Here is a 56,723-nt window from a genome sequence, read left to right as displayed (position 1 = left end):
CCGGCGCGGAGAGTAGAAAATTGGCCGGCTTCACGTCGCGGTGCAGCAGCCCGCGCCGATGCGCGTAATCCAGGCCCTTACCGACCTCGGCGACGATGCGCAGTGCCCGCTGCGGAGTCATGACTCCCGGGCCCTGCTTCGCCTCTTCCGCGGCGTCGGTGCCCTGGACGTATTGCATGGCGATCCAGAGCTGACCGTCCTCCTCGCCGCGGTTGTAGACCGCGACGATATTCGGATGATCCAGTCCCGCCGCGAGATTGGCCTCCCGCTCGAACCGCGCGCGGAACTCGGCGTCCTCGGACAGCTCCGAACTCAGGACCTTCAAGGCGTCGCGGCGCGGCAGAATCGGATTCTGGGCCAGATACACCGTGCCCATGCCGCCGCTGCCCAGCTGCTGGATCACCCGGTAGCCACCCACGATCGCGCCGGGCCGCAACGCCATTCGGTCCTCCTCAACGATGTCGGACGCACCGAGCACGAGCGTCCTGGAGAAATCTAGCAAGCCACCGGTCGGGATTCGACCCGCCGCATTGTCAGGCGCTGGTGAGCAGCGCGTATTGTGCCGAGATCCGCTGGTGCAGATCCGGGAGCTGTTTGCTGCGGGCCTGTACGACGTATCGATCGACGCGGAATATGCAGATGTGCCCACCCAGGGTCCGCGTGTCACCGGATCCCAGGTACTCCGCTTTGCACTCCGCGTTATCCTGCAACGCCGCGGGCACGTCGACGAGCTTTTCTTTCTCGCCGACGTCCTTCGATAACCGCCACTTCTCCCACAACGTGTTCGCGTCCTTGGCGGTTCGGCTGCGGAAAACCACCGCGTCGCCGAAGGAAACATATTCGAGCGCACTGTTTTCCAACGTCGGCAAGGTCTGCGGATTCGCTCGCTGGAACAGGGTGACGGCACCGCGACCAGTGTAATAGCCATCGGGCTCGGCACGGAACGGTGATTCGGGGTTGCTCGGCAGTGTGCGACCCATAGCGCCATACGGATCCAGCGGGATGCGCGCTAGATCGGCGGCCGGTGTCGGCTGGAACGTGCTGAGCACGGGCAGCTGTGCGTCGAGCAGCCGCTCCACGTGTCCGGTCAGTGCGGGCAGGTCGGGCGCGGACGCATCGTCTACCACCTTGACGAACACGACGTAGCGGTCGTGCACGGTCCAGGACCCGATGGAGGACGTGCCCGGCCGCCAATGCGCATAAGTATTGGCGTGCTTGGTGATCGGGACGGGTTGATTCTCGGGGTTGTAGGTGAAGTCATCGTGCTCCAAGGCCGGGCCGGCCTCCTGCGCGGTCTTGGCGTCGGGGAACATCAGCACCGCGATATTCGCGGTGCGCCGTTTGTCCTCGGCGCCCGGGGCCGTCGCCCAGGCATTCACCCAGCCCGCGACCAAATCCTTTGCCACATCGTCGAAGGTGTCGTTGATGACCAGATTTCCGAGGGTCTTGCGGTTGAGCACGATATGGGACCGGGCGAACCAGGTGTCTTCCACATAGGACGGATCGGCTTCGTAAGGGAGGATGACGTAGTCGGCCAGTCGTTGCGCTTCCCGGGCCCGAGCTTGCTTGACGTTCTTGGCATTTCCGACCTGGCGCGGTTTCGACTGATAATTTCCGACGTCCAGCTGGGACAGGTCGGGCTGCGTGCGAATGGCGTTTCCGCTCACCTCCGCGCTACACCCACCAACCGCGAGTACCGCGGCGAAGAGCAACGCCCAGACGGCACGCGACGACTTCGATCTGATGGCGAGCGTCATATGTACCCCTGTCCTATGACTTGTAGGCGAGCAGTTTGTATTGCGCAGCCGCCTTCTGATGCAGCTCCTGCGCGTTCTTGCCGGTGACCCGTGCTACGAATCGGTCGTAGGCGACGAAGCAGGACGGAGGGTAGCGGTCGGCGTAGGGCTGCTTTTCCTTGGTGATGAAGCACTGCACGCCGGGCATATTCGGCGGCTCGGCTATCGGCTGCCAGCCGTTGCTGCGATGGGCGATGAAGGCCGCCATCAAACGTGCCGCGCTGTCCGCGTCCCGGGCACGGTAGACGCGAGATTCGGCGAACGCGACCAGGTCGACACCGGCGTCGTCGAAGGCGGCTTTTGCCAGCGCCGGCTGGAGTTCGAAATGCACTGCGGCTTGCCTCGGCATCACCAGGGATTGGTCGTGACCATCGCGCTTGTGCTGCTCTTCCATCGGCATAGCGCGGCCGAGGACACCCTGCGGGTCCATCGGTAGCGAGTTCAACCGGTCGACCGGCGTGGGTTGGTAACCGCCCAGCGCCTCGGTCAGTTTCTCCAGGGCTTCTTGGGTGAACTCCGCCAGCGGCCCGGATTCCGGCGGCTCGCTGATCGGGTCCTCCACATGGACGTAGAGCACCAGCTCATTACGCGGCGTCCAGGTATCGAGGTACTTCTTGCTCGGTGACCACTTCGCTTGCGCGCCGGGGAATCCGGTGAGCGGGACCGCGTCACCGGGCAGGTTAGCCGCCTGGCGCGCGGCCAACCGGCGAGCTGCCGCCGTTGCGAGGTCGGCGGATTCGAACCGCAGGATTTCGTAACCCACGCCACTGCCGAGCGAAGGCGAATCGCGCCGTTCCGCGCTGGCGCCCCAGCCGGTCACGAAGCCCGGTGCGAGATCGAAGAATTCCGCTTCGGTCAACGAGTACAGCTGCGGCGTGGATTCCCGGGTGGTTCGGCGGTCGACATTGATAAGACGCTGAAACGAGTATTTTCCGTCGATCTCGAAGGGCAGAGGCGTTAGATCGCCGATCCGGACGGCTTCCAATCCGGCGCCGGACAGGTCGTATCGGACGGTCTCCATATCGCGCGGCACCGTGGGATAGTTTCCCGAGTCGAGACGTGCGATATCCAGGGTCGGCGTATCCGCCTTCGGGCTGTCTTCGCCGCACCCTGCCACGAGCGTTATGGCGGCCAGGGCGGCGACGAAGACGACTGTTCTGGAACGCACGGCCTGCTCACTCACCCTTGACCAGAACGGAGTATTGGGCAGCGGCACGCTGATACAGATCCGGATTCATACCGCCTGCCAGCTTCGATTTCGTGGCGACGACCCCGACGTACCGGCCGTAGACCACGGCACACATCTCGTCGAAATTCCGGAGCACGTCGCCGGCATCCAGCCGGATGCACCGAGCATCCGGAAGCCCGGGCGGTGTCGGCAACTCCTCGTCGTTCCGCCCCGTTCGCATGAGAACGGATTGCAACCGGAACGCGGCGGCGAGGTCACGTGCGCGGTAGACGATCGATGCACGGCGACCGACCAGGTCCACCCCGGCTTCTTCGAATGCCTTCTTTGCTTCCACCGGGTTTCGCTCATAGTGCAGTTCGCCGCTGCCCTGCAGGGCGCCGAAGTCGGTGTCGACGTAGAACGGGTCGGTGCCGTCTTTCGACTTGGGCAGGGTGCGCCGCATGATGCTGTCGGGGTCGACCGGCGAGTCGAGAATGTCATCGAACGGTGTGGGCACGAACTGGCTCAGCCGGGCGAACTGGACATCGATCGTCTTTTTGGCGATGTTCGCCAGCGCGACTGAATCCGGCTGGGGCACACCGGCGTTCACCAGGAAGACGAGTCGATCCCGGGCGATGACCGAAATCATGGTGATGTCATCGGCCGACGAGGCTTTGGCGGTGGGGTAGCCCTCGACCGGAATGGGATGGCGGTCCGAGTCGGCGAAGGTGATGCGGTCCATGTCGGTCACGGCTTGCTCGGCGGCGGCCGCTGTCGGAAAGCGCAGCAGGGAGACGATCAGCTTCTTGCGCTTGCGCAGGTCACTGTTGATCCGGGAGACGTAGGCGCCGACGAGCATCTTGTTGTCGACGAGCGCGGGCCGGTACTTCTCCGGGATGGTCTTCCGGATGAACGGTATCCCGGCATCGTCGAACAACTGGACGTCCCCGAGTTCGGCGATTTCGCTGTCGATATCGCTCGGCAGCACCAGGTAATTGAGCATGCGCCGGGCTTCGATTTCCCGGACATCGAAGACGGTGCTGAAACCGGGGTCGTAGGCCGTCGGCTCCGTCGGGTGCGCGCCGGTCTTCAGTACGCGCAAGTCGACCGGTGTCAGCCCCGGTAGCGGATTCCCGGAAATAGTGGCCGACGAGCATCCCACCCCCGCGACGGTCACCATGGCGAGCAGCGCCCATAGTCGCCCGCGAGCTCTCGTTCTTCCCCCGAACTCCACGTTCCCCCTCCTTACGCCCGATCTCGGCGCGATCCTACGTGACCGCCCTACCGCCCATGCGCCAGCAGTTTGTACTGTGCGGCCATCTTCTGGTTCATATCCTGCGGTTGATCTGCCTCTACCTCGGCCACCAGGTGGGCGTAGGTGAGGTAGCAGACGAATTGGGAGCGGGTTCTGCTCTTGTAGCACTTGGCCTCCGGCAGGCCGGGTGGGCTGTCGTAGGGGTAGTGCGTGGTCGGGTAGTCCGTGGTGAGCGCGGCCATGAGGCGTTCCGCGGCTGCCGGGCCGCCAGTGCGGTAGACCTGGGAGCCGGCGGTGGCGATGAGATCGACTCCGGCGTCCGCGTAGGCGCGCTGCATGAGGTCGGGGCGGCTGCGCAGGTGCAGTTCGGCGGCGATCGGGTAGACGCCGGTCCGGTCCTCGTAGGTGCCGGGGTTGGTCGTGGGCAGGGTGCGGGCCAGGAGGCCTTCGGGGTCGACGGGGACTTCGGCGAGTTTGTCGGGTGCGGTGGGGGTGTAGCCCCGCAGCAGGTCGAATTGCTTGTCGAGTGTTCGCTTGGCGAAGTCCAGCAGGGGTGCGGAGTCGGGTGGGGTGGCGAGCGGGTTGCCGACGTAGAGCTGCACCAGGAAATCGCCCCGGGGGAACCAGGTTTCGACAGCGTCGTAGTGGCTCAGGAAGGTCTGGCCGGGGTAACCGGGGATCTCCAGGGGGCCTTTGGGCGGGTACTTCCGGTGAGCTTCCGCGGCGAGGACGCGGGCTGCGCCGGCTGCCAGCTCGGGGGTGGTGAAGCGCAGGAGCGCGAGTTCGACGTTCAGTCCCAGCCGGCTTTCCGCGCGTCGTGAGCCGGCGGTGCGCCAGCCGGCGACGAGGCCCGGCACCAGCTCGGTGAAGTTGTCGGCGGGCGTCACCCAGGTGACCGGCGGATGCTGAGGGGTGATCCTGCCGGAGACGCCGATGCGTCCGTGGACCAAGCGGCTGTCCAGGTCGGTGATCAGGGGGACGAAACTGCCGAGTTCGATGGCCTCCTGGATCGCGCCGGTCTCGGCGGTTCGTTCCTTGTCCACCGCGCGGGGTGCGGTCGGGTAGTTGCCGGCGTCCAGCTTCGCCGGATCGGCGCTGTCCGAGGATTCGCTGCCACCGCAGCCGACGGCGAGCAGTGCGATGGTCGTCAGCACGGCCGATGCGGTGCGAATGCGTTGATCGGAGTGGGTCATTCGCTCTTGGCCAGGATCGAGTACTGCGCGACCGCACGCTGATACAGCGTGGCGTCCAGCGCTCCGCCCGGCTTGCCACGGGAGCCGACGGCCGCGACGTATCTGCCGTAGACCACCGCGCACAGATACCGGATGTCCTGCGGTGGTGCGCTCGCGTCGAACCGCACGCAGCCGGCATCGGTGACGCCGGGCGGCGCGGGGATGGCCTCGTCCCGGGGGCCGAGCTTGGTCAAGGCGCGCTGCAATCGAAAGGCGCTCGCGAGATCGTTTGTCCGGTAGACGATTCCGCTGTTCCGGGCGACCAGGTCGACGCCGGTGTCCGCGTAGGCCTGACGCAGGCCGACGCTGTCACGTTCGTAATGCAGATGCGCCGCCGGGCCGAATACGCCGACGGTCTCCTGCGGCACGTCCAGATCGTCGGCCTTGAACAGGGTAGGCAGGACGCGGCGCATGATGGCGTCGGGGTTGGTCGGCAGGTCGAGGATATCGTCGACCGGGGTGGGCGTCAGCTTGTCGAGTTCGGGGCTTTGCAGCTCTAGCACCTTCTGGAACTGGGGCGCAGGACCATTGGCGTCGGAGTGGGTGGACATCGCGATCGTCACGAACGGTCCACGGGCAATGTAGAGATAGCCTTTTCGATCGCTCTCGGCCACCGACGCGTGCGCCAGCGGGTTACTCGGAACGGCGACCGGGTGGCGGTCGGGCTTGAATTCACCGGTAGCCGTGTCTAATTCGGCGGCGGCCGTCTGCGCCATGGCCGCGGTTGGAAACCGGAGTATCCCTACCGCGAGACCTTTCAGTGCCCGCGGATCGCCGTTGGAGCGGATCGTCATGGCGCCGGCGATCAGATAGTTGCGCTCCAGCACCGGCTGGAACTGCGGCGGCAGGTTGGCGCCGTATTCGCTGTACATGCCAGGGGTGCCCACGACGAGCAGGTGGGTGCCGACCAGGTCGGTCAGCGCACCGTCCACCGTGTCGGGCGCGACGAGAGACCCCAGCATCCGCCGGGATTCGATCTGGAAGACCGCGAGCTTGTCCTCGGCCTCGGGCACCTGATCGACCGGTTTCGCCTCGAACGCACCGATATTCAGCCGGCTCAGGTCAACCGGGGTCATCACAGGCAGCGCCTGACCGGGTATCGAGGACGCACAGCCGGACAGCAGTAGGACCAGCGCTGCTCCCCAGAACCGCCCGCCCGCCCGCAATCCGCTCGGCACGCCGTTCCTCCCCGGTACTTCGTTCAGCTGCCGCGATACTACTGGACCCCCGCTTTCAGCACCGGCAGTAATTTGCTGAGCAGCACCTGGTCGGAGTCCGCGGACCAGTACCGGAGCGCGTTGACCGCCTGTGCGTCATCGATGACCAGGACGTTCGCCTTGGTGCTGAGCAGCGCGTGCGGCAAGCCGAGCAGCCCGCCGCCGCCGGCTCGGGCGTCGCTGCGCACGGCGAGGATGTAGCCGTTGGTGACCGCGTTGAAGGCGGTATAGGTCTGATCCTTCGCGACCGCGCGCAGCGTCGTTTCGTCCCGCTTCGGGGCGAAGTTCTCGTTGTAGACGAAGCCGAGTTCGCTCAGGAACGTGGTCGATTTGCCGCCCGCGAGGAAGATCGCCATATCGGGTTCGTCCTCGCGCCCGGTGCCGGTGATGTTGACCATCAGGATCGGTTTACCCGCGAACTTCGGATTGTCGCTGCGCGCTTGTTCTTTCGGCGGCAGCGTCGCGGTGGGTTTCGTGGACGTGGCGGCCACGGGAGCGCCACCGGAGTCGTCGCGGCCGGCGAACCAGACGCCGCCGGCGATCGCGAGGGCGACCACGACGGCTGCCGCGGCGACAGCGATCCAGCGCGATGGTGCGCGGGTTCGGCTGGGCGACACCTGTGCCGAGGTCCATCGGTCGGTGGGCGGAGCGAAGGAGTGCTGGGGCGCGCCGGCCTGAATCGGGTAGGTGGGGGAGGTGTGCGGCGGTGCCTCGCCGCCGAGGGCCCGGGCGGCGGCGTCGGTGAATTCCCGGCAGGTGGCATATCTTTCGGCCGGATTCTTCGCCATGGCCCGGGCGAAGACCTGGTCCAGGGTGGCGGGCAGTCCCGGATTCACGGCACTGGCGCGCGGCGGCGGTTGTTGCAGGTGGCCCATCATCACCATCGCCGGTTGCGCACCCGGGAAGGGGTTCTGGCCGGTGAGCAGCTTGTACAGCGAGCAGGCCAGGCTGTAGATGTCCGAGCGCGGATCCAGTCGCTCACCGGACAATTGCTCCGGCGAGGCATAGGCGATGGTGGCCAGGAAGGTGCCGGTCTGGGTGAGTTCGTTGGCGTCGTCGGAGGATTTCGCCACGCCGAAGTCGGTGAGCAGCACGCGCTCTTCGTCGTCGTCCTCCTGCGAGAGCAGAAAGTTCGCGGGCTTGATATCGCGGTGCAGCAACCCTTTTCGGTGGGCGTAGTCCAGGCCGCGGCCCACCTCGGTGATGATCCGCAGCGCGCGAACGGGATTCATCGACCGCGGGTCGCGCTCGAGTACGGCGGCCACGTCGGTGCCGCGCACGTACTGCATGGCGATCCACAGCCGCCCGTGTTCCTCGCCGCGGTTGTACACCGAGACGATATTCGGATGATCCAGTCCCGCCGCGAGATTGGCCTCCCGCTCGAACCGGGCCCGGAATTCGTCATCCGCGGTGTGCTCGGTGCTGAGCACCTTGATGGCGTCGGTGCGGGGCAGGCTGGGATGCTGGGCCAGGTAGACCGTGCCCATCCCGCCGGCACCGAGTACCCGCTCGATCCGATAGCCGCCGACGATGGTGCCCGGGCGCATGGGTTCTCCTCAGCTGTTCGCGAACAGCGCGTACTGCGCGGCTGCTCGCTGGTGCACGTCATCGATCTTGGCGGCGCTGACGAATCCGACGTACTCGTGGTAGGCCACGACGCAGGTGTAATGGCCGTTCCGGAACCTCGGTTCCTTGGTTTCCGCGCAGGCCGCGTCGGGAACATTCGCGGGGGCCGCCGCCACGCGTACCTTTTCGTACGGCACGGTCAGGTCGGCGACGATCTTCCGGGCCGTCGCGGCATCGGGAGTGCGGGCCACCATCGCGTCCTCGTGAACTCCCAAGGCGTCCGAATCGAGCGCGGCCAGACTGGTTTTGGCGACTTCCCGGTTCTTGGCGAAGTGCAGCATGCCCTGACGGCCGGTGACGATCCGGCGCGAGGTGTAGCTCGGGCGCGGTGTGGAGTTGTCGAAATTCAGGATCCGGCTGGACAGATGGTCCGGATCCCAGCGCAGCTGAAACACGTCGATCAGCGGGATCGGCTGGAAGCGGTCCAGCATCGGCAGCTGCGTGTCGTAGGACTTCTCGGCTAGTGCGGTCAGCGCGCCCAGGTTCGCTTCCGGAGTGGAAACGAGGAACGCGACGACGAACGAGCCGTGCGTTTGCAGAGTGCGCAGGAACGGTGTTCCTGGACGCCAATAAGATTGGGCACCAGCGTATTTCGACAGCGGCACAGCCTGATTGTCCGGGTTCGCGGCCAGGTCCGTGTCGTAGAACTCGGTCGCGGCCAGCTTCGCGCGCTCGGCATCCGGGAACTGCATGATCATGGAAACGATGATCGTCTCGTCGGCGGTGGACTTCGTGGCCCAGTCGTCGGCGCCGACTTGCAGGCCGAAGGTCTTGTCGGAGCCGTTCGACACCAGTCCGTAGGCCAGCTTGTGGCGCTCGGCGATCGGCTGCAGATCCGCGCGGCGCCCGAGGGCGTCCGGTAGCGTCCCGGTGCTGATGGCAGACGGCCAGTAGCCGGTCTTCAGTCGTGGGTCGATGTCGTAGGCGGTTGCCACATGGTCGGCCAGCCGCATGGCGGCGATTTCGCGTTTGACACCGAAGGACGGGACATAGTCGTCGTTGTGCGCGTGATACGGCTCGGTCGAGTATTTGCCGACATTCAGCGTGCGGACATCGATTTCGCCGGGAGCCGAAGTACCGGCGATCGTCGAACCGCACGCGCTGAGCACCGCCGCCAGCGCGAGGACTGCTGTCGCGGTCGCGCCGCGTCGCATTCGAGTGCTCATTTCGCGTTCACCAGCAGTGCGTACTGCGCCGAAATCCGCTGCTGCGCATCGCGCAACTGATCGGACCAGACCAGCGCGGTATAGCGGTCGTAGGCCACCGAGCAGTAGAAGCGGATCGCGAATCTGTCCTTGCCCAGGTATTCCTTGCATTTGGCCTGCGGCAGATTCGCCGGTGTGGCGACGCTGCGGAATCGCTTGTCCAATGTGGTCTGCTCCGTGAACAGTTGCAGGGCGGCTGCCCGATCCCGCGCCCGGTAGACATAGGCTTGGTCCTGGGCGTAGCGGTCGACTCCCGCGGCCTCCCAGGCGGGCCGCGCTTCGAGCGGTTCCCCGCTGAAGTGCAATCCGGCCAGACCGGTGAACGCGCCCGGAGGATTGTTGGCGAATTCCTCGTTGATCCGCGGCAGGGTCCGGCCGAGCATGCCGTCGATATCGACGGGCAGGGACATCAGCTGGTCGGAAGGTGTCGGCGTGAATTTCGCGACGGCGGGCACGATGGAGTCCAGGCTCTTCTGCACCAGATTCAGCAATTCGGCCTGATCCACTACCTCGGCGGTAATCCGCAGATAGTCGAACACCCAGCTGTAGACGACCAGCTTTCCGGTCGCGAACCAGGAGCCGATGGACTGCTTGGTGGGAATCCAATGCGCCTTGGCCGCCGGATATTTCGGGATCTCCACCGGCACGTTCTGATCGGAGTAGCCACGGTCGGACAATTCCAGCGCGACCGCCATCTCGGCGGCCTTCTGCTCGTCCGGGAACACCATGACCACGTTCATCAGGTCGACGCCCTGGATTTCCCGATCGGTGGTGCCGCCGCTGGCGAAACCGGTGATGAAATCCGGTGCGACCTCGGCGAATTTGTCCAGCTTGATGGCATCGCTCAGGTCGGAGTGCTTCGGATCGTAGAACACGCGCGAGGTGAGCTTGTGCCCGAACGCGAAGCGCGGATCGATGGTCGAGGTGAGCGGAAGGACGTTCGCCAGCCGCTCGGCTTCGATGATCTTCGCCTGCTCGAGCGACTTGACCGTGCCGTAGTCGCGCGGTGCGGTCGGGTGATTGCCCACGTCGAGCGTGCTCAGATCGACCACCGGCTCCGGCGGCAAGGCGGCCGCCGCCGGTTGCTCTGATCCGCACGCACCAGCGCCGAGCGTCACCGCCAGCACGGCACTCGCGACCCGAATAGCTTTCCACCCCATGCCGAAACGCATGCTTCCCCTCCGCAGAACCAACTCCCGCGGAGGATGCTACAGGCGACCAAACGGTCTGTGCCAGTGGGTGGTTTACCTACAGGCTGTTGGCGAGCAGGGCGTACTGTGCGGCCACCTTCTGTCGCACATCCGGCTCTTTGTCGCTGGTCACCAGGCCCACGTACCGCTTGTACTGCACATAGCAGCGGTACTTGTAGTCGCGCTCGGAATCGCCTTTGCTGTTGAGCCGCAAGCACTTCGCGCCCGGGACGTCATCGGGTGCGCTGATCGAGTCGAACTTGTCGCCCGCCTCGGTGATCAGGCCGGGGATCAGCTGCTGCGCGGCCGCCTCGTCACGCGCCCGGAACACCGAACTGGCCGAAACGTGCGCGGTCTTGTCGACGCCCGTCGACTCCAGCAGTTTGATGGCGCGGCCTTCGTCCTCGGAATCGTGGACGAAATGGTTCGGCCCGTAAGCGGCGAACTTCTGCGGATCGGGCTCGTGTTCCTTGCGTTCCTGCACGGCTACGCGCGCCAGCATCCCGTCGGGATCGACGTTGAGCGAGTCGAGCTTGTCGGCGGGAGTGGGCTGGAAAGTGTCCAGCACCGAGGTCTGCACGGCGAGGGTCTTGTCCACCCAGCTGATCAGGTCGGTGCTGTCGGCCCGGGGACGCGCGACGAACAGCGAGATCACGAAGCTCTTGTAGGCATGGAAGGCACCGACATTGGCGACACCCGGACGCCAATGCAGAAACGCGTCCGGATATTTGGTGGACAGCAGCTTGCGGTTGTCGGGGGAGACGCTGATATCGGCGTCCTCGAGTTCCTTGGCCGCGGACTTGGCGGCGGACTCGTCCGGGAAACGCAGCACCACCGTGGTGATGGCGGTGGTGCCCGAGGCCGGCCGGGTCGAGCCGTCCGGGTCGGCCTGATCGGCGCCGCTCGCGGCGTAACCCGCCACCATTTTCCGCTTCTCGAGGATCGGAGCCGAGACGTTCGCCAAGAAGTCGACCGCGGTGTCGATATCGGTGAACACGGTATTGCCGCGGCCGTGGATGAGCGAGGGATCGATTTTCACCGTCGGTGGCACGGCATCGGCCATCCGGATACCTTCCAGCACCGCGCCCTTGCCGCTCGAATTCTGCTCGTATTTGTGCCGGTCCACCGGGTAGGGCCCGACTTCCAGCGTGCGAACATCGAGCTCGCCCGCGGTGGGGCTGCCCGCTACTCCGCTGCACGCGGTGAGCATCCCCGCCACCAGCAGGCACGCCGCACCGACCGCGACCCGCGACATCCGAACCATGACAGGCCCCTCGTTCCTCCCGTATGTGCCTCTCGAAGTTACCGGAAAACCGCCCCTCCGAGCGACCGAAATGTCTGCTGGCTAGCGCCGCCGACCGGGGCCGCCGAGGTTTGTTCTCCCGGGGCCGCCGCGGGCCACTACCCTGTGTGACATGACCGCGATCCAAAACCCAGTTCTCGGCGGAGGCCGATTCCGGTGAAGGATCAGCAGGTCGAGGTGGTCGCGGGCACGCACGCCGTGGCCCGGGTCGGGGGTGCGCTGGTGGTTGTCGCGCATCGTGAGCCGGATCGGCCGACCCCGGAATCGACCGCCGTCCGGGCCTTGGAATCGCTGGCCGAGCTGGTTCGGGAGGCCGCCGGGCAGGCACCGCGCGGGCCGGGTGCGCTGGTGGCTCGCCAGGCCACGCGATGGTTGATGAAGCACGCCGAGCGGATCAGCCCGGGGGTGCCCATCGATTTCGGCATCCTGTCCGCGGCCGAGCACGGCGGTGTGGCCATCTTCCTGCACGGCAACGTCACCGCGATCTTGGCCGGCGTCGCGGGTGTGGAGCAGTTCCGGGGCAGTGACGCCGCGTTCACGGTCGACCGGGTCGCGGCGTTGCCGGCGCGCGCCATCGCGCTGTTCGCCGACGACGCCCCGGGTGTGGCGCCGGAGTTGCCCGCCGAGCGCGGCATCGGCCGGCTCGTCGAAGGTGTCGCGCAGGGCGCCGGGGCGGTGGTCTGGACCGACGGGGCCCGGTCCGTTCCCGCGGAAACTCCTGTCGACCAGCCTTATCCGCTGCCGACCGCGCGCATCGACCCCGAACCCCGGGAGCCGCAAGCGCATTCGGAAACCTCGGTGCACGACCAGGATCCACACCACGCGCTGACCGAGCAGGGCGATCTGGAAGCCGGCGGCACCAACCCGGCCCCGCTGCCGGATCCCGACCTGCAGGCGCGCCTGGAGGCCACCGCGAAAGCCACGACGCTGGTCGTCAAGGTGCGCGGATTCAAATGCGCCCGAGCGCATCCCAGCGATCCGCGCTCGGCCTTCTGCACGGTGTGCGGGATGCCGGTCGATCAGACCCAGCCGATCGCCGAGGTGGTCCGCCCGCCGCTGGGCATGCTGGTCCTCGACGACGGCATGACCTACATGCTCGCCGCCGACGCGGTACTCGGCCGGGACCCGGAACACTCCGAGGCGGCCCAGCATCGCGGGCTGGTCCCGCTGAAAGTGGACGACACCTCCGGCGGCATGTCCCGCGCGCACGCCGAACTACACCTGGTGAATTGGGATGTGGCACTGGTGGATCGAGGCTCCACCAACGGCACCCGCACCCGCCTGCCCGGCTACCGCGACTGGATCCGGCTCACCCCGAACCAGCCCATGGTCCTGGTGCCGGGCACCGAGGTGATGATCGGAAACCGGGTGCTGCGCTTCGAAGCCGCGGCCCCGCCACCCTTCGGATAGTTACGAATACCGGGACATGCAGGTGTTCTCGCCGTAGAGCACGCCCGCTCGGAACGCGTCGACGCGGGAGAACCCGCTCGGCACCGTCTGCCCCCGGGAATCGCTGGCCGCCAGGCCGTCGGTGAGCAAGCCCGACACCGCCTCGTCCAGATCGCCTGCGGCCAAGGCGATATCGCCCTGCTCGCGAGAACGGCTCGGGTCCGCCAGCTGCCCGGTCACCACGCCGGCCAGACAGGCCGCCCGCAATCCGGTTTTCGCACCGGTCAGCGACTGGCCGTGCGCTTTCTGCACCGCGAGCGCGTAGCGCGCGATGAACACCACGTAGCCGTTGTAGTCACCGTTCACCTTGAGCGGGAGCGGGTTTTCCTCTTCATCGTCGCTGCGGGTGCCGCGTTTGGCCAGCTCGGGAATGTCGGTGGCGATGAGATTCTTTGCCGGGCAATATGACACCGGGTTGGTGGTGGTGCCGTCCTTGCACTCGATCTTGGCTGTCGAATAGTCGTAGGTGGGCGCCTTGTCGATCGGCAGGATCGAGGCCAGCGCCTTGCTGAGCTCGACCAGCGTCTCCTTGTTCACCGGATACTCGCCGGATTGACCGCCGAAGGTCTGCGGCAGATTGCCACGCCGCGAGGTGATTTCATCGGCGTCGATGCGCTTGCAGGAGGCCGGGCCGTCGGTGAAACCGATCTGCACGGCGGTCACCCGCTCGAAGGCCGAGCCGTGCACGCTTTCCGGATCGTCGGGGTTGGAATCGCGGATCGCCACGGTCGCGGCGAGCACCTTGTTCAGGCCGTCGGAGGTGTTGATGGTGAAGTGCTTGGCCTTGCCCTCGGCCACATGGCGGATGAAGGCGCCCGCGAAGCAGTCGGCCTGCTGCTCCTTGACGATCACCGGATCCTTGGTGCCGACGATCTTGGACATGGTCTGGATGGCGTGCCCGTATTCGTGCGCCAGCACCATGACCACCGACATCTTGTCGAAGGTCTCGACCATGGTGGGCAGCAGCACCGAACGGTCCCAGCCGATGGAGTTGTCCAGGCGGCAGTAGGCGGCGTTCACCAGCCGGTAGGTGGTGTCCTTACAGAACTCCGGCGCCTGCGCGCGTGGGGATTTCGCACTCCAGGACATCAGCTTGTCGACGGGGGCGAAGTCGCCGTCGAAGAACTTCTTGTACTCCGCGCCCCAGTAGGTCTGGATGTCGTCGACCGCGTTCAGCGCGAGCTTGTCGATCTCGCCGCCGTCACCGTTGGTCGCTTGCAAAGAGGTGTCCGCCACGCCTTGGCGGGGGCCGCTTGGACCCTGTGTGGTGGGGAGCCCGGCGACCTTGAACGGGTCGTCGTAAACCGATACCGCGCGCCCGTCCACCGAGCGGGTACAACCGGCCAGCAAGGCAATCGCGCAGAGCAGAACCGTAACGACTGCGGTTACTGGAAGTTTCGGCAAGGCTCCCCCTAAGTCGGCCGGTCTCACTAACACAACGCTCACTTGTCATTCGCTTAACAACCGGTTGCAGGCGCGTCGGGGGCACCGCCGATGTCCGGGTGATGGCATAGTATCCGCTGCATGTCTTCACCGGGGGCGCAGACCATCACCGTGCGCCATGATGGAACCGAACGGGTCTTCGATTCCGCGCAGAAAATCACCATGGGCCGGGCGCCCGAGGTGACGTTGTACGTCAACAGTCCGCTGGTTTCCCGGGTGCACGCGACGCTCGCCTGGCAGGGGCACGGCTGGGTGCTCTCCGATAACGGCAGTACCAACGGTGTTTTCGTGGACGCGCGCCGGTTGAGTCAGCCGGTGACGATCGACCGTCCGACGCAGGTCCGCCTCGGCGACGCCATTACCGGGCCGCTGCTCAGTCTGACGCCCGGGCCGCGCCCGCAGGCGCGACCGCCACAGCCGCCGGCCCAGCCGCAGAGTTATCAGCCTCCGCCGCAGCAGCCGCACCGCCCGCCGCAGCCACCGCCATCACAGCCCCAGAATTATCAGCCTTCCCAAATGCAACACCGGCCGCAGCCACCTCAGCCGCCGCGCCCGCAACAGCCTTATCAGCAGTACCAGCCGCCACGCACGTATCAGCAACCGCAGCAACCGATTCCACCGCACCACCAGCCGGTGCCGCCGGTGTCCTACCAGCCGCCCTCGCCACCGCCGACCGGCGCCGAGCCCGAGCAGCCGAACTTCAACATGACGATGAAGGCGGACTTCAAGAGCCGCCCGATCGTTGCGCCCAAGCGTGCCAAGGCTTCCACCGAGCCGATCGCCAAGGCCGACCGGATTCCGCCCACCGGGCTGGGCATCGGCCGCACCACCGACAACCAGATCGTCGTCAACGATCCGCTCGCCTCGCGTAAGCACGCGCGTTTGGTGGCGCGCAAGGGCGAGCTGGTCATCGAGGATCTCGGCTCGGCCAACGGCACCTTCGTCAACGGCCACCGGCAGCAGAGCACGGTGCTGCGCGAGCTCGACGTGGTCACCATCGGCAACGTCGACTTCGAGGTGCAGGACGGCACCCTGGTCCACCGCAAGAAGGCGGCCGCCGAGCAGGGCCTGGCCGTGCACGGCGTCGGCTTCACGGTCGAGAACAACAAGCAGCTGCTCATCGACGTGAACATGCAGGCCGGTCCGGGGTCGCTGACCGCGCTGATCGGCCCGTCCGGCGCGGGCAAGTCGACGCTGGCCCGGTTGGTCGCGGGCGCCACCAATCCGTCCGTCGGCGTGGTCACCTTCGAGGGCCGCAGCCTGCACGGGGAATACGAGGCGCTGCGCTCCCGCATCGGCATGGTCCCGCAGGACGACGTGCTGCACCTCAAACTCACCGTGCGCCAAGCCCTGGGCTACGCCGCCGAACTGCGGCTGCCGCCCGACACCACCAAGGCCGATCGCCAGAAGGTGATCGACGGTGTGCTGAAAGAACTTTCGCTCACCGAGCACGCCGACACCCGGGTCGACCAGCTCTCCGGCGGTCAGCGCAAACGCGCGTCGGTGGCGATGGAGCTGCTCACCGGTCCGTCCCTGCTCATCCTCGACGAACCCACCTCCGGCCTGGATCCGGCGCTGGACCGTCAGGTCATGGTGATGCTGCGCGAGCTGGCCGACGCCGGCCGCGTCGTCATCGTGGTCACCCACTCGGTGGCCTGCCTGGACATGTGCGATCAGGTGCTGCTGCTCGCGCCCGGCGGCAAGACCGCGTTCTGCGGGCATCCGTCCGGAGTCGGCAGCGCGATGGGCACCAGCGACTGGGCCAAGATCTTCGGCGACGTCGCGGCCAATCCGGATCAGGCCTTCGCCGCCTACCGGTCCCGCCAGGCCGGTGCGCCGATGCCGCCGCCCCCGCCGGTGCAGCGCACCGGGCCGGCCGGGAAACCGCCGAAAACCAACTCCCGCAAACAGTTCTCGACGCTGGCGCGCCGGCAGATCCGGTTGATGTTCGCCGACCGCGTGTATTCGCTGTCGCTGCTGCTGATGCCGCTGATCGTCGGCCTGCTCACCCTGGCGGCCCCGGGCAGCAACGGATTCAAGAAGCCGGGGCTCGTAATGGACCCGGTGACCGGCAATTTCGTGGTGCCCAACAGCGGGGAGGCGCAGACACTGCTGTCGTTCCTCGTGATCGGCGGGTTCTTCATGGGTATGTCGCTGAGCGTGCGCGACCTGGTGGGGGAGCGGACGATCTTCCACCGCGAACGCGCGGTCGGGCTGTCCGCCTTCGCGTACCTGTGGGCGAAGATCCTGGTGTTCAGCGTCGCGGCGGCCTATCAGATCGCGGTCATGATCGGGATCGTGCTGCTGCTCAAGAACGCGCCGGAGGAAGGCGTCGTGATTCCGATGGGCGCGCTGGAGCTGTTCGCCGACCTCACCCTGCTCGCCATCACCAGCGTGGTGCTGGGCCTGCTCATCTCCTCGTTCGTGAAATCCAACGAGCAGATGATGGCCGGCCTGATCCTGGCGCTGGTCGTGCAGCTGGTGACCATGGGCTCGTTCATCCCGGTCACCGACCGGCCCGGGCTCGAGCAGGCCTCGTGGCTGTTCCCGTCGCGCTGGGGCTACTCGGCCAGCGCCGCGACGGTCGATCTGCGTGACCTGGTGATCTCGGCGAAACCGGACAAATTCTGGCAGCACGAGCCGCTGTGGTGGGGCATCGACATGGGCGCGCTCGTCGGCTTGGCGCTGATTCTGGCGTTGTTCACCTGGCGCCGGCTGCGGCTGAAGAAGACCGCCTCGTGAAATCGGTGGTTGACCTGGGCCCGGCGAGCATCGCGAGCGTTCGGTTCGGACAGCAGGCACACTTATGCCTGTGACAGTGCGTGTAGGGGCGGTACATCTCGGCTGGGATGTGGTGTCCGTAGCTGCGGGCGGCGGCGGAGTTCCGATCCGTCCCGTGCAGGTCGAAGGTACCTATACCCCGCCGGCTTATCTGCTGGCCGATGCTCAGGGGCGGTTGCACACCGCGGGGGTGGAACAGGCGCGCCCGGATCTGGGGCGCGCTATCGCCGACGTGCGCGATATCCTCGGGCACCCGCAGATCGTGGTCGCCGGAGCCACCTGGCCCGCCGAACTCGTCTTCCGGGCCCGGCTCTACAACCCGCTCGCCGCGATCGGCAAACACCTGCGCGGCAAGCCGGACGTGGTGGCGCTGCCCTATCCCGACCCGTGGCCGGACGAGAAGGTCGACGTCTACGCCGCCCTGGTCGAGCAGCTCGACGTCACGGTGGAACCGCTGCCGGAGAGCGTCGCGCTGTCCGGGTACGTGCGTGCCCTCGGCCTGGTGCGCCGCCCCGACGAGCGCAATCCGCGCGGTATCGGCGCCACGGGCGTCTACTCCGACGGCCGCACCATGCTGGTGGTCGCGGTGCACGGTGACGACGAGATGCCGACCGAATCGGTCGATGTTCCGGTCGACGCCGAAGCCATGCGCGATGCCCGCTCCGCCGACAACGTGGTGATCGAGGTGATGGCCGCGGCCCGCTCGATCGGCGCGGACACCTCGACCGTGCTGCTGTGCGGCAATGTCTGTTTCAACGACGCGCTGCGGCTGGCGTTCCAGAATCATCTGGGTCACCGGTTGCAGGTCGCCGATCATCCGATGCACGCGCTGGTGCTCGGGGCGACGCATCTGCTGGTCACCGACAACGAATCCGGGGAGCCGGAGTCCTCGGGCCGCCATGCCGAAGCGGCGCCGCCGCCTCCGCCGGTGCGCAGGGAGGTCCCGGCCGTGCCGCAGACCGCCGCACCCGTGGTGACCTACGGTCCCGGCTATCCCTCGACCGCGCCGGTGGACGCGCCGACCACCCGGGTCACCCGGGACGACCTGGTTCAGCAGGCCGCGCCGCCGGACGCCGGCGAGGTGGGCAGCCGGTTCACCCGTCCGCCCGCGACGCCGAGCCCGGCCGGTCCGCGCTCGCCGTATCCGCCGCCGCCGAGCCACGGGGCCCGCGAGCCCTGGGGTGATCCGGTGCACAGCGACGAGGACGAAGGGGAATCGGCGCAACCGCGCAAGGCCAAGCTCTGGGGTAAGACCAAGGGCAAGCTGTTCGGGGCGGGCGTCGCGGCCGGCGGGCTGCTGCTCGCGGTTACCGGTACGCCCGGCCAGGCCGGGCCCGCGCTGGCCGGTTGCTCGCAGACGCCCTACATCCTCAACGAGCAGCCGCCGGGCATCGCCACCGCGAACGAACGGCCGGCCGGCACCTGCGAGCCCGCCGATATCGACCACCTCCGCTACGTCCTCCCGGCGCCGCACGACGGCGTCGACCCAGGTCCTCCGGTGCGGATCTGACCCGATTCGGTGAATTGATGCCGGTCCGGTATCGTGGCTCGTTGGCGTGTGGACGTCTCAGATAGCGCTCTGCGAAGAGTGCGATTTGGGTCGACCACCGAGTCCTGGGTCTCCACCGGCCGCCGGGATACCTCGACCACACGCTGGCCGGCAACACCGACTACAGACAGGGAAGCACTGTGCCTACGTACAGCCCCAAGGCTGGTGACGTTACCCGCAAGTGGTACGTCATCGACGCCACTGACGTAGTGCTCGGCCGTCTTGCCGTGCAGGCCGCTGGCCTGCTGCGTGGCAAGAACAAGCCGACCTACGCGCCGAACTTCGATGGCGGCGACTTCGTCGTCATCATCAATGCTGACAAGGTTGCCATCTCCGGCAACAAGAAGCAGGACAAGCTGATCCACCACCACAGTGGCCACCCGGGCGGCCTCAAGAGCCGCACTGTCGGTCAGGTGTTGGAGTCGCGTCCGGACCGTCTCGTGGAGAAGGCCGTCAAGGGCATGATCCCGAAGAACAAGCTGGGCAACGCCATCGCCGGCAAGCTCAAGGTCTACGCGGGCCCGAACCACCCGCATGTAGCCCAGCAGCCCATTCCCTTCGAGATCAAGCAGGTGGCCCAGTGACCGCTCCTGAGGAATACACCGAAGAACTCACCACGGAGGTCGCCGATGGCGACGCCGTCGTGGAGGTCGTCGAAGAGGAATACGGCTACGACGACGCCGAGCCCGAAGCCTTCGCCCCCGTCCTGATCGACCGCCCGGTGCAGACCGTCGGCCGTCGTAAGGAAGCCGTCGTCCGCGTGCGACTGGTTCCCGGCTCCGGCAACTTCGTGCTCAACGGCCGCACCATCGAGGATTACTTCCCGAACAAGGTGCACCAGCAGCTGGTCAAGTCGCCGCTGGTCCTGGTCGAGCGCGCCGAGTCCTTCGACATCGTCGCCCTGCTGCACGGCGGCGGCCCCTCGGGTCAGGCCGGCGCGCTGCGTCTGGCCATCGCCCGTGCGCTGATCGAGGTCACCCCGGACGACCGTCCCGCCCTCAAGCGGGCCGGCTTCCTGACTCGTGACCCGCGTGCCGTCGAGCGTAAGAAGTACGGCCTCAAGAAGGCCCGTAAGGCGCCTCAGTACTCGAAGCGCTGATTTTGGCTTCGCCGGCCGCCGCTGTCCGTCACCCTGGTGGTGTCGGGGGCGGACCGGTCGGCGTGGCAGCTGTATGAGAGCAGGCTTCCAGCTTCGGCTGGTTGCCTGCTCTCGTGCTATATCCCGGGCAAAGCACTACTTACAGGGGCGACGAGGTTATGGGACGTTTGTTCGGCACCGACGGTGTTCGCGGGCTCGCCAATGAATCACTGAGTCCAGAACTGGCGCTGAAGGTTTCGGGTGCGGCAGCGCAGATCCTCGGCCGCGGCAAGAAGCGCGCGCTGGCCGTGGTCGGCCGCGATCCGCGGGCCTCCGGCGAGATGCTCGAAGCGGCCGTCGTCGCCGGGCTGACCGCCGCCGGAGTGAATGTGCTTCCGGTGGGCGTTCTTCCGACACCCGCCGTCGCCTACCTGACCGGCCTCTACGACGCGTGCCTCGGCGTGATGATCTCCGCCTCGCACAATCCCATGCCGGACAACGGAATCAAGATCTTCGCCGCGGGCGGACACAAGCTCGACGACACCGTCGAGGACCGCATCGAAGCGCTCATCGCCGAGAACAATCCGATCCGCCCGACCGCCGCGGGCATCGGCCGCGTCCTCAACGCCGCCGGCGCGCGCGATCACGGCCAGGCGATTCCCGACCAGTACAGCCTCGAGGGCACGCACGAGCGCTACGTCGAACACCTCGTCGAGGCGACCGGCGCCGACCTGTCCGGGCTGACCGTGGTGGTCGACTGCGCCCACGGCGCCGCCTCCGAGGTCGGCCCCGCCGCGCTGCGGGAAGCGGGCGCCTCCGTCATCGCGATCCACGCGGAACCCGACGGCCTCAACATCAACGACGGTTGCGGCTCAACGCATCTCGGCAAACTGCAGCAGGCGGTCCGCGAGCACGGCGCCGATCTCGGGCTGGGCTTCGACGGTGACGCCGACCGCTGCCTCGCCGTGGACGCCGCCGGCGCCGTCGTCGACGGCGACACCATCATGGCCATCATCGCGATCGCCATGAAGGAAGCCGGCACCCTGCGCGACGACACCCTCATCGCCACCGTGATGAGCAACCTCGGCCTGCACATCGCGATGCGCGAAGCCGGAATCACGGTGCGCACCACCGCTGTCGGCGACCGCTACGTCCTCGAAGAACTCCGTCGCGGCAACTACACCCTCGGCGGCGAACAGTCCGGGCACACGGTCCTGCCCGCGCACGGCACCACCGGCGACGGCATCCTCACCGGCCTGAAACTGATGGCCCGGATGGCCGAAACCGGCCGCCCCCTCGCCGATCTCGCCGCCGTCCTGCGCACCGTCCCCCAGGTTCTGGTCAATGTGCCGGTCACCGACAAGGCGCTTGTCGCCGCCGCACCCGAAGTCCAGGACGCCGTCGCCGAAGCCGAGGCCATTCTCGGCGATTCCGGCCGAATCCTGTTGCGGCCCAGCGGGACCGAGCAGCTTGTCCGGGTGATGGTCGAGGCCACCGATCCGGAGCGGGCCCAGCAGCTCGCGGATGATCTCGCGAAAAGGGTTGCCGCAGTCTGACGCTCCGCCGGTGCGCCGCCTATTTCGCGACGTCGCACCGGCGCACGGTGCCGAGCTTTACTCCGCTGCGGCGGGAATTCCAGCGCGCCTGCCACAGATCGCGCCAACCGGGCCATCCACCGTCGCTACCGCGGATCTGCACCAATCCGAAGATCAGCTCGCCGACGCTCGCGTGCACCCACTTCGGTAGCAGGATGAGGTTCCCACCGATGCCAACGATCGGTGCCAGCAGGGCCGCGTACGCGAACGGTTCCGGGTACTTCAGTACGTGCACGATCACCGGCACCAGCACCGCCATCGCGATCATCGATCCGAGGTGCAGCACGACATCGATCAGCAGGGCGCCGAGCAACCGCAGCCGGCGGGGCGACGGATATCTCGCATCGCCGTCGTCGCCATGGTATTCCGGCAGGAAATTGGGTGCCTGCTTCACCGTGAATGTGTCCCCCAGACTCATCGCGCCATCATGACACAGCCGCGAACGTAGGGCACATTGCCTGGACAGCCTCGAATACCGCCAAATGTGCTGTGGCCGGGCAATTCTCGCTAGTCCGGCTGAGAGTTATCCACAGGATTCCGGTTATCCACAGGTTTTGTGTTCGTGCAGGTCGCTGGAATCGAGCTCGGGTACGGGTGGGCGATGGTGGGTGCATGCGACCAGGGCTGGACGATGTGCGGGACAGGCAGTTCGGGGTGTTCACCTCGTGGCAGGTGCTGTGTGAGTACACGCGGGTGGAGATGCGGGGGTTTCTGGATCGGGGGGAGTGGGTGCGGGTGTTTCGCGGGGTGTATCGGGCGGCGGAGACGCCGTGCACGACGCGGATGCGGATCGAGGCGGCGCGGTTGCTACTGGGGTTGCCGTCGGTGACGGCGGGGTACGGCAGTGCGGCTGAGCTGCATGGGTTTTCGGTGGGTGCGGAGCCGGTTCATGTGTTCGGGGCGCGGTCGTCGCGGACCAAGCGGTTGATCGTGCACCACGATCGGGTGGATGATGCGGAGCTCGAGGTGGTGCAGGGAGTGGTGGTGACCAATCTCGTGCGGACGGTTGCCGATGTGGCGCGGACGGTGGAGTGGTCGATGGCGCTGGCGACGTTGAACGGCGCCCTACGCCAAGGTGTTTCGCGAGAGGCGCTGGTGGCCGAGCTGGGTCGTCATGAGCGCAGGCTCGGCTGGGGGCGAGCTGTCGAGTTGCTCGAATCGGCGGGCCGCGATGCTGCCGAGGCTCGGGAATGCGTCAGCCGGATCGATTTGCGAGCCGTCCGCTCGCGACCCAGGTGTGCGTCCGGGGAAAGCCGGCTCTATGCCGGATGATGCGGCGTTCAGAACTGGCAGGCGAGGAAGCCGGTGAACAGCACCAGGAAGCCGCCGACCTCGCCGATGATCAGGGCGATCATCGAGATGTGGGTGCCGGGGTTGCTGGTCTGGCCGTCGAATTGATTGGTGGTGTCCCGCAGCAGGCCGTGCACGATGTAGGACACGATGGCGGCGAGGAAGAAGATCAGGATCACGATGTCGGCGGCCAGGTTCACCGCGGTCGGCCAGGCGCTGAGTTCGGTGAACACCGCGAGCAGCAGCGTGGCGAACGAGTACAGCAGGCTGGCTCGGTGCGCGATGTCCACGTACACGTGTGCGGTGGCGTCCGGGGAGGTGCTGATCTGCTGGTATTTCCACACGCCGAGCACCAGCGCCAGGATGAACAGCAGACCGGCCGCCGCCAGTGTGATTCGAGTGTCGATGCCCAACTCGAATGCTGTAGCAGTCAGTTCTATCTGATTCATCGTGAGCTCCATGGGTCGCTTCGCTGCACTGTCGACAGACAGTAATCCGTTCTAGTTTCGTGGGGAAGTCCCAGGACTGAGGACTATGTGCTGATGTCTGGAGGAGATCCTGCCGCCCTGCGCCCGGCGGGGCGCGGGTCCTAAGAGATGTGCTGTAGCACTGGCTGAGTGGTGTCAGCTCTCGGTGAGCTGCCCGGCGTTCAAATGCCAGCGGCGCGTGGCACGCACCGAATCCAGCATGCGGCGGTCATGGGTCACCAGAATCATGGTGCCGGTGAAGGACTCGACGGCCTGCTCCAACTGCTCGATGGCGGGCAGGTCCAGGTGGTTGGTGGGTTCGTCAAGGATGAGCAGGTTCACTCCGCGCGCCTGCAAGAGCGCCAGCGCCGCGCGGGTTCGCTCACCGGGTGACAGGGTTTCGCAGGCCCGCATCACATGCGGCCCGCGCAACCCGAACTTCGCCAGCAGCGTGCGCACTTCGGCGTCCGGCCATTCCGGCATCTCGGCACCGAAAGTCGCTGCCAGCGCGGCGCTTCCGCTGAACAGTCCGCGCGCCTGATCAACCTCGCCGATCTGCACGCCGGATCCCAGCGCGGCCGTGCCGCTGTCCGGCGAGATCTTGCCGAGCAGCATGGCGAGCAGGGTCGACTTGCCCGATCCGTTCGCGCCGGTCAGCACGATCCGGTCGGCCCAATCCACCTGTGTCGTCACCGGCCCCAGCGTGAAATCGCCACGCGTGACCGCGGCCTGGGACAATGTCGCGACCACCGAACCACTGCGCGGCGCGGCGGCGATCTCCATCTGCAGTTCCCACTCCTTGCGTGGCTCCTCCACCACCTCCAGCCGCTCGATCCGCCGTTGCGTCTGGCGGGCCTTCGCCGCCTGCTTCTCGGTCGACTCGGCGCGCGCCTTGCGCCCCAACTTGTCCGAGTCCCCGCCCTTGGTCTTGCGCCGCGCGTTACGGACCCCGTGCTCGAGCCAATTGCGCTGCATTTGCGCTCGCGACTCCAAACCCGCCTTGGTGTCGGCGAATTCGTCGAATGCCTCGCGCGCGTGCTGCCGGGCAATCGCCCGCTCGGCCAGATACGACTCGTAGCTGCCGTCGTAGACACCCACCTGCTGCTGTGCCAGATCCAGCTCCACGATCCGATTCACGGTGCGGGCCAAGAACTCCCGGTCGTGGCTGATCACCATCAGCGGCACCCGCACCCCGGTGACGAACTGTTCCAGCCGTGCCAGCCCATCGAGATCGAGGTCGTTGGTCGGCTCGTCCAGCAGTAGAATGTCGAAGCGCGACAGCAGTACCGACGCCAGCCCGGCGCGGGCCGCCTGGCCGCCCGACAATCCCGTCATCGGCGTATCCAGGCCGCTCACCAGGGAATTGGTGAGCCCGAGATCCGCCGCCACCTCCTCGGCCCGCTGCTCGAGATCGGCGCCGCCGAGCGCCAGCCAGCGTTCCAGTGCGGGGGTGTACTCGTCCTCGCCGCCGTCGGCCAAACCCTCCGCCGCCGTATCCATCCGCTGCTGCGCCTCGGTGACACCGGTGCGCCGGCCGAGGAACTCGAGCACCGTCTCCCCGGCCAGCCGCTCCGGCTCCTGCGCCAGGTAGCCGACGGTCGCATCCGGGGGACTCAGTGTGATGCTTCCGGAAGGCGCGTTCCGCTCGGCCAGCATCCGCAGCAGCGTGGATTTGCCGGCGCCGTTCACGCCGACCAGCCCGATCACGTCCCCCGGCGCGAGCGTCAGGTCGAGATCGTCGAACAGGGTTCGTTCCCCGTGTCCGGCGGACAGGCCACGCGCATGCAGAGTCGTACTCACCAGGGCAATTGTGCCGTTCCCCGAACGAGCTCCGACAACCGCGTGCCGCATCGTGGGTCAGGGTGCACCCTGAGGTCCGGGGCCGCGGAAATCAGGGTGTGGATCGGGCGAACGACCGATGTCAGGCGGCTATTTCCAGAGCAGAGTGGAGAGCAACACGAAGAACGAAAGGAAACAACATGACCGCCCCCGCCCGCCGCCTCACACGCTCCACCCACGACAAGTGGATCGCCGGTGTCTGCGGCGGCCTCGCCGAATACTTCGGCTGGAGCCCCAACGTAGTCCGGTTGCTGTTCGTCCTGTCCTGCCTGCTCCCCGGCCCGCAGTTCGTCGTCTACCTGGTGCTGTGGCTGGTCATCCCGAAAAAGTGACACTCCCCACGAAGGCGGCGCAGCCGCGCAGATCGGGGCGGTCGCACCGTCCTCGGGATCTCGTTAAGGGGCTGCGCCGCACGCCCGCGGATGACAGGATGGGGTGAGCCCGCGTATCGCGGGCGTCAGCATCGGAGTCCGTTGAGGAGGAGTCATGGTCATCCCGGGAGAATTCTCCGGCCTGGATCTACCCACCATCGACGCCCACACCTCGCTCGACGGCCTAGGCGCCGTCGAACTCAATAATCCCACCCAGGACATCAACGGTGACGGCTATCTGGACAGCGTCACCACCACCGGTGAAGAAGTGATGCAGGTCTGGTCCGATCTCGACCACGACGGCCTGGCCGATCACGTCAAAGTAGTGGAGTCCGACGGCGATTACGCCGCCTGGGAATTCCACCAGCATCCCGACGGTACCCAGGAATGGGTCCGCACCGATCAGGGCACCCTCGGCAAGTAATCCGAGTCGTCCCGGCGCACAGGCGGCCGGGACGAGATGTCAGTTCGGCGGTGGGGTCGTTGTCAGCGCGTGCTTCGGCAAGGGCGTCGTAGCCAGTGGCGGGTCGGCGTCGATCGCGTAGATGCCGCCGGTCATCCGGCCGCGATCCAATTCCAGGATCGACAGCAATACCTTCTCGGTAGGCACGATCGCGGGAAAAGTATTGGGCGCGATCGCATTCACGCGCACACCGAATTCCCGGAACTCCAGCGCGAGGTGTCGCGTCAGCTGATTCAGCGCCGCCTTGGACGAGCTGTAGAGCATCTGCCCGCCCGGGTAGAGCTCGGAGCCGGACAGGCTGGAAACGTTGACGATATTGCGATTGCGAGACCGGTTGAGATCGTTGTCGTGCATCCAGCTCTTCTGCGCGAGCCGTGCCGAGAGCCGTAGCGGCACACCCACATTCGTCTGGAAGTGATTGTCGAAGTCGTCCAGAGCGGCTTCGCCGTTGATCACCCCGTTGGCGTACCACCGGGAGTGGGCGGCGTTGTTGATCAGCAGATCCACCGTGCCGAACCGGGCCAGCGCCTCGTCGGCCACCCGCTCGACCTCGCCCGGCTCGGTCAACTCGGCTCGGATCAGATGCACCTGCGAATCGTTCTCCGGCAGCGTGCCGCGTGGATCGAACGGGTCGATGAACCATTCGTGCTGGGAGGGCACCCCCGGCGTCCGTTCCCGATGCACGGCCACGATGTCGTAATCCCGGTACAGGGCCTGGCAGAAGGCATTGCCGAGCACCCCTCCCGCCCCGGTGATCAGCGCGACCTTCCGGTCACCGAGCACCCTTCCGCCATTCGCCAATGTCGTCTCCTCCCCATGCTGCAGCAGGTCGATCTTAGGGTGCGGGCTCGAGCCCCGTCACTCCGAGCGCTCGGCCAGCGAAGCCAGCAGCGCCTGCTTCAGCCGATCCGGGTCGGACCGCAGCAGTTGCGTCACCGGGCTGTACACCCGCAGCTCCCCAGCTGCCAGCATCCGCTCCCGCGTCGCCTCGTCCGGAATCCAGGACCCGAAATAGGCCCGTGCCGCGCTCCAATCCCCGCTCGCGAGCGCCGCGTGCACCAGGTCGCGCGAGCGCAACATGAACTGCAGCTCGATCGGCAGTTCGGGGTTGTCCCACCAGAAATTGGAAAACGCGCCGTGATTGCTGAACTTGGCCACCCAGCTCTCGAACGACGGATTCGGGTAGTGCAGGATCACCGGGCCGATGGCCCAATGGTGGTCGCCCACATAGTCGTGGAATTCGTGAATTCCGGCCCGCACACCGGGCGTGGCCCGCACCGCGCTCTTCCCGTTGCCGTAGGCCATGAAATCGGTCCGCCCGTTGACCCGGAACGACGTGCACTCGGCAAAGCAATTCTCGGTGTCGTGCTCCGCCGGCACGGCTTCATGATTCGCGAAGCTGACCTGGCCGACGTGCTCCAACTCCCGCCACTCACCGTCGCTCTCGTCGTAGAGCAGCTCATCGGTATCGACCGCCGCGACCCAGTCGTAGCCGTGCTGAACAGCGTACGAAACGGCGGTTTGGGTGTTGGCCATAATGCGCTGCATCACGACCGACGGCGAGTTGTCCCGCCGGTCCCCCAGACCCGCCAGCAGCAGTACCCGCCGGTCCTCCACCAGCGCTTCGAACACCGGCCGTTTGCTGGGATCATCCATGAAGATCACGATCAGATCGGCCTGTCGCAGGTGGAAATCCAGCCAGAACCGATAGCCCGGGCCGGGATCCAGAACAGTCGAACAAATGAGCAAGCGGTTACGCCCCGAGGGCGCGGGCTTCACGGACACGGGCCCGATCGTAACCAGGCCTGCCGGGTACCGCCTCCGCGATTGAACCTTGCCTCCCTGCCCAGTAGATTCCCGGGGGATGCCCTCGTGCCGTACGGCCAGGATCGGATGGAACCCACGGCCGCCCGCGTGCGTCGAAGGTAGTAGGACAGCACTCGCCGCGAGCGATGACCTCGTGGTCGGGGGGAGTGGACGAAGAAGCAGGGATGGAGGGGTGGCGCTATGGGCAGCAGCACACTGGGCGTCAAGACCGGCGAGCTTGGCGCGCTGGGCAATGAAATTATGATGTCGGCCGCGATTGTCACCAACAGTGCGAAGCGGATCTCGGACAACATGTTCGGTAACGGCTCGAACAGCCATGGGCCCGAAGCCGGCCGTAACTATGTCAACGAGGGCAAGCAGATCTATTCCGGGCTCGAGAACGTGGGCAAGTGGCTCAAAGCCTGGGGTGATGCCGGCAACGCCATCGGTGACGGTATCGGCGCCTCCTCGATCGCCTACTCCAATACCGACACCGAGGCGGCCAAGAACACTGCCGCGCAGACCCAGAAGATCTGATCGGTTGCGATGACGATTGATCATGGAAGGGCCGCCACATGGTTGAGCTAGGCACGGCTCCAACTAATCTCGGCGGCGCCAACGTGGACGGCATGCTCGACGACGGCGCCACCGGCCTGCAGTATTTCGCGCAGCTGTATCAGCGCTACAACCGGGCCTTCAGCGCCAATATCGAGATCAGCAAGATCTATATGCGATACGACGAACAGCGCGGAATGGATCTGGAGAAGCTGGCGAATACCGCCACCGCCATGCGCACGACGCTGAGTGAAGTCGACGCGCAGCTGACGACGCAGAAAGCCGCGAAGGAGAAGCTGCCCACCATTTGGACCGGTGATGCCGCTACCGCGGCGTCGACGATGTTCGCCCAGCAGTTGACGATGGCGCAGGAGGATCGCGATAAAGCGGTGACCGCAGTCTTGGCGATGGAAACCGCGATCCCCAAGCTGCGAAGCGCGGTGGAGAGCAAGAAGAACCATGTCAAAGACCTGGTGAAGTCGTCCGAGGTAAAGGTCGACGATAAAACGCCGGACGACATCGACGGCATCATCGAAACAGCCCAGGGCAAGGAGGGCAATTGGACGAAGTTCGGGCAGGTCATGGCGTTCGCGGCCACCGGGGGAGCCAGTTCGTTGTACAACGTCTGGAACAAGGACCGATGCCAAGACTGGCTGAATGACACCTTCAAGAAGGAGTTCGACGAGAAGCTCCAGAATTTCTACGACAAGTGCACCTCCACTGATACCGCGGTCAAGCAGGCCTACCCCACACTGACCGCGGCAATGCAAGCGCTCGACGGCAACGCCTATCCGCGTCCGGCGGGCACCACGGTCACCAGTCCGAGTCCCGGTCCGTCCCCGGGTCCATCTCCCAGTTCGCCATCCCCGGGTCCATCTCCCAGTTCGCCCTCCCCGACCTCACCCTCACCGACCTCGCCCTCCCCGACTACGCCGTCTCCGACCACGTCCTCACCGACGGCTGGGACACCGTCGTACCTGAACGCCGCGGCCCTGAGCGGACTTGCCTCGACGATGGCCACGGCGCTGACCACTGCAGTGAGCACGCTCGCCACAGTCGCTACCGCGGGTTTGACTGCGCTGGGCACGGCGATCAGTGAAGCGGTCGAAGATCTGACCGACGACGACAAAGACGACGACGGCAAAGAGGACAAGAAAGAGGGAGATACCAAGGAAGGCGAGAAGAAGGCGAATTCCAACGAATTCGACCTCGCGGGAAAGCATTACAAACTGGAGGTCGGCGCCGACGGGCAGCCGAAGCTGGTCGAGACCGACGGGGCCGGCAAGACCCAGGAGTACAGCGTGAAGCTGGACTCGAACGGCAATCCGATTATCTCCGGCGAGGAGAAAAAGGAAGAGAAGAAGAGCGAGGATACGCCCCAGACGCCTTCGGCTGGGACTCCGACCAGCGGTATGCCCGCTGCGGCCAAGCCCAAGAAGGGCGGCGAGGACGGCGAACATACTCCGAAGGTCGTTCCGGTCACCGGCGAGCAGAAGCCGCAGGAGCAACCTGTCCAGACCGGTGCCGAGCTCTCCGAGGCGGGCCCACTGTGACGCAACTGATCGACCGAGGAGCCTGACATGGCCGACGCAGTCAGAGAGATCGAATGGATCTTCGAGGAGCACGATCGCCAAGCGCGGATCCTCAGTGAGGAATTCGTAGAGATCGAGCGTCGCTGCGCTGAACGTGAACAAGAGTTCCGGGAGCGAACCGAAGCCTCGTATCAGCAACTGCTGGAGGAGCATGCCGAAGAGATCGAACGCGAGCAGGCCGAGGCGGCGGAGAAAGAGCATGCCGAGATAGCCGCTCGTACCGAACGAGAACAAGCTGAGCGCCTGGCCGCGGAGCGCGCCGAGTGGGAGCGTTCGGAGGCTGAGGCACGCGAGCGGCGCGAGGAGATCGCGCGTTCCATCGCTGCTCGGAAGGTCAACGACGAGCCGCTGCCGATCGATGAGGCGATCGCCCGCTCCAAGGCTGCTCGAAAAGCGAACGACTACGTCCGCCCTGTCGATGACGACGATCCGGACGCCGAGTACTACCGCCGCGACAGTTGGCTCGTCTGAGCACCTGAACACAAAAGAAAATGGTTATGAAGCTAGATAGCGACTGGCGAAATTGGCTGGCCGAGAACGTGGATCGCGGATGTACCGCGGAGACGATGGTCAGTGCCATGGTGGGGGCGGGTTTTGCCGAGGACGCCGCGGATGCGGCGGTGAAGCGTGCGTTGGCGGGGGAGTCGACGCAGTTGGTGCAGCCGAAAACGCATCCTGGTTATACCTATGACGAGTGCCCGGTTTCGGGGGACAACGTCATTCATGCCTATGACCGCGATGTCCGGGTGCTCATGCGGGTGGAGAAACCGCAGGTCATCCTGTTCGCCGATGTGCTGACGGCCGACGAGTGCGATCAGATGATCGAACGGTCGAGCAGCAGGTTGAATCGGTCGACGACGGTCAACGGCGAGACCGGTATCGACGAGGTCATCCCCAATCGGACCAGTGAGGGCGCGGTATTCCAGCGCGGCGAGGACGAATTGATCGACCGGCTGGACCGGCGCACCTCGGCGCTGATGAATTGGCCGCTGGATCACGGCGAAGGGTTGCAGACGCTGCGCTACCGCCCCGGTGGCGAATACCGGCCGCATTTCGACTACTTCCCGCCGGAGGATCCCGGTAGCTGGCAGCACGTGTCGGTGGCGGGGCAACGGGTGTCGACCCTGATCGTCTATTTGAACGATGTCGAAGCCGGTGGCGCGACCGCCTTTCCGGAGGCCGGGTTGTCGGTGGCTCCGAAAAAGGGCGGCGCGCTGTACTTCCGCTACTGCAACGGCGCGGGCGAACTCGATCCGCTCACCCGGCACTGTGGCCAACTGGTGACGGCCGGCGAGAAGTGGATCATGACGAAATGGATGCGTAAGCGCCAGTTCTGAGGCTATTTCCGCAGCAGCGACGCGATCGCGCCGATGCCGACCTTCGGCTTCTCCTCTTCGCGGGGCGCGTGGGGGTCGATGACCTGGGTGTGCGGGATCTGGGCATCCGGGTCGGCGAAGGGTTCGTACTTCTTCTCACCGAGAAGTTGGTGCAGCAAGTAGCCGGTCAGCAGGGCGCGGACGGCGCGGGCTGTTTTGTGCTCGTACTTGCCGACGCCGAGCGCGCCCAGGGCGCGGCGGCCTTCGACGATGCCGTTGTTGGAGGCGCCGTCGAGGGCGCGCAGGATGGCCGGGCCACCCCAGGCGGCGGTCAGGGGGATCGCGTTGCAGCTGACGGTGTCGATATCGGAGGCGCTGGACAGGATCAGGGCGGGGACCGACAGATCAGGGGCCAGGGACTCCGCGGACGGGGCGGTGGGTGCGGGGGCGATGGCGCACAGGGCGGCGACCGAACGCTGGGTGGCCGCGATCACCGCGGCGCCGGCGCCCATGCCGTGGCCGGCGAGGGCCAAGCGGTCGGGGTGCACGCTCAAAGTGCCGTCGCCCAGCCGGACACCCGTGCAGATGTCGAGGGTGGTGAGCAAGTCGGTCGCCAAGCCCAGGTGTGACGGGATCGGCCCGCGCTCGGTGTCGGGCGCGGCGACCACGATGCCCCAGGACGCTAGATGCTCCAGCGTCCCGCGATAGTGGGATACCCCGGTCAGCCAGCCGTGACCGAAGGCAACACAGGGGAGGTCCTTGCCGGACTCAGGCGTGAACACCACCCCGGGTTGACCCGCAATGGCCAGGTTCCCGCGCAACACTCGGTGCGGTCCCCGGCTGGTCAGGGTGCTCAGTAGCGATTTCACAGACGCCGACACGGCATGAACGTTATCCGATAAGTAGTCTGATGAGCCATGTGCGGAATCGTTGGCTACGTCGGGTACCGGGACGCGCTCGGTGTTGTCGTTGACGCGTTGCGCCGCATGGAATATCGCGGCTACGACTCCGCGGGTGTGGCGATCCTCAACGGCGCGGGTGCGCTGGCAGTCGAACGGAAGGCGGGGCGACTCGCCAATCTGGAGGCTGAGCTGGCCGAAGCCGGCGCGGACAAGTTCGCCGGGAGCACCGGCATGGGGCATACGCGGTGGGCGACACACGGCGCGCCGACCGATCGCAACGCGCATCCGCATCGCGACGTCACCGGCAGCATCGCGGTCGTGCACAACGGCATCATCGAGAACTTCGTGCCGCTGCGTAAGGAGTTGGAGGACGCGGGCGTCGAGTTGCTCAGCGACACCGACACCGAGGTCGCCGTGCACCTGGTGGCCCGCGCGTACGCCGACGGGCCGACCGAGGGCGATTTCGAGGCGAGCGCGCTCGCGGTGCTGCAGCGACTCGAAGGCGCCTTCACGCTGGTCTTCACGCACGCCGAGCACCCGGACAAGATCATCGCCGCGCGCCGCAACACGCCGCTGGTGATCGGTGTCGGCGAGGGCGAGATGTTCATCGGCTCCGATGTCGTCGCCTTCATCGAGCACACCCGCGAGGCCGTCGAACTCGGCCAGGACCAGGCCGTCGTGATCACCGCCGACGGCTACAAGGTCACCGACTTCACCGGCAACCCCGACGTGGAGACCCGTCCGTTCACCATCGATTGGGATCTCGCCGCCGCCGAGAAGGGCGGCCACGACTACTTCATGCTCAAGGAGATCGAGGAGCAGCCGGCCGCTGTCGCGGACACGCTGATCGGCCACTTCACCTCCGATGAGCACGGCGGCCGCATCGTCCTGGACGAACAGCGACTCGCCGATCAGGAACTCCGCGAATTCGACAAGGTCTTCGTCGTCGCCTGCGGCAGCTCCTATCACGCGGGCCTGCTGGCCAAGTACGCCATCGAGCACTGGACCCGGCTGCCCGTCGAGGTCGAGCTGGCCAGCGAATTCCGTTATCGCGACCCGGTTCTGGACCGCTCCACGCTGGTCGTCGCGATCTCGCAGTCCGGCGAGACCGCCGACACGCTGGAAGCCGTCCGGCACGCCAAGGAGCAGAAGGCGCGCGTGCTGGCCATCTGCAATACCAACGGCGCGCAGATCCCGCGCGAAGCCGACGCGGTGATCTACACCCGCACCGGTCCGGAGATCGGGGTCGCCTCCACCAAGGCGTTCCTCGCCCAGATCGCCGCCAACTACCTTGTCGGCCTGGCCCTCGCGCAGGCCCGCGGCACCAAGTACCCCGATGAGGTGGCTCGCGAATTCGCCGAGCTCGAGGCGATGCCGGAGCTGATCGCGCGCGTCCTCGAGACCGCGCCGCAGGTTCGCGCCATCGCCCGCGAGCTCGCGCACGTTCCGACCGTGCTGTTCCTCGGCCGGCATGTGGGCTACCCCGTCGCCTTGGAAGGCGCGCTGAAGCTCAAGGAACTCGCCTACATGCACGCCGAGGGTTTCGCGGCGGGTGAGCTCAAGCACGGTCCGATCGCGCTGATCGAGGAGGGGCTGCCGGTGATCATCGTGATGCCCTCGCCGAAGGGCCGCGCGGTGCTGCACTCCAAGCTGCTCAGCAATATCCGCGAGATCCAGGCCCGCGGGGCCCGCACCATCGTCATCGCCGAGGAGGGCGACGACACGGTGCGCCCGTTCGCCGATGATCTGATCGAGATCCCCTCCGCGCCCACGCTGTTCCAGCCGCTGCTGTCCACGGTCCCGTTGCAGGTCTTCGCCGCCGAGATCGCCCAGGCGCGCGGCTACGACGTGGACAAGCCGCGCAACCTGGCGAAGTCCGTCACCGTCGAATAGCGCGTCAGCTGACGGTGACGGTGCCGCGCATCTCCGGGTGCAGGGAGCACAGGTAGCGGTAGGTGCCGGGGGCCGTGAAGGTGTAGCTCCACTCGCCCCGGTCGAAGATCGGGCTGTTGATGCCCATCGCCTTGTCGCCGATACCCTGCACCGAGTGCGGGACCTTGTCGTCGAACTTCCAGGTGACGGTGTCGCCGGCCTTGACCGTGATGGTCTCGGGAGAGAACTTCATGTCGTCGACGTCCACGGTGACGGTGGCGGGCTTCGAGTCGGCGGGGGCGGCGGCGGAGGTCGAGGCGGCGCCGGTCGTCGTGGTGGCCGACGGTGCCGAATCTTCGGACCCGCACCCGGCGAGCAGCATTCCCACCACGGCGAATCCGGTGGCGATCCGGAAGGACTTCACGCGACTGTCGAACGGCATGGGTCCGAAGCGTAGTCGCCGACGCGGACGCCCTCGGCGCGGATACGCTGGGACGGGTGTGCGGAGGCAGGTGGAGTCTGCCTCCGCACACTCGTGTCATGCCACGGCCAGGCTCACGCGCTGACGCTGGTCATCGATGGCCAGAATGCGCACCGACAGCGTGCTGCCGACCGTCGGATCGTTCGACGGGTCCGGCCATTCGGTCCGGTGCAGCAGCCCGTGGATTCCGGGCGCCACCTCGAAAAACGCGCCGAACGGCACGATCTGGACGACCTCGGCGTCGAGGACGGCCCCGATGCTGTGCGCATCGGCGAACGAGCGCCACGACTCCTGGGATATTTCCGAATGGGACAAGATAATTCACCTCCTCACGCAGTCCCTGAAAATGGTGCGATACAAGGGAATTGCGAAGGAGGGGTGGGCCTCTGGCCCACCGGGACATCACCGGACGGCCGGGAAACCCGTCTGTGCGCGGCGCAAGGCCGACCCGGCAGTCACGAAAATCACCCTAGGGCAATCGAATGCCTGCAGGCAATGGTCGACGCGCGGCGGGTATCGACACGATTCACATCTCTTCGCAGGCATACACGGGCGTGTGGCGGTCGACGTTTCGGTGACGCCGGTAGGGTCGGCGGTGGGTGTTTCACGGCCGACGACGGTGGAGGCGAGCGCGGATGTCCGACGGGTTGAACTTCGCTGACCAGCGGGGATACTTCACTGCCGACGAGGTGCGGGCGGCTGAGGCGGAGTTGTTCACGCGGGTGCCCGACGGGGTGCCGATGCGGCGGGCGGCCTATGGGCTGGCGACCGTGGTGGCGGGGGAGTTGCGCGGGCGGACGGGGGGTGTCGCCGGGCGTTCGGTGACTCTGCTGGTCGGGTCGGGGGATAACGGTGGTGACGCGCTGTGGGCCGGGGCGATGCTGCGGCGGCGGGGTGTGGCGGTGTCGGCGGTGCTGTTGAATCCGGAGCGGGCGCACGAGAAAGGGCTTGCGGCGCTGCGGAAGGCGGGTGGGCGTGTCGAGTCCGTCGTCGGAGCACCCGATCTGGTGATCGATGGCATCGTCGGGATTTCCGGTCGTGGGCCACTGCGGGCTCCTGCGGCCGAACTCGTTGCGGGCATTGCCGTTCCGATCGTCGCGGCGGATCTGCCCAGTGGGGTCGATGCGGATACCGGTGCGGTCGAGGGGCCCGCGGTACGGGCCGATGTCACCGTTGCGTTCGGGGCTTACAAACCTGTGCACGCGCTGGCGGTGCCGTGGTGTGGGCGAATCGAGCTGGTGCCCATCGGGTTACGGCTGCCCGAGCCGCGGTTGCGTGCGTTGGAACCGGCGTCGGTCGGTGCGCGGTGGCCGGTGCCGCGAGCGACCGACGACAAGTACACCCAAGGCGTCACCGGTGTCTGCGCGGGCAGCGCGACTTATCCCGGCGCGGCCGTGTTGTGCACGGGAGCGGCGGTGGCCGCCACCTCCGGCATGGTTCGCTACGCCGGGACCGGCGCGCACGACGTGCTCGCGCACTTCCCGGAAGTGATTGCCAGTCAATCCGTGTCGTCGACCGGCCGAGTCCAGGCCTGGGTCTTCGGGCCGGGGGCCGGCACCGATTCCGACGCTCAGAAGCGCCTCGCTGAAATCCTCGCCACCGACCTTCCCGTGGTCGTCGACGCCGACGGCCTCACCATGGTCGCCGAAGACCCGGACTTGGTGCGCGGCCGCTCGGCCCCGACCGTTCTCACCCCGCACGCAGGTGAATTCGCTCGCCTGACCGGGCACGAGGTGGGAGCCGACCGCGTCGCCGCCGTCCGTGCACTCGCCGAATCCTGGCAGCTGACAGTGCTTCTGAAGGGGCGAGCCACCATCATCGCCACCCCCGGCCGCCCGGCCCTGGTCAACGACGCCGGCGGTTCCTGGGCCGCCACCGCCGGCTCCGGCGACGTCCTCTCCGGCCTCATCGGCGCGCTCCTGGCCGCAGGCAAAGACCCCCAATGGGCCGCCGCCGCGGCCGCCCGCGCCCATGCCTTGGCCGCCAACCTCGCCGCCCACGAAGGCAACCCGGCCCCGGCCCCCACCTCCGCGTTCCCGCTCTTGGCCCACCTTCGCCCCGCCATCGGCACGCTGCGCGCGCTCAACGAACCGAGCCCTTAGCGCCAGTGCGAACCTCGACCTGCTGAGCAGCAGGCTGTGACTTCACGATCTGGCTCGTGCCACCACCCAGAGCGAGTCTCAGTTCCCGGGTGGGTTGTCGACTACCGCGCCGAGGTACGTGATCGCCAGTGGCGTCTGGGGGAGGGGTGGGGCGGGGACCCACTTCGGGGGGACGTACTCCCACTTGCCGTCGCGGAATTCGGGCGGCGGGTACTCCCAGCTGCCCGGGTCGGGTTGGGGTGGGCAGAAGTAGGTGAGGGGTTCGGTGGTGCGGGGGGCGATTTGGCGGCTTTCGGTGGTGACGCCGTTTGTGCAGGTGATCGCGACGTCGACGCGGTAGGCGTCGTCGGTGTCGTTGCGGCAGGAGTAGTTCTCGCAGGTGAGGCCGGGGGTGAGTTCGGTGGCGGCCGCGGTGGGGGCGAGCGCGGTGAGGCCCAGGGCGGCCAAGCCCAGCGTTGTTCGCAAACCCATGTGTGACTCTCCGATCCGCAGTCCGAACGCGTCACGTTACCGACAAACCGGACAGCCGGGACGTGACCTGTGCCATCCCGGCGGCGGGTTGCGGGGCCGCGCGTGTCCGGATGGCAGGATCAGTGACTGTGAATGCGCAAGTGGAGGCGGTCGTCGATCTGGATGCCATTGCCCACAACGTGCGGATCCTGCGCGAGCACGCGGGTGACGCGGCGGTGATGGCCGTGGTGAAGGCCGACGGCTACAACCACGGCGCGGTCGAGGTGGGCCGGGCCGCGCTGGCCGCGGGCGCGGCCGAGCTCGGAGTGACCACGGTCGGTGAGGCCATGACCCTGCGGCAGGCGGGGATCACCGCGCCGATCCTGTGCTGGCTCAACAACGCCGACGCCGATTTCGCCGCGGCCATCGCCGCCGACATCGAGATCGGGGTGTCCTCGCTGAAGCATCTGCGCGCCGTCGAGCAGGCCGCGCGCACGGTGGGCCGACCTGCGACGGTGACCCTGAAGGTCGATACCGGCCTGCATCGCAATGGCATCGCGCCCGACGAGTATCCCCAGGTCCTCGCGGCGCTGGAGAAGCTTGTGCCCGAAGGCGCGATGCGCCTGCGGGCGATCTTCTCGCACCTCGCGCACGCCGACGAACCCGAGCACCCGTTCCTCGATGTCCAGCGCGACCGCTTCGTCGAGGCGATCGCCGCCGCGAAAACTTACGGCCTGGAACCGGAACTGGTGCACCTGGCCAACTCCGCCGCCACCCTCACCCGGCCCGATCTCGCTTTCGACCTGGTCCGGCCCGGCATCGCCATGTACGGCCTGAGCCCGATCCCCGAGGACTTCGGTCTCCGCCCGGCCATGACGTTGCAGGCGCGGGTCGCCCTGGTCAAACCGGTCGCGGCAGGCGAGGGGGTCTCCTATGGTCACCAGTGGATCGCACCGCACGACACCACCGTCGCCCTTATTCCCGCCGGTTACGCCGACGGGGTGTTCCGCCCGCTGAGCAACCGCTTCGAGGTCTGGCTGGGCGGTGCCCGCCGCCGCAATGTCGGCCGGGTCTGCATGGACCAGTTCGTCGTCGACCTCGGCGACAACGCGGCCGGCGTCGCCGAGGGTGACACCGCCGTCCTGTTCGGCTCCGGCGGCCCGCACCCGCAGGAGTGGGCCGATCTGCTCGACACCATCCACTACGAAGTCGTCTGCGCGCCCCGGGGACGAGTGGTGCGCCGCCACGTCGGAGCCGGTGCGCAGTAAACCGCCGATGCTGTGACCCCCGACATTGTCTCGGTGCACCGCGTGTGTTCGACTCGAAACCGTAGTCGGGCTTGGTCTGAGAGGTTTCCGATGGGATCGCGACGCGCGAATCGCAGCAAGGTCATGCGGGGTGGGATGGCGACGGCGGGTGTCGTCGGCGCGCTGGCCGGCGCGCACGCGCTGCGGCGCATCGGCGCCCGCGTGCTCTGGCCCGCCCGGCGCGACGAATACCGCGACGAGGACTTCGCCCTGCTCGATCGGGATCGCGCGGGCACCGTGCGGGCCGCGGACGGTGTCCCGCTCGCCACCCGCAGCTGCGGTCCCGAGGACGCGCCGGTCACGGTGATCTTCGTGCACGGCTTCTGTAACAGCATGGAGTCCTTCCACTTCCAGCGCCGCGATCTCGAAAAGCGCTGGGGCGCGGGCATTCGCATGGTGTTCTTCGACCTGCGCGGGCACGGCAACTCCGGCTCGCCGAGTACCGAGAGCTGTACCGTCGCCCAGCTCGGCCGTGACGTGGCCGCCGTCCTGGAGGCCACCGCACCGACCGGACCCGTTGTGCTGGTGGGGCATTCGCTGGGCGGCATGGCCGTGCTGGCCGCCGCCGCGCAGTTCCCGCAGCTGTTCGCGGCCCGGGTGATCGGCGTCGGCCTGATCTCGACCGCGGCGGCCGAGGTGACCGCCGCGGGCATCACCCAGCTACTGCGCAATCCCGCGATCGACGGCTTCCGGCTCGCCGTGCACACCGCGCCGGCGCTGGTGCAGGCCGGACGCAGCACGGTCCGGCACGTGATCAGCCCGATCCTGCACGTGAGCTCCTATCACGGCGCGGTCAGCCCGACGCTGTCCCGCTTCACCACCCTGATGATCGATCGCACGCCGATCGAGACCGTCGTCAAGTTCCTCAAAGTCTTCGAGCTGCACGACGAATCGGCCGCGCTGCCGGCGCTGACCCGGACGCCGGTGCTGATCATCAGCGGCCTGCACGACCTGGTCATTCCCTTCCGCAACTCGCGTGCGCTGCACCGCGATCTGCCCGGCAGCGAACTCATCCTGCTGCGTGACGCCGCGCACATGCCGCACCTGCAATTTCCCGACATCGTGACCGAGGCGCTGCACCGTTTGCTGGTCCGCGCCGGCGCGCAGCGGGCCGGCCGCACGACCGCCGCACAATCGATCGGAAACTGAAGCATTACTTGCCCTTTCGGGGGTATTCGCCCTCCGACCTGAAAGGAGGCTCGAATGCCTTTCACATTCCGCAAGAGCTTCAAGATCTTCCCGGGCGTGCGTTTGAACATCAATCGCAAGTCCATGTCCATCACCACCGGTACCCGCGGTGGGCCCCGGCACACCACCAGCACCACCGGTCGCGAGACATCCTCGATGGATCTTCCCGGTCCCTTCGGCTGGCGCCGCACCCGTACGCGTCGCCGGCGCTGACGGCGGGCGCTCCGGCTCCCGCCGGGCGGTAGGCTCCGGTCCACACACAACGGTGGCGATCGGAGGTCGGTATGACGCAGCAGCGGCGAGAATTGCCGACGGTTGCCGACACCGAGGCGCTCGGGCGGGAGCTGGCCCAGGATTTGAAGGCCGGTGATCTGGTCGTCCTCGACGGTCCGCTCGGCGCGGGCAAGACCGCGCTGACGCGCGGCATCGCCGCCGGGCTGGGTGTGCAGGGACGGGTCAGTTCACCGACCTTCATCATCGCCAGGCAGCACCGCCCGGGCGAGCGTGCCATCGGGCTGGTGCACGTGGACGCCTACCGCCTCGGCGGTGATCTGGACGAACTCGACGGGTTGGACCTGGACACCGAGCTCGATCACGCGGTCGTCGTGGTGGAGTGGGGCCACGGGGTCGTCGAGCATCTGGCCGATCGGCACCTGCTGGTCCGGCTGACCCGCGAACCCGAGTCCGATATCCGCACGGCAGTCTGGGATTGGCTCGGCTGAGTGGCCCGCAACACCCGGGTGTGCCAGGAGTGACCTGCGTCAATGGCGGGGAATCCGGCCCTTACCGGCTCCCGTGACGTGAGCAGGTAGCAGCGCGCCGGGGCGAGGTACCACCCGGTATCGTTGGGCCAATCATGCTTGTACTAGCTGTCGACACCGCGACACCTGCCGTTACGGCGGGACTGGTGGAACTGGAGCAGGACACCACCGGTGCGGTTCAACTGCGCACGGTCGCCTCGCGTGTTCGGGTGGACGCCCGCGCACACGCGGAGGTGCTGACCCCGCAGATTCTCGAATGCCTCACCGAGGCAGGTCGTTCCAGGACCGACATCGCCGCCGTCGTCGCCGGTGTCGGGCCGGGCCCGTTCACCGGGCTGCGGGTCGGCATGGCCACGGCCGCCGCCTTCGGTGACGCGCTCGGCGTCCCGGTCTACGGGGTGTGCAGTCTGGACGCCATCGCCGCCGACGCCGCCCCCGACCTGAATCCGGGCCGGGAACTACTCGTCGTCACCGACGCGCGCCGCCGCGAGGTGTACTGGGCCCGCTACCGCGACGGTGACCGGGTGGCCGGTCCCGGCGTGATCAAGCCGGGCGATCTCGAGACCGCCGAGGCCTCGGTCATCGCCGGATCGGCCTCGCACGTGGACTTTTTCGACCTGGCCGTGCTGCCGGTGGAGACGCCGTCACCGGCCGGTCTGGTCCGCGTCGCGGCCGCGGACGTGCTCGCCCGCGTCGTGCCCGAGCCGCTGGTGCCGCTGTACCTGCGCCGGCCGGACGCGGTGGAGAACAGCTTCCGCACGCTGGACCGGACGGGAGCATAGGCCGGTGAACCCAGGCACCCGTCCAGGGCACATCCGTATCGAAGCGATGACCGGCTCGGACATCGAGCGCTGCGTGGAACTCGAACAGCTGCTGTTCCCGGAGGACGATCCGTGGCCGGCGGTCGCGTTCCGCTCCGAACTCGCGGCCACGCACAACCGCTACATCACCGCCCGCGACGAGCAGAACCGCATGGTCGGCTACGCGGGCGTCGCACTGCTCGGTGACGCCGAACACCCCGAGGCCGAGGTGCACACCATCGGCGTCGACCCGGTCTGCCATCGCGGCGGCGTCGGCACCCTGCTGCTGGAGGCGTTGCTCGCCGAGGCGGGCAAGCGCGGCGGCCCGGTGTTCCTCGAGGTGCGCACCGACAACGAACCGGCGATCGCGATGTACGCCAAGCACGGCTTCCACATCATCGGATTGCGCAAGAACTACTACCACCCCAGCGGCGCCGACGCCTACACCATGCGCCGCCCCGAACTGTCCGCGCTGCCGCTCCCCGACGAGGTGCTTTCATGATCGTGATGGGCGTCGAAAGCTCCTGCGACGAGACCGGAGTCGGCATCGTGCGCCGGCACGAGGACGGCACCTGCGAACTGCTCGCCGACGAGGTCGCCTCCAGCGTCGACCAGCACGCCCGCTTCGGCGGGGTGGTCCCGGAGATCGCCTCGCGCGCGCACCTGGAAGCCATCGTGCCCGCGATGCGCCGGGCCCTGGCCACTGCCGGGATCGCCAAGCCGGACGCGCTCGCCGTCACCATCGGACCCGGGCTGGCCGGGGCGCTGCTGGTCGGTGTCGCGGCCGCGAAAGCCTATGCGGCGGCCTGGGATATCCCGTTCTACGCGCTGAACCACCTCGGCGGCCACGTCGCGGTGGACACCCTCGAGCACGGCCCGATGCCGCCGTGCGTCGCGCTGCTGGTCTCCGGCGGCCACACCCACCTGCTGCACGTGGACAACCTGGCCGAGCCGATCCGCGAACTCGGCAGCACCGTGGACGACGCGGCGGGTGAGGCCTTCGACAAGGTCGCCCGCCTGCTCGGACTCGGTTACCCGGGCGGTCCCGCGCTCGACGCGGCCGCCCAGACCGGCGACCCGAAGGCCATCGCCTTCCCGCGCGGCATGACCGGCCCGCGCGACCCGCGCTACGACTTCTCCTTCTCCGGCCTGAAGACGGCCGTCGCCCGGCACGTCGAAGCGGCCCAGCGCCAGGGCATTACGCCGGAGCAGCTGCCGATCCCCGATATCGCGGCCTCGTTCCAGGAGTCGGTCGCCGACGTGCTCACCATGAAGGCCGTGCGCGCGGCCCAGGATCTCGGCGTCGACACGCTGGTCCTCGGCGGCGGCGCCACCGCCAACTCACGGATCCGCTCGCTGGCCGAAGAGCGCTGTGCCGCCGCCGGGTTGACCTTGCGCGTCCCCAAGCCCCGGCTCTGCACCGACAACGGCGTGATGATCGCGGCGCTCGGCGCCCACGTCATCGCGGGCGGCGCGCCCCCCTCCCCGCTGACCGTCGCCACCGACCCCGGCCTCCCGGTCTCGGTCAGCCGCGTCGGCTGAGCCGGTCTCCGGGTTCCGGGGTAGCAGTAGCGGACTGGCCAGGATCAGCAGGCCCGCGATCGCGAGGGCCGTGCGCGGGCTGGTGGCGGCGGCGAGCACGCCGCCGAGCGCGCTGAGCCCGGCGATGGCGGCGCCGGTGCCGATCGACCAGGCCGACAGCGTGCGGGTGACGCGGTCGTTCGGTGTGTGGTCGAGTCGGTAGGTGGCCAGTACCGGGTTGTACAGGCTCATGCTGAGGATGATCGCCAGCTCGACCGCGATCACCGTCGCGAGACCCGGCAGACCGGGTTGGACGAACGCGAGGCCGATCAGCCAGACCGCGCGCAGCGTGCCGACTACCCGCAGGACTCGAGATCGGCCGTACCGTGCCACGACCCGACCGGCCAGCCGGGAACCGATGAGTCCGCCGACGCAGGGTGCGGCGAAGGCCACGGCGTACTGCCAGGGTGGAAATCCGAGCTGCCGGAGCAGGAGCACGGCCAGCAATGGTTCGGTGGCCATGATCAATCCGCTGACGAGCAACTGGTTGAGGTAGAGCGCGCGCAGGCCGGGGTGCGTCAGGAGGTACCGCCAGCCGTCGAGCACCTCGCCGATCCGGCTGTGCCGCGCCCGGATTCGCGGCGGCGGGTCCTCGCGGTCGCGGATCGCCGTGAGTGCCAGCGCCGAGAGCAAGTAGCTGAGCGCGTCGGCCAGCACGGTGACGACCGGTCCGAACACTCCGATCGCCGCGCCGCCCAGGGGTGGCCCGACGGCGATCGAACTCCACGTCGTCGACTCGAACCGCGCGTTGGCCGCGAGCCGATCCTCGCGCCGGAGCATGGTCTTTAGGTAGGCGCCGCTCGCCGCGCCGAAGGTGATCTTGCCCGCGGCGAGCACGGCCGAGACGATCAGCAGTTGCCCGAAACTCAGCCGGCCCAGGGCATAGGCGAGGGGAATCGTCGCCATGGCCGCGCACCGCACCAGGTCCATCGTGATCAGCACCGGTCGCTTGCGGCGATGCTCGACCCACGGTCCGAGCGGCAGCGCGATCAGCGCGCCCACCGCCGGCCCCACCGCCGCGAGCGCGGACACCTGCGCGGGCCCGGCGTCCAGCACCAGCACGGCGATCAGCGGCAACGCCCCGAAGCCCAGCCCGGAGCCGTAGGCGCTGACCGCGTAGGAGGTCCACAGCCAGCCGAACGGCCGGCCAAGGGATCCGCCGAACGCCACGAATCGCACCTCCCGCTCCGAACAACCCACCGTTGATCGCTGCGATCAAAGCAAGGCGGAGGCCGCGGAATCAAACAACGATCCGGTGGTGCGTGACAACCATCCGTTGTACATCGCGCTCGAGCTAGAATCGAACATGAGTTCGAATGTTTGAGGGGTTGGGAGGTGCGGGCAGTGCGACCGCTCCGCCAGTCCGAGATCGCCGGTCTGCTGGCCGACGACATCGTCGCGCATCTGGCCACCCTCGACGCGGCGGGCTATCCGCACGTCACGCCGCTCTGGTTCCTCTGGGACGGTGCGGCTTTCCGGTTGACCAGCCGCACCACCCGCCCGCACGTCCGCCGGATCCGCGCGAACCCGCGCGTCGGCCTCGTGGTCGACCACGAACTCGGTCGCCGCGGCGATCAGCGCCCGAACCGTCAGATCCGGGTGGTCGGCGACGCCCAACTCGCCGACGACGCCGACGGCCAGTGGACGGCGCGCATCCGCGAGAAGTATCTGCGCGCCGACGCGGGCCTAGGGCCGTACGGCGACCGCGTCCTGATCACCGTCAGCCCGACCTTGTTCGTGCCCCTGGCCAGCGTGTGAAATCGGCGGGGCGAATCGGGGACGGGTGTTCAGCACGATCGTCCCGGTCGCTCGCGAGTGCAGTCCGCGCCGCTGCGGCGAATCGGCCAGCATGACACCGAGGTTGAGCAGCGGCAGCGCGAGCAGGACCAGCATGAAGGAGACATAGGGCGCGTTCAGCAGGGCCCGCAGCCCGGCCACCGGCCAGGTCAGCGGACTGCCGTCGGTGCGCACCACCGTCAGCCCCAACACCCGCTTGCCGAGCGTCCGGCCCCACAGCGCCAGCTGAACCCACTCGTAGGCCAGCGGGAGCGCGATCATATTGACCGCCAACGCCACGCCCCAGCCGTCGGATTCGAAGCCGTCGACGGCCGCGCCCACCCCGACGATCACCAGGTTGGCCACGACCATGATCATGCCCGCGAACAAGCCGTCGAGCAGTCGCGCCAGCAGGCGGGTACCCAGGTCGGCGGGCTGCGGCGGCAGTGGCTGCCGGGGATGGGCGTACGGATCGTACGGAGGAAACGTCTGGGCGCCAGGCGAACTCATCTGCGGTGTCTTTCAGCGAAACAAAACCCCGGCGGTCGCTGGGGAACGCTACAACGTACCCCGCGCCCGGGTTTATTGGTTGCTGCTGGACGAGCCGGAGTTGGTGCGGGGCAGCGGGATCGGAATTCTCGTGTGCGCCGGGCCGATCGTCGGGCCCTGTGTCTCCGCGCGCTGGTGCGACGGATCCGAGGAGGAACCCGGGGTGGGCTGGTTGCCGAGCAGCGGGCCGAGCAGCTCCGGGAAGGGGATGGGCGGCAGGTTCGGGTCCGGCCGCAGGGTGGGCTGCTGGCTGGTCTGCGCGGACGTCGGACTGGTCGGCGTGCCCGTGCGCGACGGCGGGGTACTGCGATCCTGCGTGATGGGTGGGATGTTGCCGGTGCGCGACGGCGTGTTGTCACCGGTGCCGACGGTGGTGGGCGTGGGCGTCAGCTGCGAGCTGTTGGTGGTGCCGGCGGGGGAGACCTCGTCGTCGGAGGTCGGCGCGAAAGTCTTGACGCCGTAACCGATGACCAGGCCGACCACCACGATCGCACCCGCGAGCGTGCCGACCACCTTGGTGAACGTGCCGACCGGCGCGTCGTTGGTCAGCGCGGCCACCGGGAACATCGACGGCTGGGCCGCGTCGGCGACCAGCGCGGCGCCCTTGGCGATGACCGCCTCCGGATCGTCGACGCTGAGCACCGGCACCGCGAACTCGTCGGACAGCGTGGTCAGCACGCAGGGGATGTTCGCGCCGCCCCCGATGACCGCGATGGCCTGCGGGTGGCGGGGCGCTCTGGCGAATACCGAGCCGGTGAAATCGGCCAGGTCGTCGAGCAGCTCGGCGATCAGTTGCTCGAAGTCGGCTCTGGTCAGCTTCAGCGGGCGACCGGCGACATGGTCGATGGTGACGGCGGGCGTGACGGAGAGGTGCTCCTTGGCGGCGCGGCCGCGATTCGTCAGCATGCCGCGATTGGGGCGGGTGCCGCGCCGGGCGTAGTGCAGGTCGACCAGGTGGTGGTAGATGAGCTCGTCGATGGCGTTGCCGCTGACCGCGGTGGTGCGCTCGGAGCGCAGCACGGTGCTGTCGGCCTGATCGGCGACGGTGACGCTGAGGCCGGTGGCGCCGAGGTCGACGATGGCGACCGTGTCGTAGCGATCCAGCAGGCCGGTGTGCCGCAGGAAGGTCAGCGCCGCAGTGCTTTCCGGGACCAGCCGCAGATCGCGCTGCTTGCCGGTGGCCGAGCGGATCACCTGGGCCTGCTCTTTGCTGCGGTAGGCCACGGCGACATTGGTGGGGCGGCTGACGGGCTGCTGGCCGGTGAACCCGACCGCGACCGGCGTTCCGGGCCAGGCGATGTCGAAGGACACGTGCTGGGCGGAGGGCAGCTGGGTGGTCATCAACTCGATCGAGGACGCGACCAGATCACCGAGATCGGAATGGGCGGCGTCAGCGGAAACGACGCGATAGTCGAAGCTTTGGGCGCCGTTGGGCGCGGTGGCTACCAGCGCCGAGCAGACGACCTCGTTCCCGGCGGAGATGCCAAGAGACGTTCGCATGTGTTCACCTCCCTTCGAGCGGATGGTCCCGGTGTCGCCGGACCATCTCGAATGGACTGCCGGACCGTCGCGAGTTGGCGCGTTGCCCCTCTGGTGAAGCTGGTTGTGACGCTGTGAAGATGGTGGTGCCGCGGTGACGCTGGATGCTTGGTAAAGCGAAAGGTGCTCGTGGCGAGCTCGGTTCGTGACAAACCTGGCGGCCGGACAAGCGACCGTCGTCCATACTGTCACAATCCGTTATCCGAACGTTACAGTTTTCCAGAACTAATGGAAAGTCCTTCGCGACCGGGACTCAGCGCCCGCGACGGTGTCGCCGCTGCGCCCGCCCGGCCCCGCCCTTGAGCGCTGGCACTCTGCTGTATAGAGTGCTAGTCGGCACAGATGCCGTGTGCCAAGGCAGACATCTGAGCAGGGTTCCGGCACCGCGACGACGGGGCTGTGCGCAGGGTCGCCACCAAGAACCGAACCGATGCACCGAAACAACAGTTCCGGGGCATAAAACCCCTGAAAGTGGAGGACTCAACGTGGCGAGCGTGAACATCAAGCCGCTCGAGGACAAGATCCTCGTCCAGGCCAACGAGGCCGAGACGACGACGGCCTCCGGCCTGGTCATCCCCGACACGGCGAAGGAAAAGCCGCAGGAGGGCACCGTCATCGCCGTCGGCGAGGGACGCGTCACCGACAAGGGTGACCGCATCCCGGTCGACGTCAAGGAGGGTGACACCGTTATCTACAGCAAGTACGGCGGCACCGAGATCAAGTACCAGGGCGAGGAATACCTCATCCTGTCGGCGCGCGACGTGCTGGCCGTCGTCACCAAGTGACCCAGTAAACGTGTGCTGCCCCGGTTCCGCTGAGCGGGGCCGGGGCAGTGCCGTTTCCGGCGCTCCCACAAACCTGAGGAAAAGGACTTATGCCAAAGCAGATCGAGTTCGACGAGAAGGCTCGTCGCGCTCTGGAGCGCGGTGTCGACAAGCTCGCCGATGCCGTCAAGGTCACCCTCGGCCCGCGCGGCCGCCACGTCGTGCTCGCGAAGGCCTTCGGCGGCCCGACCGTCACCAACGACGGCGTCACCATCGCGCGTGAGATCGAGCTCGAGGACCCGTTCGAGAACATGGGCGCGCAGCTGGTCAAGAGCGTCGCCACCAAGACCAACGATGTCGCGGGCGACGGCACCACCACCGCCACCGTGCTGGCCCAGGCGCTGATTCGCGGCGGGCTGAAGAACATCGCCGCCGGCGCCAACCCGATCACCGTCGGCAAGGGCATCGCCCTGGCCGCCGACGCGGTCTCGGCCGCCCTGCTGGAGCTGGCCACCCCGGTCTCCGGCGAGCAGGCCATCGCCCAGGTCGCCACCGTCTCCTCGCGTGACGAGGAGATCGGCGAGATGGTCGGCAAGGCGCTCACCACCGTCGGCAAGGACGGCGTGGTCACCGTCGAGGAGTCCTCGACGCTGCAGACCGAACTCGTTGTCACCGAGGGCGTTCAGTTCGACAAGGGCTACCTCTCGCCCTACTTCGTCACCGACACCGACACCCAGCAGGCGGTCCTCGAGGATGCCTTCATCCTGCTGAACCGCGAGAAGGTCAGCTCGCTGCCGGACCTGCTGCCGCTGCTGGAGAAGATCGCCGAGTCCGGCAAGGCCGTGCTGATCATCGCCGAGGACGTCGAGGGCGAGGCCCTGTCCACCCTGGTGGTCAACTCGATCCGCAAGACCATCAAGGCCGTCGCGGTGAAGGCGCCGTTCTTCGGTGACCGCCGCAAGGCGTTCCTGGACGACCTCGCCGTCGTCACCGCGGCCACCGTGGTGAACCCGGATCTGGGCATCCAGCTGCGCGAGGCCGGCCTCGAGGTACTGGGCCAGGCCCGGCGCGTCGTGGTCACCAAGGACGACACCACCATCATCGATGGCGCCGGCACCGCCGAGGACATCGCGGCCCGCGGCACCCAGCTGCGCCGCGAGATCGAGGCCACCGATTCCGACTGGGACCGGGAGAAGCTGGAAGAGCGCCTGGCCAAGCTGGCCGGCGGCGTCGCGGTGATCAAGGTCGGCGCGGCCACCGAGACCGCGCTCAAGGAGCGCAAGTACCGGGTCGAGGACGCGGTCAGCGCGGCCAAGGCCGCGGTCGAGGAGGGCATCGTCCCCGGCGGCGGCACCGCGCTGGTGCACGCCGGCACCAAGCTCGTCGCGCTGCGCGACTCGCTGTCCGGCGACGAGGCGGTCGGCGTCGAGGTGGTGCGCAAGGCACTCGAGGCGCCGCTGTTCTGGATCGCGGCCAACGCGGGCCTGGACGGCGCCGTCGTGGTCAGCAAGGTCTCCGAGGGCAAGGACGGCTTCAACGCCGCCACTCTGACCTACGGTGATCTGCTCGCCGACGGTGTCGTCGATCCGGTCAAGGTGACCCGCTCCGCCGTCGTGAACGCGGCGTCGGTCGCGCGGATGGTGCTCACCACCGAGAGCGCCATCGTGGAGAAGCCCGCCGAGGAGGCGCACGACCACGGCCACCACGGGCACTCGCACTGAGGTCGTCTACAGCGAAGGCCCCTTGGACCAGGTGTCCAGGGGGCCTTTGTATTTCCGGGGACGCGGGCACGGGGTAGGCACGTGCGCACACGAAAGATGAGGGGGACGGCGGATAGCTGCCGGCCGCGGTGTGCGCGTCGATGGTCGGACGCGCGGTGTGGTGGAGCCGCTACCGGCGCGGTCTGGCGCCGGCACCGGCGAGTACCCGGTCCCGCAGCGAGGCGGGCGGCGCCGTTGCCGTCACCTCGGCCAGCGCCGTCAGCACATCGCCGGTCTCCTGCACTTCGGCGAGGAACGCGGCGCGTAGCGCGGGGTCTTCGCTGTCGAGCAGTTCTTGTACGGAATTGTGGTCTTCGTCGTCGATCGATCCGAGCGCGACGGCGTGCGCGAGATCGACCTGGACTTCGTTCATCTCACGTCACCCCCAAACTTTTCTTCAGTCGAGTGAGTCCGTCCCGAATACGGGACTTAACGGTCGGTAACCCTACGCCAAGATGGGTCGCCACCTCTGCATAGGTGCGCCCGCCGTAATAGGCGAGCGAAATGGCCTCCCGCTGGGTCTCGGTGAGCGTCTTCAACCCTTGCAGAACGGCCTGCTGTTCCATCCTTCGTTCTACTTCTTCGGTGACCTCGTCGAATTCGTTACCGAGAACCCGGATCCCATAGGCGACTTCGCGCTGGGTGTGGGCCTGCTCGGCACGAACTCGGTCGACCGCGCGCCGGTGGGCGAGCGTCATCAACCAGGTCACCGCCGATCCCTTGGCGGAATCGAAACTGGCTGCGGTACGCCAGATCTGGAGATAGACCTCTTGCGTGGTCTCTTCCGCGTACCCCGGGTCATGCAGGACCCGAAGCACCAGACCGAAGACGCGAGCGCACGTCCGGTCGTACAGTTCGGCGAAAGCTTCTTGGTCGGACCTGCCGCAGCGATGCAAAAGGGCGGCGAGCTCGATGCTTTCAGCCGCGCGTGCCGACACCGCAGAATCCACGCTGGGTGGAATGGCTTCTCTTCGGTACGAGTCGCCTTCTGCGGCCGGCGGCCGCGTTGTCACAACGCTCCATTCTGTGTCATCGGTCACCACCGTAGCGGTCCGCTATCGACTCCCTTCCGGTGGGGTCGCGAGGAAACCGGCTGCGGCCCAGCGACTTTGCGGTAACTTCCGACACGCTTGGCTGTTCTGAGTGAACACGCCGTGACACGCCGATAGCTGCCGCGAAACGCCGAACCGCCAACTACGCGACCATCGGGGACACCCGACGCCAGGCTATCGGCGGTAACCGAGAGGTGCCTGGCGGTCGGCGCCGACTGCCGGCGGGTGTTCCGCCGAGAGAGGGCCGGTGTTTTCCGATGATGTTGCAGTGGCCGGTTGTTTGCTAGGCATTCGGCGCGCCGCGCCGTATGGATGGGAGCAAACTTGGCGGGCCGCGACAGCTTCTGCTAAACGGGGCTTATACCGCCATCCGCCGCCGATTGCGGCGGGCGTGCATCTCGCGTTCGGTTTCCGACATCCCGCCCCAGATGCCGTAGGGCTCGCTTACTTTCAGCGCATGGCTGCGGCACTGCATGAGTACGGGGCAGGCCCGGCAGATCTCCTTGGCGCGCATCTCGCGCGCGGTGCGGGCGCGGCCGCGCTCGCCGTCGGGGTGGAAGAACACCGCGGAGTCTTGTCCACGGCAGGATCCTCGCATCTGCCAGTCCCAGACATCGGCATTCGGCCCCGGTAGGTGGGTCGGCATAGGCACGGTGAACTCCTCATGATGCGAGCTCGTCAGCATTGTCGAGCAGTTGGTTCTGCAAAGTAGTCGGTGCACGGCCGGGTCGGTGGTGCACCGAGACTCGCCCTTCTCGGTCGCTGCAATTTCGCGCGGCGCCGACCGTGGCGATGAGCTACGTTAGGTCCAGCCGCGAAATTCCGTCAATAGTTCGACGCACCGGTTCGAGAAATCTTCAATGGTGAGATTTAACCTTCCAGCTGTTTACTTTTAACATCGTTGCCGGTAATACTGTTCGTTTGGCCAGTTCGCGTTCGGCCCCGGCATGGCCTGTGGGCAACATTATTTGCGCTGGTAGACAAGGCTTTTGGGGGCTTGCATCCGCCGTCTCCGGTGGTAGCTGCGGTGCCGGGCCGGTGATCCGAGCCACCATGGGGGTTCTCGCCGGGGGCAGTCGAGATGGCCGAATCGGGGCGGCCAGGTTAATTGCGAGAAACGCATGTGAATATGTGTCGCTGCTACTCGCGCATTGTCGGCGGAGATTTACCTGATAGAAACACGACCCCGGACTGTAAATGCTGGAAGGTTGCCGGGGTGGTCCTCGCGGCCGTGTGGCGGGCGCCACATCGGGGCCGGGATAGGGTTTGCCGGTGCGCGCGCCGGATTTGTCCCTGGATACCCGATCTGCAGTCCTCGCTTCCGCCGCTTTCGGCGCCGCGCCGGGGTGTGCCGCTGCCGAGTTGCCGATTGCCTCAGACGGCCTGGATTCCTGGCATCGCGCGGTCGCCCTGGGTGGTCAGGGGTATTACGCCGCGGCCCGCGTCGAATTGCGCCGGCTGCGCGCCCGCACCGCCGATCCGGTGCTGCGGTCGCTGGCCACCAGTACCGAGGGCTCGCTGCTGCGCCAACTCGGCTGGCACGCCGCGGCTTCCGCCTTCGACGGCCGGGCCGCCGCCCTGGCGCTGCCGCTCGACGCGCAGACGCCCGGCCGCGCCCAAGCCGTCTGCGATGCGCTGACCGGACTCGCCGCCGACGCGCTCGGCACCGGGCGGCTCGCCTTGGCGGCCCGGCTGCTGCGGCGGACCGGGCAGGTTCTCGACGACCCGGCCGCCGAGCAGTCGGGAGAGCTCTGGCGGGCCCGCGTTCGCTGGCACTGGGTCAACGCGGAGACCGCCCTGGCTACCGGCGCCCTCGACGCGGCCCGGCGCCACGCCGAAGCCGGACTGGCACTTGCCGAGGCGGCTCCCTCGGTGCGGCACCGGACGAAATCCCGGCTGCTGCTCGCCGCGGCGTGCCTGGTGTCGGGTGATTCGGATCTCGCCGCCACGCAGGCCGCCGACGTCGCCGCCGAGTGCCGCGAACACGGTCTGGAGCCGCTGCGCTGGGCCTGTGCGATGTTGCGTACCGGTCTTGCCGACGGCACCGCGGCCGCCGAGGCGCAGGCCTGCGTAAACGTTATTTCCCGTCGTGGCGGGCACTTTCGCTGACCAGGCCCGGGGCAGCCCCGACCGGCCCGGTTGACGCCACAACCCACCGTGTTGCCCGGATGTCTGCGGTCTATCGCTATTGTTAGACCCGTTCCGCCGGTCGGGCGGAAGCACAGGTCATCGACCAGTGCCACTTGTAACGCCAGGAATCTCGCTGACGATGACGAACACGGGCGAAGAGTTGGACCTCGCCGTCGCTGCCGCTGCGCAGGGCGACAGGACCGCTTTAGCTCAGGTACTCGAACTGGTCCGTCCGTTAGTAGTCCGCTACTGCCGGGCGCGGATCGGTGCTGCGGAGCGCGGACAGCTCTCCGCCGACGATGTCGCGCAGGAGGTATGTCTGGCCGTGATGACCGCCTTGCCCAGGTATCAAGACCAGGGCCGGCCCTTCATGGCTTTCGTATACGGAATCGCGTCACACAAGGTCGCAGACGCCCATCGCAACGCCGCCCGTAACAAGGCGGAGGCAATGGCCGAAGTACCAGATGTCATATCCACCGACCACGGTCCGGAACAGCGAGCTCTCGAATCGGAAGCGAGCAGGCAGATGAACCGCCTGCTTGCCACGTTGCCTGAAAAGCATCGGGAAATCCTGGTCCTCCGCTTGGTCATGGGTTTGTCAGCAGAAGAAACCGCAGCCGCCGTGGGCAGTACGGCGGGTGCGATCCGGGTGGCCCAGCACAGGGCGCTCGCGAAACTCAAGTCTCAAGTGGCGAGGGCAGGTGAAATGTATGGCTAGGGATGGCGAGCGCGGTCGGGGCGACTGGAAGGCGCGACGTGGATCGCGAAACAGCGGTCCCTACGCCGACGGAAATGGCGGCGAGACCGGACCGGTGGACATCGCGGCAGTACGCCACGATGACGCGCTGATCGACGCCATCTCCAGTAACGGCCCCGTACAGACCGACAGCGAGCAGGAATTCCAGCTCGCGACGCTGCTGGCGGATTGGCGCGCGGAACTCATCGCGCCGCCACTGCCGGCCAGCCCGGATCTGGACGAGGTCGTCGCGGCGGTAAATCAAGAAATCGGCGCGCGAAAAATACGCGCCGCCGCATCGACCGGTGGGCATTTGCGGCTGGTACGCCCGCTACTCGGTGCTGCGGCCGCACTCGCGCTCGTCTTCGGCGGTGTTACCGCTTTCTCCTACAACGCCGAGCCGGGCAATCCGCTGTGGAAGGTCAAGGAGGTCGTGTTCAGCGAACAGGCCCAGACCACCGTGGTGAACCGGGCTGACGGGCAGCTGGGGCAAGCGGGACAGGCTCTGCAACAGTCGAATCCGACGCAGGCCGCAGCGCAGCTGGGGCGTGCGAAGGACAATCTCACACAGGTCAGCGATCCGGAGAAGAAAGCCGAGCTGGAAGCCGATTGGAAGCGGTTGGTCGAAGACTTGCGCGGGTCCTCCGCGGAGGGCGCGGCACTCGCGGCACAGCTGGTTCCGATCTCGGACCCCTCCGGCTCGACCACCAAGCCGCCGGTGTCCAGCGTCAACCCGGTGCCGGTGACCCCTGGCGGGGACACCAGCACGAAGCCGGATCCGGGCTCCACGGCGGCCACCCAGCCGCCGGTGACGTCGGAACCGCCGGTGACGCCGCCCACCACGCCACCGCCGGTTGTCATCGACCCGCCGACGACGGTGCCCACGGCGCCGCCGTCGACGGTTCCGCCGACCACCATCGGTACGGTGCCCTCGGCGGTCACGCCGACCGGCGGCGGGGATGTGACGATTCCCACTCAGCCCTCGTTGCCCTCGGTTCCGGGTACGACCGCCACGTTCGTGATCCCGAGCGTGCCGAGCCTGCCCGGACCCAGTAGCTAGACAGCACAGCGACAACGAGCGCCGACCAAAGCATTTGGTCGGCGTTTTGTTGTATTCGGGAGTGCATCAGGGAGAGCGTTGCTGCTGGGGCGCGTGCGTGTGCTTACCCCAGGTCAGCTATCGAAACCCACCCGGTGACTCGGTTCAGCTGTCGAAACCGTCGAAGCCGTCGCCGTGGAAGGCCTCGTTCATCGAGGCGTCCGCGTAGCCGCGGCAATAATCCCAGGTGACGTACGCTTCCGGCGTCGGATCGTAGGCGGGCTCGTGGGGGCGCACCGTGCCGTCGACGAGCAACTGCAACAGGTTGGCGCGCAGCATGTCCCAGTCGTGGTAGTGATCCTGCCTGCAGTCTTCGCAGCTGACCACGAGCCCGCGGATACCGCGATGGCCTAGGAGAGCTTCGTAAACCGCGAGATCAGCGAGATCCTCCTCGACCGCAAGGCGCTCGTGGGGATCCAGCGGTTCGCCGGGCTCGATGGCATCGAGCGCGGCGGACGGGTCGGAGGGGTCTCCGGCGAAGGGATCCGGCGGCAAGCCAGGTGGTAGATGGTCACGCACACACCCACGGTACGCAGAACATGGCGGTCTGCGCCAGCTATGTGGAGCGCAAGTTTCGCAGACGGCGGGAACCGCGCCTGCGGGAAGGTCGGGTTTGCTCGGCAGATACCATGGTGCCCAGGCTCGCGGGCTCTGAGCCCGTCGCCGCCGCCGTCCATCCCATCAGTTGTGCGTGACCCCGGTCCCCCGGTGTCTCTCGCTTTCGACGTCCAGGAGGGGTCGATCCGAATGAGTAATCCCGTACCGGGCGAACGGCTCGCAGTCCGCCCCCCTACGGGTGGCGACGACCCGACCAAGATCGCCATGCTCGGCCTCACGTTCGACGACGTGCTGCTGCTGCCCGCCGCATCGGATCTCATCCCCAGCTCGGTGGAGACTTCCAGCCAGCTCAGCCGGGATATCCGTCTGCGCACCCCACTGGTCAGCTCGGCCATGGATACCGTCACCGAGGCTCGGATGGCCATCGCCATGGCCCGTTCCGGCGGCATGGGCGTGTTGCATCGCAACCTGGCCGCCGCCGATCAGGCCGCCCAGGTGGAGACGGTGAAGCGCTCCGAGGCCGGCATGGTCACCGATCCGGTCACCTGCCGCCCGTCCGACACGCTCGCCGAGGTGGACGCCATGTGCGCCCGGTTCCGCATCTCCGGCCTGCCGGTGGTGGACGAGACGGGCGCGCTCGTGGGTATCTGCACCAACCGCGACATGCGCTTCGAGGTGGACCAGAACCGCCGCGTCGCCGACGTGATGACCAAGGCGCCGCTGATCACCGCGCGCGAGGGCGTCACCGCCGAGGCCGCGCTGGGTCTGCTCCGCCGCCACAAGATCGAGAAGCTGCCCATCGTGGACGGCAACGGCAAGCTGCGCGGTCTCATCACGGTCAAGGACTTCGTCAAGACCGATCAGTACCCGAACGCCACCAAGGACCGCGACGGCCGCCTGCTGGTCGGCGCCGCCATCGGCGTCGGCGAGGATTCCTGGTCGCGCGCGATGACGCTGGCCGACGCCGGCGTGGACGTGCTGATCGTGGACACTGCACACGGCCATCAGGCCGGCGTGCTGAAGATGGTCACCAAGGTCAAGGCCGAGGTCGGCGAGCGCATCCAGGTGGTCGGCGGCAACGTGGCCACCCGGGCCGGCGCGCTGGCGCTGGTCGAGGCCGGCGCGGACGCCGTGAAGGTGGGCGTCGGTCCCGGCTCGATCTGTACCACCCGCGTGGTCGCCGGTGTCGGCGCGCCGCAGATCACCGCGATCCTCGAGGCCGTCGCCGCGTGCAAGCCGCACGGCGTGCCGGTGATCGCCGACGGCGGCATCCAGTACTCCGGTGACGTGGCCAAGGCCATCGCCGCGGGCGCGTCCACCGTGATGCTCGGCTCGCTGCTCGCGGGCACCGCCGAGTCCCCGGGTGAGCTGATCCTGGTGGGCGGCAAGCAGTTCAAGAGCTACCGCGGCATGGGCTCGCTGGGCGCCATGCAGGGCCGCGGGCAGGCCAAGTCCTACTCCAAGGACCGCTACTTCCAGGACGACGTGCTCGCCGAGGACAAGCTGGTCCCCGAGGGCATCGAGGGCCGGGTGCCGTTCCGCGGCCCGGTGAGCCAGGTCATCCACCAGCTGGTCGGCGGTCTGCGCGCGGCCATGGGCTACACCGGCTCCGAGTCCATCGAGCACCTGCAGGAAGCGCAGTTCGTGCAGATCACCGCGGCCGGGCTGAAGGAAAGCCACCCGCACGACATCACCATGACCGTCGAGGCCCCGAACTACACTGGTCGCGG

The 56,723-nt window shown here is 67.4% G+C and carries 55 protein-coding genes and 1 pseudogene (2 of these 56 cut by a window edge); 29 read left to right on the top strand and 27 right to left on the bottom strand.

The genetic code is table 11. The features are described from left to right. The 10 genes from AB0H76_RS36855 to AB0H76_RS36810 form a co-directional block, all read right to left on the bottom strand. On the bottom strand, window positions 1–442 hold the start of the coding sequence (locus tag AB0H76_RS36855; RefSeq protein ID WP_357331951.1) for a serine/threonine-protein kinase. Its footprint begins 1,163 nt before the window's first position; the window shows 442 of its 1,605 coding nt (coding positions 1–442); its start codon is at window positions 440–442; its stop codon lies off the left edge, out of view. A gap of 91 nt (window positions 443–533) precedes the next feature. Next, complete coding sequence (locus tag AB0H76_RS36850) at window positions 534–1,757, bottom strand: hypothetical protein (protein WP_357331950.1); 1,224 nt, start codon at window positions 1,755–1,757, stop codon at window positions 534–536. A 13-nt stretch (window positions 1,758–1,770) separates the two neighbouring features. Beyond that, entirely contained in the window at window positions 1,771–2,964 is a 1,194-nt protein-coding gene (locus AB0H76_RS36845; protein ID WP_357331948.1) for a hypothetical protein, read from the bottom strand. Between the two features lie 7 nt (window positions 2,965–2,971). Further along, on the bottom strand, window positions 2,972–4,198 hold the full coding sequence (locus AB0H76_RS36840; protein WP_357331946.1) for a hypothetical protein: 1,227 nt from the start codon (window positions 4,196–4,198) through the stop codon (window positions 2,972–2,974). 47 nt (window positions 4,199–4,245) lie between these two features. Next, the gene (locus AB0H76_RS36835) at window positions 4,246–5,373 is read right to left on the bottom strand and encodes a hypothetical protein (protein ID WP_357331944.1); all 1,128 of its coding nucleotides are present in this window, start codon (window positions 5,371–5,373) and stop codon (window positions 4,246–4,248) included. A gap of 35 nt (window positions 5,374–5,408) precedes the next feature. Continuing rightward, window positions 5,409–6,629, bottom strand: a complete 1,221-nt coding sequence (locus AB0H76_RS36830) for a hypothetical protein (protein WP_357331942.1) — start codon at window positions 6,627–6,629, stop codon at window positions 5,409–5,411. A gap of 38 nt (window positions 6,630–6,667) precedes the next feature. After that, window positions 6,668–8,215, bottom strand: coding sequence for a protein kinase (locus AB0H76_RS36825; protein ID WP_357331941.1), 1,548 nt, complete (start codon window positions 8,213–8,215; stop codon window positions 6,668–6,670). A gap of 9 nt (window positions 8,216–8,224) precedes the next feature. Next, a complete protein-coding gene (locus AB0H76_RS36820) occupies window positions 8,225–9,460 on the bottom strand; it encodes a hypothetical protein (protein ID WP_357331939.1) in 1,236 nt (411 codons plus the stop codon). Then, window positions 9,457–10,671: a hypothetical protein gene (locus AB0H76_RS36815; protein WP_357331937.1), complete on the bottom strand. Its 1,215-nt coding sequence runs from the start codon at window positions 10,669–10,671 to the stop codon at window positions 9,457–9,459. Before AB0H76_RS36815 ends, AB0H76_RS36820 begins: the two co-directional genes overlap by 4 nt. 76 nt (window positions 10,672–10,747) lie before the next feature. Then, complete coding sequence (locus AB0H76_RS36810; protein WP_357331935.1) at window positions 10,748–11,953, bottom strand: hypothetical protein; 1,206 nt, start codon at window positions 11,951–11,953, stop codon at window positions 10,748–10,750. Window positions 11,954–12,148: 195 nt separating this feature from the next. Here AB0H76_RS36810 and AB0H76_RS36805 point away from each other — a divergent pair, with 195 nt between their 5' ends. Continuing rightward, window positions 12,149–13,402 carry an FHA domain-containing protein gene (locus AB0H76_RS36805; protein WP_357331933.1) on the top strand — a complete coding sequence of 418 codons (1,254 nt, stop codon included), beginning with the start codon at window positions 12,149–12,151 and terminating at the stop codon, window positions 13,400–13,402. On the opposite strand, the gene AB0H76_RS36800 is transcribed toward AB0H76_RS36805, so the two are convergent. Further along, on the bottom strand, window positions 13,403–14,845 hold the full coding sequence (locus tag AB0H76_RS36800) for a metallopeptidase (RefSeq protein ID WP_357331931.1): 1,443 nt from the start codon (window positions 14,843–14,845) through the stop codon (window positions 13,403–13,405). Window positions 14,846–14,965: 120 nt separating this feature from the next. Here AB0H76_RS36800 and AB0H76_RS36795 point away from each other — a divergent pair, with 120 nt between their 5' ends. From AB0H76_RS36795 to glmM, 5 genes are all read left to right on the top strand, one after another. Further along, window positions 14,966–17,626 carry an FHA domain-containing protein gene (locus tag AB0H76_RS36795; protein ID WP_357331929.1) on the top strand — a complete coding sequence of 887 codons (2,661 nt, stop codon included), beginning with the start codon at window positions 14,966–14,968 and terminating at the stop codon, window positions 17,624–17,626. 64 nt (window positions 17,627–17,690) lie between these two features. Then, entirely contained in the window at window positions 17,691–19,175 is a 1,485-nt protein-coding gene (locus AB0H76_RS36790; protein ID WP_357331927.1) for a hypothetical protein, read from the top strand. A gap of 179 nt (window positions 19,176–19,354) precedes the next feature. After that, the gene (rplM, locus tag AB0H76_RS36785) at window positions 19,355–19,798 is read left to right on the top strand and encodes a 50S ribosomal protein L13 (RefSeq protein ID WP_357331925.1); all 444 of its coding nucleotides are present in this window, start codon (window positions 19,355–19,357) and stop codon (window positions 19,796–19,798) included. A gap of 59 nt (window positions 19,799–19,857) precedes the next feature. After that, on the top strand, window positions 19,858–20,313 hold the full coding sequence (rpsI, locus tag AB0H76_RS36780) for a 30S ribosomal protein S9 (RefSeq protein WP_357332222.1): 456 nt from the start codon (window positions 19,858–19,860) through the stop codon (window positions 20,311–20,313). A 158-nt stretch (window positions 20,314–20,471) separates the two neighbouring features. After that, window positions 20,472–21,848: a phosphoglucosamine mutase gene (glmM, locus tag AB0H76_RS36775; protein WP_357331923.1), complete on the top strand. Its 1,377-nt coding sequence runs from the start codon at window positions 20,472–20,474 to the stop codon at window positions 21,846–21,848. A 19-nt stretch (window positions 21,849–21,867) separates the two neighbouring features. Here the strand turns inward: glmM and AB0H76_RS36770 are convergent, their stop codons facing one another. Next, complete coding sequence (locus tag AB0H76_RS36770) at window positions 21,868–22,305, bottom strand: hypothetical protein (RefSeq protein ID WP_357331921.1); 438 nt, start codon at window positions 22,303–22,305, stop codon at window positions 21,868–21,870. A 194-nt stretch (window positions 22,306–22,499) separates the two neighbouring features. Between AB0H76_RS36770 and AB0H76_RS36765 the strand changes: the two genes are divergently transcribed. Next, window positions 22,500–23,159: a hypothetical protein gene (locus AB0H76_RS36765; protein ID WP_357331919.1), complete on the top strand. Its 660-nt coding sequence runs from the start codon at window positions 22,500–22,502 to the stop codon at window positions 23,157–23,159. An 8-nt stretch (window positions 23,160–23,167) separates the two neighbouring features. Here the strand turns inward: AB0H76_RS36765 and AB0H76_RS36760 are convergent, their stop codons facing one another. After that, window positions 23,168–23,626 (bottom strand): hypothetical protein, encoded by a 459-nt coding sequence (locus AB0H76_RS36760; protein WP_357331918.1) that lies wholly within the window; start codon window positions 23,624–23,626, stop codon window positions 23,168–23,170. Window positions 23,627–23,800: 174 nt separating this feature from the next. Then, the gene (locus AB0H76_RS36755; protein ID WP_357331916.1) at window positions 23,801–25,444 is read right to left on the bottom strand and encodes an ABC-F family ATP-binding cassette domain-containing protein; all 1,644 of its coding nucleotides are present in this window, start codon (window positions 25,442–25,444) and stop codon (window positions 23,801–23,803) included. A gap of 179 nt (window positions 25,445–25,623) precedes the next feature. Between AB0H76_RS36755 and AB0H76_RS36750 the strand changes: the two genes are divergently transcribed. After that, window positions 25,624–25,815 (top strand): PspC domain-containing protein, encoded by a 192-nt coding sequence (locus tag AB0H76_RS36750; RefSeq protein ID WP_357331914.1) that lies wholly within the window; start codon window positions 25,624–25,626, stop codon window positions 25,813–25,815. Between the two features lie 154 nt (window positions 25,816–25,969). Further along, the gene (locus tag AB0H76_RS36745; RefSeq protein WP_357331912.1) at window positions 25,970–26,278 is read left to right on the top strand and encodes a DUF6802 family protein; all 309 of its coding nucleotides are present in this window, start codon (window positions 25,970–25,972) and stop codon (window positions 26,276–26,278) included. A 39-nt stretch (window positions 26,279–26,317) separates the two neighbouring features. Here the strand turns inward: AB0H76_RS36745 and AB0H76_RS36740 are convergent, their stop codons facing one another. Both AB0H76_RS36740 and AB0H76_RS36735 read right to left on the bottom strand, forming a co-directional pair. Then, complete coding sequence (locus tag AB0H76_RS36740) at window positions 26,318–27,118, bottom strand: SDR family NAD(P)-dependent oxidoreductase (RefSeq protein WP_357331910.1); 801 nt, start codon at window positions 27,116–27,118, stop codon at window positions 26,318–26,320. Window positions 27,119–27,175: 57 nt separating this feature from the next. Further along, entirely contained in the window at window positions 27,176–28,102 is a 927-nt protein-coding gene (locus AB0H76_RS36735; protein WP_357331908.1) for a hypothetical protein, read from the bottom strand. Between the two features lie 222 nt (window positions 28,103–28,324). Here AB0H76_RS36735 and AB0H76_RS36730 point away from each other — a divergent pair, with 222 nt between their 5' ends. The 4 genes from AB0H76_RS36730 (at window position 28,325) to AB0H76_RS36715 (ending at window position 31,607) form a co-directional block, all read left to right on the top strand. Next, a complete protein-coding gene (locus AB0H76_RS36730; RefSeq protein WP_357331907.1) occupies window positions 28,325–28,660 on the top strand; it encodes a hypothetical protein in 336 nt (111 codons plus the stop codon). A 92-nt stretch (window positions 28,661–28,752) separates the two neighbouring features. Beyond that, on the top strand, window positions 28,753–30,231 hold the full coding sequence (locus AB0H76_RS36725; RefSeq protein WP_357331905.1) for a hypothetical protein: 1,479 nt from the start codon (window positions 28,753–28,755) through the stop codon (window positions 30,229–30,231). Between the two features lie 27 nt (window positions 30,232–30,258). Further along, entirely contained in the window at window positions 30,259–30,741 is a 483-nt protein-coding gene (locus AB0H76_RS36720) for a hypothetical protein (protein WP_357331903.1), read from the top strand. Window positions 30,742–30,767: 26 nt separating this feature from the next. After that, window positions 30,768–31,607, top strand: a complete 840-nt coding sequence (locus AB0H76_RS36715; RefSeq protein ID WP_357331901.1) for a 2OG-Fe(II) oxygenase — start codon at window positions 30,768–30,770, stop codon at window positions 31,605–31,607. Between the two features lie 2 nt (window positions 31,608–31,609). Here AB0H76_RS36715 and AB0H76_RS36710 read toward each other — a convergent pair whose 3' ends face one another. Further along, window positions 31,610–32,467: a hypothetical protein gene (locus AB0H76_RS36710; protein WP_357331899.1), complete on the bottom strand. Its 858-nt coding sequence runs from the start codon at window positions 32,465–32,467 to the stop codon at window positions 31,610–31,612. Window positions 32,468–32,503: 36 nt separating this feature from the next. Between AB0H76_RS36710 and glmS the strand changes: the two genes are divergently transcribed. After that, complete coding sequence (gene glmS / locus AB0H76_RS36705) at window positions 32,504–34,381, top strand: glutamine--fructose-6-phosphate transaminase (isomerizing) (RefSeq protein ID WP_357331897.1); 1,878 nt, start codon at window positions 32,504–32,506, stop codon at window positions 34,379–34,381. Between the two features lie 4 nt (window positions 34,382–34,385). Here glmS and AB0H76_RS36700 read toward each other — a convergent pair whose 3' ends face one another. Both AB0H76_RS36700 and AB0H76_RS36695 read right to left on the bottom strand, forming a co-directional pair. Further along, window positions 34,386–34,802, bottom strand: a complete 417-nt coding sequence (locus AB0H76_RS36700; protein ID WP_357331896.1) for a cupredoxin family copper-binding protein — start codon at window positions 34,800–34,802, stop codon at window positions 34,386–34,388. 96 nt (window positions 34,803–34,898) lie between these two features. Then, window positions 34,899–35,156, bottom strand: coding sequence for a S1 RNA-binding domain-containing protein (locus AB0H76_RS36695; protein ID WP_357331894.1), 258 nt, complete (start codon window positions 35,154–35,156; stop codon window positions 34,899–34,901). A 320-nt stretch (window positions 35,157–35,476) separates the two neighbouring features. Between AB0H76_RS36695 and AB0H76_RS36690 the strand changes: the two genes are divergently transcribed. Beyond that, on the top strand, window positions 35,477–36,943 hold the full coding sequence (locus AB0H76_RS36690) for an NAD(P)H-hydrate dehydratase (protein WP_357331892.1): 1,467 nt from the start codon (window positions 35,477–35,479) through the stop codon (window positions 36,941–36,943). A gap of 78 nt (window positions 36,944–37,021) precedes the next feature. Here the strand turns inward: AB0H76_RS36690 and AB0H76_RS36685 are convergent, their stop codons facing one another. Next, window positions 37,022–37,414 (bottom strand): hypothetical protein, encoded by a 393-nt coding sequence (locus tag AB0H76_RS36685; RefSeq protein WP_357331890.1) that lies wholly within the window; start codon window positions 37,412–37,414, stop codon window positions 37,022–37,024. A 110-nt stretch (window positions 37,415–37,524) separates the two neighbouring features. Between AB0H76_RS36685 and alr the strand changes: the two genes are divergently transcribed. The 7 genes from alr to tsaD all read left to right on the top strand — a co-directional run bounded on the left by alr (window position 37,525) and on the right by tsaD (window position 42,991). Then, the gene (gene alr, locus AB0H76_RS36680; RefSeq protein WP_357331888.1) at window positions 37,525–38,661 is read left to right on the top strand and encodes an alanine racemase; all 1,137 of its coding nucleotides are present in this window, start codon (window positions 37,525–37,527) and stop codon (window positions 38,659–38,661) included. Window positions 38,662–38,751: 90 nt separating this feature from the next. After that, complete coding sequence (locus AB0H76_RS36675) at window positions 38,752–39,849, top strand: alpha/beta hydrolase (RefSeq protein WP_357331886.1); 1,098 nt, start codon at window positions 38,752–38,754, stop codon at window positions 39,847–39,849. A 54-nt stretch (window positions 39,850–39,903) separates the two neighbouring features. Next, window positions 39,904–40,101, top strand: coding sequence for a DUF4236 domain-containing protein (locus tag AB0H76_RS36670; RefSeq protein WP_357331884.1), 198 nt, complete (start codon window positions 39,904–39,906; stop codon window positions 40,099–40,101). A 71-nt stretch (window positions 40,102–40,172) separates the two neighbouring features. Further along, window positions 40,173–40,610 carry a tRNA (adenosine(37)-N6)-threonylcarbamoyltransferase complex ATPase subunit type 1 TsaE gene (gene tsaE / locus AB0H76_RS36665; protein WP_357331882.1) on the top strand — a complete coding sequence of 146 codons (438 nt, stop codon included), beginning with the start codon at window positions 40,173–40,175 and terminating at the stop codon, window positions 40,608–40,610. Window positions 40,611–40,744: 134 nt separating this feature from the next. Further along, window positions 40,745–41,431: a tRNA (adenosine(37)-N6)-threonylcarbamoyltransferase complex dimerization subunit type 1 TsaB gene (gene tsaB / locus AB0H76_RS36660; protein ID WP_357331880.1), complete on the top strand. Its 687-nt coding sequence runs from the start codon at window positions 40,745–40,747 to the stop codon at window positions 41,429–41,431. A gap of 46 nt (window positions 41,432–41,477) precedes the next feature. Beyond that, entirely contained in the window at window positions 41,478–41,951 is a 474-nt protein-coding gene (gene rimI / locus AB0H76_RS36655; protein WP_357332220.1) for a ribosomal protein S18-alanine N-acetyltransferase, read from the top strand. After that, window positions 41,948–42,991 carry a tRNA (adenosine(37)-N6)-threonylcarbamoyltransferase complex transferase subunit TsaD gene (gene tsaD / locus AB0H76_RS36650; RefSeq protein ID WP_357331878.1) on the top strand — a complete coding sequence of 348 codons (1,044 nt, stop codon included), beginning with the start codon at window positions 41,948–41,950 and terminating at the stop codon, window positions 42,989–42,991. The genes rimI and tsaD overlap by 4 nt, the downstream gene beginning before the upstream one ends. Window positions 42,992–43,018: 27 nt before the next feature. On the opposite strand, the pseudogene AB0H76_RS36645 reads toward tsaD, so the two are convergent. Next, window positions 43,019–44,200, bottom strand: a pseudogene (locus AB0H76_RS36645) (MFS transporter); the annotation flags it as partial. Between the two features lie 174 nt (window positions 44,201–44,374). On the opposite strand from AB0H76_RS36645, the gene AB0H76_RS36640 reads away from it, so the two are divergent. Next, window positions 44,375–44,788: a pyridoxamine 5'-phosphate oxidase family protein gene (locus tag AB0H76_RS36640; protein WP_357331876.1), complete on the top strand. Its 414-nt coding sequence runs from the start codon at window positions 44,375–44,377 to the stop codon at window positions 44,786–44,788. Here the strand turns inward: AB0H76_RS36640 and AB0H76_RS36635 are convergent. Together AB0H76_RS36635 and AB0H76_RS36630 are read right to left on the bottom strand one after the other, a co-directional pair. Continuing rightward, entirely contained in the window at window positions 44,717–45,316 is a 600-nt protein-coding gene (locus tag AB0H76_RS36635; RefSeq protein WP_357331874.1) for an RDD family protein, read from the bottom strand. The genes AB0H76_RS36640 and AB0H76_RS36635 overlap by 72 nt on opposite strands. A 72-nt stretch (window positions 45,317–45,388) precedes the next feature. Beyond that, on the bottom strand, window positions 45,389–46,855 hold the full coding sequence (locus tag AB0H76_RS36630; protein WP_357331872.1) for an Hsp70 family protein: 1,467 nt from the start codon (window positions 46,853–46,855) through the stop codon (window positions 45,389–45,391). Between the two features lie 524 nt (window positions 46,856–47,379). Between AB0H76_RS36630 and groES the strand changes: the two genes are divergently transcribed. Beyond that, complete coding sequence (groES, locus tag AB0H76_RS36625; RefSeq protein WP_014981824.1) at window positions 47,380–47,679, top strand: co-chaperone GroES; 300 nt, start codon at window positions 47,380–47,382, stop codon at window positions 47,677–47,679. A gap of 89 nt (window positions 47,680–47,768) precedes the next feature. Then, on the top strand, window positions 47,769–49,379 hold the full coding sequence (gene groL / locus AB0H76_RS36620) for a chaperonin GroEL (protein ID WP_357331870.1): 1,611 nt from the start codon (window positions 47,769–47,771) through the stop codon (window positions 49,377–49,379). Window positions 49,380–49,548: 169 nt separating this feature from the next. Here groL and AB0H76_RS36615 read toward each other — a convergent pair whose 3' ends face one another. From AB0H76_RS36615 to AB0H76_RS36605, 3 genes are all read right to left on the bottom strand, one after another. Beyond that, window positions 49,549–49,791 carry a hypothetical protein gene (locus AB0H76_RS36615; RefSeq protein ID WP_357331868.1) on the bottom strand — a complete coding sequence of 81 codons (243 nt, stop codon included), beginning with the start codon at window positions 49,789–49,791 and terminating at the stop codon, window positions 49,549–49,551. A 1-nt stretch (window position 49,792) separates the two neighbouring features. Continuing rightward, on the bottom strand, window positions 49,793–50,368 hold the full coding sequence (locus AB0H76_RS36610) for a sigma-70 family RNA polymerase sigma factor (protein WP_357332218.1): 576 nt from the start codon (window positions 50,366–50,368) through the stop codon (window positions 49,793–49,795). 460 nt (window positions 50,369–50,828) lie between these two features. Next, the gene (locus tag AB0H76_RS36605; RefSeq protein WP_014981828.1) at window positions 50,829–51,122 is read right to left on the bottom strand and encodes a WhiB family transcriptional regulator; all 294 of its coding nucleotides are present in this window, start codon (window positions 51,120–51,122) and stop codon (window positions 50,829–50,831) included. A gap of 710 nt (window positions 51,123–51,832) precedes the next feature. Between AB0H76_RS36605 and AB0H76_RS36600 the strand changes: the two genes are divergently transcribed. The 3 genes from AB0H76_RS36600 to AB0H76_RS36590 all read left to right on the top strand — a co-directional run bounded on the left by AB0H76_RS36600 (window position 51,833) and on the right by AB0H76_RS36590 (window position 54,396). Then, window positions 51,833–52,579, top strand: coding sequence for a hypothetical protein (locus tag AB0H76_RS36600; RefSeq protein WP_357331866.1), 747 nt, complete (start codon window positions 51,833–51,835; stop codon window positions 52,577–52,579). 160 nt (window positions 52,580–52,739) lie between these two features. Continuing rightward, entirely contained in the window at window positions 52,740–53,318 is a 579-nt protein-coding gene (locus tag AB0H76_RS36595; protein ID WP_356973907.1) for a sigma-70 family RNA polymerase sigma factor, read from the top strand. Next, the gene (locus AB0H76_RS36590) at window positions 53,311–54,396 is read left to right on the top strand and encodes an anti-sigma-D factor RsdA (protein ID WP_357331864.1); all 1,086 of its coding nucleotides are present in this window, start codon (window positions 53,311–53,313) and stop codon (window positions 54,394–54,396) included. The genes AB0H76_RS36595 and AB0H76_RS36590 overlap by 8 nt, the downstream gene beginning before the upstream one ends. Window positions 54,397–54,540: 144 nt before the next feature. On the opposite strand, the gene AB0H76_RS36585 is transcribed toward AB0H76_RS36590, so the two are convergent. Further along, complete coding sequence (locus AB0H76_RS36585; RefSeq protein WP_036533470.1) at window positions 54,541–54,954, bottom strand: DUF5319 domain-containing protein; 414 nt, start codon at window positions 54,952–54,954, stop codon at window positions 54,541–54,543. A gap of 228 nt (window positions 54,955–55,182) precedes the next feature. Here AB0H76_RS36585 and guaB point away from each other — a divergent pair, with 228 nt between their 5' ends. Then, window positions 55,183–56,723, top strand: partial view of an IMP dehydrogenase gene (gene guaB / locus AB0H76_RS36580; protein WP_357331862.1) — the 5' portion only. It continues 4 nt past the right edge of the window; 1,541 of the gene's 1,545 nt are visible here — the first part of the coding sequence; it begins with the start codon at window positions 55,183–55,185; its stop codon lies off the right edge, out of view.

This window comes from Nocardia sp. NPDC050712 (assembly GCF_040654295.1).
In the GTDB taxonomy this organism is placed as follows: Bacteria; Actinomycetota; Actinomycetes; order Mycobacteriales; family Mycobacteriaceae; genus Nocardia.
The sequence above is the reverse complement of the archived record's forward strand: the minus strand, read 5'-3'. Positions and strand labels throughout refer to the sequence as shown.

Excerpts from the sequence above, each read along its gene's own strand:
- tsaB (WP_357331880.1), top strand. The coding sequence starts at position 40,745 with ATGCTTGTACTAGCTGTCGACACCGCGACACCTGCCGTTACGGCGGGA.
- AB0H76_RS36810 (WP_357331935.1), bottom strand. The coding sequence starts at position 11,953 with ATGGTTCGGATGTCGCGGGTCGCGGTCGGTGCGGCGTGCCTGCTGGTG.
- AB0H76_RS36720 (WP_357331903.1), top strand. The coding sequence starts at position 30,259 with ATGGCCGACGCAGTCAGAGAGATCGAATGGATCTTCGAGGAGCACGAT.
- AB0H76_RS36595 (WP_356973907.1), top strand. The coding sequence starts at position 52,740 with ATGACGAACACGGGCGAAGAGTTGGACCTCGCCGTCGCTGCCGCTGCG.
- AB0H76_RS36820 (WP_357331939.1), bottom strand. The coding sequence starts at position 9,460 with ATGAGCACTCGAATGCGACGCGGCGCGACCGCGACAGCAGTCCTCGCG.
- AB0H76_RS36590 (WP_357331864.1), top strand. The coding sequence starts at position 53,311 with ATGGCTAGGGATGGCGAGCGCGGTCGGGGCGACTGGAAGGCGCGACGT.
- AB0H76_RS36700 (WP_357331896.1), bottom strand. The coding sequence starts at position 34,802 with ATGCCGTTCGACAGTCGCGTGAAGTCCTTCCGGATCGCCACCGGATTC.
- AB0H76_RS36765 (WP_357331919.1), top strand. The coding sequence starts at position 22,500 with ATGCGACCAGGGCTGGACGATGTGCGGGACAGGCAGTTCGGGGTGTTC.
- AB0H76_RS36690 (WP_357331892.1), top strand. The coding sequence starts at position 35,477 with ATGTCCGACGGGTTGAACTTCGCTGACCAGCGGGGATACTTCACTGCC.
- AB0H76_RS36770 (WP_357331921.1), bottom strand. The coding sequence starts at position 22,305 with ATGAGTCTGGGGGACACATTCACGGTGAAGCAGGCACCCAATTTCCTG.
- AB0H76_RS36685 (WP_357331890.1), bottom strand. The coding sequence starts at position 37,414 with ATGGGTTTGCGAACAACGCTGGGCTTGGCCGCCCTGGGCCTCACCGCG.
- AB0H76_RS36715 (WP_357331901.1), top strand. The coding sequence starts at position 30,768 with ATGAAGCTAGATAGCGACTGGCGAAATTGGCTGGCCGAGAACGTGGAT.
- AB0H76_RS36825 (WP_357331941.1), bottom strand. The coding sequence starts at position 8,215 with ATGCGCCCGGGCACCATCGTCGGCGGCTATCGGATCGAGCGGGTACTC.
- AB0H76_RS36675 (WP_357331886.1), top strand. The coding sequence starts at position 38,752 with ATGGGATCGCGACGCGCGAATCGCAGCAAGGTCATGCGGGGTGGGATG.
- AB0H76_RS36760 (WP_357331918.1), bottom strand. The coding sequence starts at position 23,626 with ATGAATCAGATAGAACTGACTGCTACAGCATTCGAGTTGGGCATCGAC.
- groL (WP_357331870.1), top strand. The coding sequence starts at position 47,769 with ATGCCAAAGCAGATCGAGTTCGACGAGAAGGCTCGTCGCGCTCTGGAG.
- AB0H76_RS36790 (WP_357331927.1), top strand. The coding sequence starts at position 17,691 with ATGCCTGTGACAGTGCGTGTAGGGGCGGTACATCTCGGCTGGGATGTG.
- glmM (WP_357331923.1), top strand. The coding sequence starts at position 20,472 with ATGGGACGTTTGTTCGGCACCGACGGTGTTCGCGGGCTCGCCAATGAA.
- rimI (WP_357332220.1), top strand. The coding sequence starts at position 41,478 with ATGACCGGCTCGGACATCGAGCGCTGCGTGGAACTCGAACAGCTGCTG.
- AB0H76_RS36615 (WP_357331868.1), bottom strand. The coding sequence starts at position 49,791 with ATGAACGAAGTCCAGGTCGATCTCGCGCACGCCGTCGCGCTCGGATCG.
- tsaE (WP_357331882.1), top strand. The coding sequence starts at position 40,173 with ATGACGCAGCAGCGGCGAGAATTGCCGACGGTTGCCGACACCGAGGCG.
- AB0H76_RS36815 (WP_357331937.1), bottom strand. The coding sequence starts at position 10,671 with ATGCGTTTCGGCATGGGGTGGAAAGCTATTCGGGTCGCGAGTGCCGTG.
- AB0H76_RS36795 (WP_357331929.1), top strand. The coding sequence starts at position 14,966 with ATGTCTTCACCGGGGGCGCAGACCATCACCGTGCGCCATGATGGAACC.
- AB0H76_RS36670 (WP_357331884.1), top strand. The coding sequence starts at position 39,904 with ATGCCTTTCACATTCCGCAAGAGCTTCAAGATCTTCCCGGGCGTGCGT.
- AB0H76_RS36850 (WP_357331950.1), bottom strand. The coding sequence starts at position 1,757 with ATGACGCTCGCCATCAGATCGAAGTCGTCGCGTGCCGTCTGGGCGTTG.
- AB0H76_RS36750 (WP_357331914.1), top strand. The coding sequence starts at position 25,624 with ATGACCGCCCCCGCCCGCCGCCTCACACGCTCCACCCACGACAAGTGG.
- AB0H76_RS36635 (WP_357331874.1), bottom strand. The coding sequence starts at position 45,316 with ATGAGTTCGCCTGGCGCCCAGACGTTTCCTCCGTACGATCCGTACGCC.
- AB0H76_RS36630 (WP_357331872.1), bottom strand. The coding sequence starts at position 46,855 with ATGCGAACGTCTCTTGGCATCTCCGCCGGGAACGAGGTCGTCTGCTCG.
- AB0H76_RS36730 (WP_357331907.1), top strand. The coding sequence starts at position 28,325 with ATGGGCAGCAGCACACTGGGCGTCAAGACCGGCGAGCTTGGCGCGCTG.
- alr (WP_357331888.1), top strand. The coding sequence starts at position 37,525 with ATGGCAGGATCAGTGACTGTGAATGCGCAAGTGGAGGCGGTCGTCGAT.
- glmS (WP_357331897.1), top strand. The coding sequence starts at position 32,504 with ATGTGCGGAATCGTTGGCTACGTCGGGTACCGGGACGCGCTCGGTGTT.
- tsaD (WP_357331878.1), top strand. The coding sequence starts at position 41,948 with ATGATCGTGATGGGCGTCGAAAGCTCCTGCGACGAGACCGGAGTCGGC.
- AB0H76_RS36745 (WP_357331912.1), top strand. The coding sequence starts at position 25,970 with ATGGTCATCCCGGGAGAATTCTCCGGCCTGGATCTACCCACCATCGAC.
- AB0H76_RS36725 (WP_357331905.1), top strand. The coding sequence starts at position 28,753 with ATGCTCGACGACGGCGCCACCGGCCTGCAGTATTTCGCGCAGCTGTAT.